Origin of the sequence: Promicromonospora sp. NPDC019610 (assembly GCF_044389365.1) — a bacterium.
Taxonomy (GTDB): Bacteria; Actinomycetota; Actinomycetes; order Actinomycetales; family Cellulomonadaceae; genus Promicromonospora.
Genome location: NZ_JBIRXX010000004.1, coordinates 1 through 56,552, shown reverse-complemented (window position 1 = coordinate 56,552; position 56,552 = coordinate 1). Strand labels below are relative to the sequence as shown.

The window sequence follows — 56,552 nt, the reverse complement described above, 5'->3', positions numbered from 1 at the left end:
GCGGTCACGCTGGTCTGCCTGCTGGGCCTGGCGCTGGTCGCGGGCCGGGGCCTGGGGCCGCTCCTGACCGGCGCCGTGGACGACGAGCTCCGGACGGCGCTGGGCGCGGCCGCCCAGGACGTCGTCGCCGGCACGGAACCCGCCCCGGCCGACGGCCTGGAGGTGCGCGTGCTGGACACCGCGGGCGGCGCCGTCGACGACGCCCCGCCGCCCGCCCTCACGCGCGAGCAGGTGCGCGCCCTCAAGGCCGGGACGCCGGTCACCACGGGCGACCGGCGGCAGGTGCGCCGGCTGGGCTCGGTGGTCACGGCCCCCGACGGGAGCCAGCGGCTCGTCGTGGTCGGCACGGGGCTCGTGGGGCAGCAGGCCGCCGAGGCGTCGGGCGGCCGGTGGCTGCTGGTCACGGCCCTCGTCGGGACGGTGGTGGCCGGGGTCGCGATCTGGTTCGCCGTCGGGTCCGCGCTGGTCCCGGTCGCCCGGATGCGCCAGTCCGTGCGCCGGCTCGCGCCCGGCGCCCGGGTGGAGGTGCCCGACGGCACGGCCCGCGAGCTGCGCGCCCTGGCCGACGACTTCAACGTGCTGCTGGACCGCCAGGAGGCGACCACGGAGCGGCTGCGCCGGTTCACGGGGGACGCCGCGCACGAGCTGCGCTCGCCCGTGGCGTCCATCCGGCTCCAGTCGGAGGTCGCGGTGGCCGCCCCCGACCCGGCGCTCTCCCAGGAGGTGCTCGCCGACGTGCTGGCGGACGCCGAACGGCTGTCGGCCCTGCTCGACGGGCTGCTGGCGCTGGCCCGCTCGGACGCCGGCGAGCTGCCGCCGTCGGACGACGTGGACCTGGTGGGCGAGGTGCACGCGGCGGTGGCGCGCGCCGGGGACCAGCCGGTGCCCATCGTGGTCAACGCCGCCGCCGACCAGGTCTGGGCGGCCGCCGCGCGCACGGAGACGGGACTCGTGCTGGGCAACCTGCTGCGCAACGCCTGCCGCTACGCGGGCACGCGCGTCGTGGTGTCGGTGCTCGCGGGCCGGTCCACGGTGCGCGTGCTCGTCGACGACGACGGGCCCGGGGTGCGGCCCGAGCACCGGGACAAGGTGTTCGACCGCTTCTACCGGGTGTCCGACGACCGCGCGCGCACCTCCGGCGGCGCCGGGCTGGGCCTCGCGCTGGTCGCCGAGCTCGTCCGCCGCCGGGGCGGCCGGGTCGCCGTCGGCGAGTCGCCCGACGGCGGCGCCCGGTTCACCGTCGTGTGGCCCCGTGCCCGCTGACCGGACCCGCGCGCCGGCGCCGCACCGTCACGGTGTGGGAGACACAACACTGACCGGACCCTGATCAGGGCCTTGGCGGCCCGGCGCGGGAGCGGATCGGGGTTAGCGTGGCCGGGTGGAGACGACGGCCCTGATCGCAGCGTGCGTGGCCGTCGTCCTCGGGGCCGGGCTGCAGCGTGTCGCCGGGATGGGGGTCGGCATGGTGGCCGCACCCGTGCTCACGGTCTTCCTCGGCGCGTCGGTGGGCGTGCTGGTCAGCAACGTGGCCGCGATCGTCACGGCGCTGCTCATCCTGCGGGCGCTGCGGGACGGCGTGGACTGGCGGCGGGTCGTCAGGATCCTGCCGCTCATGCTCGTGGGCTCCGTGCTGGGCGCCCTGACGGTCCGCGAGGCCGACACGGCGTGGCTCGACGTGATCGTCGGCGGGTCCGTGCTGGTCGCGCTGGGCGCCTCGGCGCTGCTGCGCCGGCGGGTCCGGGTCCAGGGCCGGCCCGTCGCCGTCGTCACGGGGCTGGCGGCGGGCTTCATGAACACGACCTCGGGCGTGGCGGCGCCCGCCTGGACGGCGTACGCGCTGGCCACCCGCTGGGAGCACCGGTCGTTCGCCGCGACGATGCAGCCGCTGCTGGTGGTCATGAACGTCATGTCGGTGATCACCAAGCTGAGCCTCGGCGCGATCCCGGCCGGCTCAGCCCCCGCCTGGTGGGTCTGGCCGGTGCTGCTCGCCGCGGTGCTCGCGGGGGTGGCGTTCGGCAACCTCCTGGCCCGCCGCCTGTCGACCCGGGTCGCCTCCCGTACCGCGGTCACGGTGGCGGTCGCGGGCGCGGTCACCGCTCTGACCAGGGGCATCCTCACGGTCGCCGGCTAGGGGCAGCCTCCGCCGGACGGGGAGGTCAGCGGCTCAGCCGCCGGTCGACGAGCAGCAGCCCGCCGACGGTCAGCGCGATGATCACGACCAGGCCGACCCGGTCCACCGTCGTGTGCGCCATGATCACCAGCCCGCCGAGCGAGTGCGCCACCAGCGCTCCCCCGACGAGGGCGAGCGTGTGCCGCGGTGTCCACCCGGGCCGGGCCGCCGTCCGGGTCAGGTAGCGGTAGCAGGCCACGGCGCCGACGGCGGTCAGCGCCATCGGGACCAGCACGAGCCACCCCTCGGTGAACGCCGGCTGCCTCGCGCCGAACACGGGGAAGGACAGGCCGAAGAAGACCAGCGTGGCCAGGCCGGACGCCCCGAAGAGCACGCCGCGGGACGGGACGGGCGCGCCGCCGGCTTCGGCCCGGGCGTCGGCCGGGCCCGGCGCGGCGGACGGGTCGCCCGGGGCGGCCTGCCCACGCACCGGCGGCACGACGTACAGCGCGACGATCCCGAGCACGACCACCAGCACGGCGACCCCGAGCACGAACGGGACCGGCGCCTGGTAGCCGGCGTCCTCCGACAGCGAGACGGTGCGCAGCAGCCCGACGCCGAGCACGGCGACGATCGCGGCGACGACCGTCCCGGGCACCCCGAGGTAGGGGCGGCCCCGGTGCGCGGGGAAGAGCAGGTTGGTCAGCGTGATCGGGATGCAGACCGTGAACACGGCGTGGTAGATCGCGTTCGCCTCGAGATACGGCAGGTTGACGCCGAGCACCCGCGCGCCCCACGACGCGGCGTCGTACAGGTGCGGGCTGGTCAGCGCCTGGAGCCCGATCCCGTCCTCGACGAGCTCGTACGCCAGCGCCAGCAGCAGGATGCTCGGCCAGCCCCGCCCGCGCCGGGCCACCAGCTCGCGGATCAGCAGCACGCCCGCGCCGTAGACCGGCATCCAGAGCAGCACCAGCCAGGCCATCCGGACCGGCGTCGAGCCCAGCGCGAGCTCCGCGACCAGCGGCGTGAGGACCACGAGCGTCCACGCCGCGCCGCGGTGACGCACCCTGCGCGGGCCCACCTGCCCGGTGTCCGGCCGGGTGCCCGGCTGGGTGTCCGGCCGGGTGTCCGGCCGGGTGTCCGGCCGGGTGTCCGGCCGGGTGTCCGGCACTGCGTCCGCGCCGGTGTCCGCCCCGGCCCGTGCCGTCGTCCGCTCGTCGGTCATCGCCGCTCCCCCTGTCGTGCGCCGCTCCCGCGACGGCCCTTATCACTGATAAGTATCACGCTTGATTATCACCGATAAGGACCAACCTGGCTAGAGTCGGGCCATGCCACGCACCCGCCCGCGACTGGACCGGCCCACGATCGTCGCCGCGGCCCTCGACACGCTGGACGAGCGCGGCCTCGACGGGCTGTCGAGCCACGGCGTCGCGCGGCGGCTCGGGGTGCAGCAGCCCGCGCTGTACCACCACTTCCGGAACAAGGCGGAGCTGCTGGCCGCCGTCGCGGCCGAGGTGCTCGACCGTCGGCACACCGAGCGCCTGCCCGAGCCCGACGAGAGCTGGGACGCGTTCCTGCTGCGCAACGCGCGCAGCCTGCGCCGCGCCATGCTCGGCGTGCGCGACGGCGCGCGGCTGATCGCCTCGACCGGGCCGCGGGCGCCGAACCTCGCCAACTCCGTCGCGCAGGTCGCCCACCTGGAGGCCCAGGGGTTCACCGGACCGGAGGCGGTGCTCGCGTTCATCGCCGTCTCCCGCTACACGATCGGGGCGACCCTGGAGGAGCAGTCGGCGCCCGGCGGGCAGGCGGTCCTGGCGGAAGGCGCGGACGCCGTCGACGGCGCCGACCACCTCGCGGACGTCGTCCGGGCCGTCGCCGACCTCGGCCCCGAGCACGAGTTCGACGTGGGCCTCACGGCCCTCGTCCGGGGCCTGACGCCGCCGCGCTGAGCTGCCAACGCGCTGAACGACCGCCGCTGAACGACCGCCGCTGACCGACCGCCGCGCCGGGCGACCCGGACGCAGGGCGCCTCAGACGCCGAGCTTCTCCCGGACCAGCGCGACGACCCGGCCCATGTTGACCGCCCAGCCGACGCCGAACACGCGCGGGCCGACGACGTGCTCCGCCTCCGGGTCCCACAGCCGTTCCTTGGCGCGCTCCAGCGTGGGGAACCGGAAGTCGTACGGCACCACTGCCGCGACCTTGCCGTTCCACGTGCGTTCTTCCTCCGGCAGGCGCAGCTCCTTGACCACTGCCGCGACCGCCAGGCCGATGGTCACGAGCGTGACGAGCCGCTTCAGGCCGCCCCCGCGGTGCTTGGTGCTGCCGCCCGACTTGCTGGAGCCCACGACGTCCTCCGGTGCTCGCGGCGCCGGCTCTCGCCGCCGGTGCCTGTCGGCACCATCCTGGGCCACGCGTCAGCAGGTCGCGAACGCAGGTCGGGACGCCGTCGGCGCGGTCGGCGCCGCGGTCAGGCCAGGGCAGCGACGAGTCGGGCGCACCGGGGCGGGTCCTCGGTGAGGCCGTTGTCCAGCCCCCAGACCCAGTAGTCGGTGATCCGCCACAGCGCCCAGGCCCGGGCCAGCCCGGGATCGAGGTCCGCGGTCTCGACCAGCACGTCGAACCAGCCCGGGATCTCCGCGTCGGTCATCTCGTCGACCCGGTGCCAGAGCACGTTCACCGCCGTCCGCTCGGCGTCGCCGCGCCGCAGCACGGGGTCGACGACGCACCACCAGCCGTTCCGGTCCCGCAGCACCTGGTCGAAGTGCAGGTCGGCGTTCACCGCCACCGGGTCGCGGTCGCCCGCCAGGATCACGGCCGCGGCGTCCGCCGCGACGTCCAGCACGCCCGGGTCGAACGGCCGGCCCAGGTTCTCCCAGGCGGGGCGCAGGCGCGGGGTCAGCCGGGCCACGTCGTCCGCCACGCGGCCGACGCCGGCCGCGACGTCGTCGCCGGCGGGGACCGCGAGGCGCCGCGCGACCCGGCCGATCTCGGCGAGCGCGACCTCCAGGGGCTCGCCGACGAGCGAGCGGTCCGGGTCGAGCCGCTCCAGCAGGAGGGCTCCCGCCGCCGGATCCGCGTCGAGCTCCGCCACCACGCCGTGGCCGCGCCAGAACTCCAGCGCCGCCGAGAGCGCTGCGGTGTCGTCGCCCGGGGGCGTCAGGCGGAGCGCGGCGGGCACCCCGGCGCGACGCACGGGCACGACCAGCGCGTTCGAACCGTGCCGGGGCAGGCCGTCGACCGTCAGGTCCCAGCGCCGGCACCGGGCGTCGACCAGGCGCGGCAGGTCGGCCAGCCACTGCTCCTCGGCCGCCGTCGCCGTCCACCACCGGGGCATCGCGCGGAAGGAAGCCGGCACCTCGATCACGACGGGTCCGAGATTGCGAGGGGTCCGAGATTGCGACGGGTCCGAGATTGCGAGGGGTCCGAGATCACGACGGCTCCGCGGGACGCGCCGCCTCGGCGAGCAGCGCGTGCCGGTTGGTCCGGAGGAACGCCTTGAGCGCGGTGGGCACCAGGTCGACGTCCGCGAGCGCCTTCTCGTCGCGCAGGTCCACGTGCTCGACGTCGTACGTGCCGCGCATCGGCTCCTGGAACTCGGGGCCGGACCGCAGCGCCAGGTCCACGGAGGTCACGCGCGCGAGGAAGTAGTGGTGCACGGCCACGCCCGCGTCCTTGGGCCGGGAGGTCAGGAACACCTGCCGGACGACGTCGGCCGTGGCGCCCAGCTCCTCCATCAGCTCGCGCCGAAGCCCGTCCTCGACGGAGGCGTCCTCGGGTTCGACGCCGCCGCCGGGCGTCACCCAGTACGGCGCCCGACCCCGCACTGTCCGCTTGATGAGCACGAGGCGGCCGGCGTCGTCCAGCAGGATCGCCCGGGCCGAGCGGCGCACCACGACCGGCGGGACGGTCCGGGCGGTCTGCGGCTCGTCGACGACGGGCGCCTGGCGCAGGTACCCCTCGAAGAGCGGTCCGCCCGCCGCGTCCAGCGTGGCGCGGGCGACGTCGACCATGGCCTGGTCGTCGTGCCGGGCGGCGACCCACCGGGCGGCGTAGCCCAGGTCCCAGGTGCGCAGCTCGCGCAGCAGCCACTTGCCGCCGCCGTCCCACCGCCCGGCGGCCGCCAGGGCGAGGTGCCCGACGCGCTCCCACAGCACGGACCGCACGACGTCCGCCTCGCCGCCGTCCCGCGCGTACGCGAGGTCGTCGAGCAGGTCCGTGACGCCGTACCGGGCGTCCTCCAGCGCGGTGTCCGACGCCGGTCCGGGGCCGGCGTCCAGCAGCGCGCGACACTCGGCCTGCAGGCCGTCGACCGCCCCGGCCGGGCCCGCCACGAGGACGCCCGTGGCGATCATCCGCGCCAGCGTCGGCCGCCGCCGGGCCGTCTCCGTGGCGATGAACCAGCGGTGGCCCGCCTCGGTGTTCACGAACAGCTCGACCGGCCAGCCCCGCCAGCGCAGCGCGTCGCGGTGCCCGACGGCGTCGTCCGGCAGGCACACCACGATGTCGAGGTCGGAGCCCGCGGTCCGGGAACCGGGGTCGAGCACGCTGCCGGCGAGCAGCGCCCAGCGCGCCTCGGGGTAACGGTCGGCCACCAGGGCAGCAGCGTCAGCTCGCGGGTCCACGTCCGTCATCCTTGCGCACGACGAGGGGCCGACACATTCGTTTTCGTGAACCCTGCCCCACGTCCGGGTGAACCCGGGCGGGCGGGGGCTGCCGTCAGGCCACCGGCGCGGGGCCGGACCGTTACTCGATCCTCGCGCGTGTCCCGGTCGCAGCCGCCGGGTAGAAGGCGACCAGCCAGTCCCAGAGCAGGTCCGCCACGTGCGCCGCGTCCCGTCCGGTGGTGTCGATGACCAGGTCCGGGTGTGGCGACTGCGGCGGTCGGCTGTTGTGGAACAACGAGAGCCCGGCCGGGTGCTCGTGCCGGCGCTGACGTTCCGTGAGGTCCCTGTCGTCCGTCCTGAGCTCGACGATCGCCACGGCCGCCACACCCTCCTGACCGAGCACCGCCAACCGGGCTTCGAGGTCTCGGTTGGCCTCCGGCTCGAACGCCTGCCCGTCCACGATCACGCCCTGACCGGTCCGCAACATCGCGACGACCGCCGCGTTCATCGCCTCCAGCATGACCATGCCGTCCGGGCCCGTCCGGATCCGGCGGACCCCCTCGGTGCCCTCGGCGCCCTCGGCGCCCTCGACCGCCTCATAGCGGAACCCGAGGTCGGAGTGTCGTGCACCCGGCAGCCCGCCGCCCCAGTGATCGGGCACCATGCGGAACAGCTCGTCGAGGCCGAACCTCAGCAGGGGCGTCTCTGCCCGGTCCTGGATCGCTGTCGTCAGGGTCGACTTCCCCGCGGCAGAGGGGCCGTTGATGACCAGGCACAGCGGGACGGCGTGCGGGACGGTGCTCATCTCAGGCCACCGGCACCCGGCGGCGGACGCGCGTCACGATGCTCCTCGTCGCGATCTTGTGGATGCCGGAGTCGATCACCAGGAGGCGGTAGACCGCGCCGAGCACGCCCGGGAAGGTCGCGTCGGTGTGCGCCTCGACCCGCGTGCCGGCGGCGTCGGGCACGAGGCGGAAGGTGAGGGTGTAGACCGAGAACCGATGGACGCCGTCGAGCACGAGCCGATCTGGCGGGTCCGCCGCCCGGACCCGGAAGCCCGGCACCACCGAACCTGCCGTGAGCGGGCGGGGCCCCGCGGGGCCCCGGTCGCGGCAGCCGATCAGGCGCACGTACCAGGCCGGCGTCCCGAGCACCTCGACCTGGTCCAGGACGGCAGGCCAGACCGCCTCCGGCGGGGCGCCGACCGTCGTGGCGTGCACGTCACGGTAGCGCCGGGGGCCGACGCCGCCCGGACCGGCGTCGCCGAAACCTGCCTCGCTCGCGCCGGTCATGACCGGACCCTATCCGGCGGGCCCGCAGGATCGGGACCAAAGACCCTGCCGCCGCGACCTCGTGCGACGGACACTCCGAGGTAGGTGAGGGGGCCTGTCCACGGAGGTGCCCCATGTCCGCCACCCACACCATCCGCAGGGGCCTGGCGGCGTTCGGCGGCAGCCTGGCCGTCCTGCTCGGCGGGCTCGCCCTTCCCGCCGCCGCCGAGCCGGAGACCCCGGTGTACTACACGTCCGGGTCGTCCATGACACGGGCGGACGGCCTCGGCTTCGACACCTGCACCGCGCCGTCGCTCACGCAGCTCGCGGCCTGGCAGGGCACGTCGGGGTACAAGGTCGTGAACATCTACTTCGGCGGCAACAACCGCGGCTGCGCCCAGCCGAACCTGACCCGGACGTGGGTGCGTGACGCCGTCGTGGGCGGGTGGAAGCTGCTGCCCACCTACTTCGGCTACCAGCCGTACTGCAAGTTCGGCGCGAGCAAGCCGAACCGCTACGACGAGGCCAACGCCATCGCCCGGGGGAACGCGGACGGCGCGGACGCCGTCACGCAGGCCGCCGCCCTGGGCGTGCGGCCCGGTAGCGGCCTGTACGCGGACGTCGAGCACTACGACCGCACCGATCCGAACTGCCGGACCGCGGTGCACCGGTACGTGTCGGCGTGGACCAAGACGGTGCACGCCTCGGGGTACCTGGCGGGCGTGTACGCGCACCAGGACTCGGGGATCCGCGACCTCTCCGACGCCTACAACTGGACGACGTACGCCCGGCCGGACGCCGTCTGGATGGCCCGCTGGGACGGCGACCCCTCGCTGACCAACTGGCCGACGGCGCCGAACTCGCAGTGGTCGTACTACCAGCGCGCCAAGCAGTACCAGGGCGACCACAGCGAGACCCACGGCGGGGTGAGGATGGCCGTCGACTCCGACAACGTCAAGGCGCCCGTCGCCACAGTCGCGCGCACCTACCGCGTGACCAGCACGTCGGACCTGAACGTCCGCAGCGGCCCGGCCACGTCCTACCCCGCCGTCCGCACCTATGCGCCGGGCGCCACGCTGTTCGTGGTGTGCCAGACCACCGGGCAGACGGTCGGCACGACGTCCGTGTGGGACCGGCTGACCAACGGGGCGTGGGCGAGCGACTACTACGTGTCGACGCCGTCGAACACCGGGTTCTCGTCGACGCTGCCGCGGTGCCTCTACCCGGGGCAGGTGACCGTCGACTCGCTCAACGCGCGCACCGGGCCGGGGGCCTCGTTCCCGACCACCGGCAGCCCGCTGCGCCGCGGCGCCCTGGCCCCCGTGACGTGCCAGGCCTCGGGGAGCAGGGTCGGGACCACGTCGGTGTGGAACAAGCTGTACGGCAACCGCTGGGTCAGCGACTACTACGTCTCGAACCGGTCGAACACCACCTGGAGCGCGCCGGTGCCGCGCTGCCCGTGAGGCCGGACTGAAGGAGGTCCATCGTGCCGCTCTATGTCATCGAGCGAACGTACGCCGAACGCGTCGTGCCCTTCCTGGGCGCGTTCGAGCGGGTCAACGAGATCAACGCCGACACCGGCGTCCGCTGGCTGTACTCGTTCCTCTCGCTCGACCACCGTAAGTCGTACTGCCTCTACGAGGCGCCGAACGCCGAGCTGATCCTGAGCGCCGCCGCGGCGGCGGGGGTGCCGGCGGACCGGGTGGTCGAGGTGGTGGGCCGGATGTTGCCGTCCGGCGCGCTCGAACCGGTCGTCTGACGGTTCTGGCCGTCCGGCGGTTCCGGCTGGCGGTCAGCCCCGCCGTCAGTCGAGCAGGCCCTGCGTCGCCGCGTACCGCGCGGCGCGGGTGCGGTTCTCGCAGCCGGTCTTGAGCAGAATGCTGCGCACGTGGTTGGCGGCCGTGTTCTCGCTGATGACCAGCGAGCGCGCGATGTCGCGGTTGCTGAGCCCCTGCGCCACGAGCCGCAGCACCTCGACCTCGCGCCCGGTCAGCCCGTCGGGGCGCCGCGCGCGGACGCCGTCGGGCTCGCCGAGCGCGGCGTCGAGCATCCGGAGCACGCGCCGCGACCCGGCCGACGTCGCGATGCGCCGGGCCTCGGCCGCGAGCGCCCTGACGTCGCAGCCGTCGGCGCCCGTGGTGAAGTGCGCCGTCACGTGCGCGGTCAGGGTGTGGGCGACGTGCAGGTGCGCCCCCATCGCGCGGTCCATCGCCTCGGCCCGCTCGAACTCCGCCTCCCAGTCCCCCGTGCCCAGCAAGGCATCGAGGGAGCCCAGGTAACGGTCGGCGCTGCCCATCGCGCTGGTGAGCGAGCCGAACATGATGTTGAGGCCGGCGTACGGAGCGAGCTCTGCGCGCACCACCCGTCCCGCGTCGACGTCGCCGAGCGCGACCGCCGCGTCGGCGAGGAACGTCAGGACGCCCGCGCGGGTGCCGGGTGCCGCGCCGGCCGTCCCGGACTCGATGAGCCACCACAGTGCGCGGCGCGCGGCGTCCGTCATGCCGAGCTCCGTGTAGAGCGCGAGCAGGCCGGGCACCCATCGCCCGTCGAAGTCGGCGTCGCTGCTGACGAGCCCGCGGACCTGGTCCAGCTCGCCCCGCTCCCGGCGGAGCACGAACTGCTGCACCCCGTACTGGCCGTCCGGATGGACATTCGCGCTCAGCTCCACGGACTCCCCGATCTCGAGCAGACCCTCCGAGACCTGGGCGGCTCGGGCCAGGCGCCCGGCCGCGAGGTCCCGCGAGAAGTCGACGCAGCCCGCGAGGTAGCCGAAGTAGCGCTGGTGGGTGCTCTCGACCGCCAGGCGCAGGTCGGTGAGACCGGACCGGAGCACGGCGGTGTCCCCGCGCTGGTAGCCCAGCAGCGTGCGGTACGAGGCCGCCGGGCCGAGGCGCTCGAGGTTATGGGTACGCCGGCAGTGCTCGGACAGCTCGACCGCCCGGCCGAGCTTCGCGTCGGCGTCGGTGACGGAGCTCCCGTGCACGAGCGAGGCGAGCAGGACGTCGCCGAGCAGGTCGTCGCCCCCGAGCGCGCGGGCTCGTGTGATCAAGCGCTCGAAGAGCACACGGTCCGGCTCGTCCTTGCCGTCGAAGGCGAACGCCCGGCCCAGGCCCGCCTGCGCGCGGATCCGGAGCTCCTCGTCTGCGTCGTCGGACGAGTCGAGCGCGGCCCGCAGCAGCTCGACCGACCGGCCCGCGTCGACGTTGGTCCGCCAGTTGGCGTCCTCGTACTGCACGGCGGCCCGCAGCCGGTGCGGGGACGCCGCGTCGTCCGCGATCGGTTCGGCGAGTGCCTGCGACCGTACGACCGCGCCGCTGAGCATGCGCTCGCGGGCGGCGAGCAGGACGGCGTCGTCGGCCCGCGCCCGGTCGTCCTCGATCGCCGCGGCACGCTCGTACAGGTCGGCGGCCTCGTCGTGCGCCAGGCCGTCCGCCGCCAGCACCGCCGCGAGGCGCAGGTACCGCACCGCCTCGGCGCGGTACCCCAGCACGTAGGCCGCCTCGAAGTGATGGGCCACCTGGGCGACGTGGGCGGCGCCGCGGCCGCCGCGCGCCTCCAGCGCCTGCGCGACCCGCAGGTGGAGCGCCGTGCGGCGGGCGGACGGCATCGCGCCGAGCACGACGTCGCGGGTGATCGCGTGCCGGAAGCGGACGGCGGACGGCGCGTCGTCGACCGATTCGAGGAGGTACGCGTCGACCGCGGCGTCGAGGTGCCCGAGCACCGCCTCGGGTCGGGCCTCACCAGCGGCGACCAGCAGGTCCACGTCGACGACGTCGCCGATCACGGCCGCGTGCTCGACCGTTCCCCGCGCCTCGACGCCCAGTGCGCCGAGCCGTGCCTCGACGGCGTCCTGCACCGACGGCGGCGTCCGCCCGTCCGGCCGCACGAACCCGGCCGGACCGAGGGTCCCCAGGGTCTGCACGAGCTCGCGGACGAAGTACGCGTTGCCGCCGGTGCGCTCGCACAGGTCCACCGCGGCGGTCGCGGCCAGCGCGGCCGGCACCTTCGCCTCCCGCACGAGGTACTCCTCGACGTCGCCCGCGGCCAGCGGCGGCAGATCGACGCGCCGTACCCCGTCGAACCGGTAGAGACGGGCCACGTGGTTGACGAGGTGGTCGGTCCGGTCGGTCGCGGTCACGCGGTAGGCCGCGACGAGGAGCAGCCGGAGGTCCGCCGTCTGCTCCACGAGGTACGAGAGCAGCTCCCAGGCGGTCTCGCCCGCCCAGTGCACGTCGTCGAGCAGCAGCACGAGCGGCTCGACGGCGGCCGCCGACCGCACCGAGGTGACGACGGCGTCGAGCAGGTCGCGGCGCGACGCCTGCCCGGCCGGACGCTCGCCCGCCACCGTGTCCAGGTACGCGACCGTGTCCGCCACGGCCTCTTCGTCGGGCGACGGCCGGGCCAGCGGGAGCAGGCCGTCGGCGATCGCCCCGCGCATCGCGGCGACCGGGGCCACGAACGGCTCGTAGGGTGACGCGAGCGTGCTCGGGCACGCGCCGGCGAGCACGGTCACGCCGTCGTCCGGCAGCTCGGCCGCGAGCTGCGCCAGCAGGCGCGACTTTCCGGCCCCCGGCTCGCCGCCCACGAACCTGACCTGGCGCGATCCGTCGCGGGCCGCCACCCAGGCCTCCTGGAGCTGGGCGCGCTCGACCTGGCGCCCGACGAACCAGCCCCGTGCCGCCTCGCCCCGGCGCCGCAGCTCCTGCGCCGACCAACCGGACACGTCAGCCACGTTACGCCCGGAGCCCCTGCCGGTCGATGGTCAGAACTGACCATGTGCGCCGGCCGCCCGAAGATGGTCGGTTCCGGTCATGATCCGGCGCGCCCCCGCTCCTAGCGTCGCTCGTACCAGGGCTCCTGGCAGAGGGGTCCGATCACGAAGGAGTGGACCCATGTCCGGACAGAACCCTCGGGGCACGCAGCACACCGGTCTGCTGACGGGCATGCTCGCCACGGTGGGCGCCGCGACGCTCGCCCTGGCCGCACCGGCCACCGCGCAGCCCCTGGAGGACGACGAGACGAACGCGCCGCGGCTCGTGCTGGGCGGCCGCGCCGCACTGGACAGCGGCGAGCTGGCCGACGGCGGGTGGTCGATCGTCACCGACACGACCGACCGGCTCGTACTCGTGGCCGGCGCCACCCGCGTGCGCGTCGTCGTCGACGCAGTGGTCGGCCCCACGGCCGACCCGTCGAGCGCGAACGGCCTGTTGCCCGCGCTGGCCGAGGCCCCCGGCCTCACGGCGCCGAGGTACCTCGAACGGCCGTCCGGCGCGCTCGCAGTGCTCGACGTCGACTCCTCGGCGGGCGGGGCGTCGTCCTGCACGGCGCTGCCGTGGCAGGTGGACACTGCGAACCGGACCACGCTGACCGGCGAGGGCGACGCGAAGGTGGTGCTGGGCACGCCCTGCACCATCGAGCGGGCGTACGTGGTCGCCCAGGGGCCGGGCAACCTCCTGGCCGAGGCACAGGCGCCACGCGGCCCGGACGGCGGGGCCGCATCCATGGACGCCGCGGACGCGCTGGTGCTCACGCTGGTCCCGGCCGGGACCCGGGGTGACGACGCCGCGTCGTCGCTGGGGTACGTCCCGCGGTGAGAATCACGCGGTACCGGCCGGTCAGCGTGACCGGCCGGTACCGGTGTCCTCGACCGGGTCCTCGACCGGCCGGAGGTTGGCGAACAGGTCGTTGAGGGCCTCGGTCATGGACGGGTGGGTGTAGATCTCGTCGCGCAGCTCGGAGGCGGTCACACCGTGGCGCATGGCGAGCGCCACGGTGTTGATCGTCTCGTGGGCGTCGTGGCTGAGCATCGTGACGCCGAGGACCTGATCGGTCTCGGCGTCGACGACCGCCTTCATGACGCCCCGCGGATCGCGGACGATCCGTGCCCGCGGCACGGTCGCCATGTCGGCGACCTGCCGGCGGGCGACGAGGAGCGGACGGCCCGACGCGCGGGCCTCGGCCTCGGTGAGGCCGACCCGCGCCAGGGGCGGGGTCATGAAGAGCGCGGAGGCGACGGCCCTGCGGTCCGCGGTGGTGCGGCGGCCCTCGCCGGTGAGGTCGTCGAGCACGATCCGGTAGTCGTCGAGCGAGACATAGGTGTACTGCGGGCCGCCGTTGACGTCGCCGACCGCGTAGACGTGCGGCTGGGTGGTCCGCAGGTGCTCGTCGACGACGACGGCACCGCGGGCGTCCGTCCGGATCCCGGCGGCGTCGAGACCGAGCCCGGCGGTGTGCGGACGGCGCCCCAGGGCGGCGAGGACCGTGTCGCCCCGGACCGTCCGGGGTGTGCCTGCCTCGTCGGTGAAGGACACGACCGCGCCACCGTCGACGTCCTCGACGCCGGTGACGGCGGCGCCGGTCCGGAGGGTGACGCCCGCGTCGGTGAGGATCTCGGTGGCGGTGGCGACGACGTCGTCGTCCTCGGTACGGAGAAGGCGCGGGCCCCGGGCCAGGAGGGTCACGCGCGCGCCGAACGCGGCGTGCATGGAGGCGAACTCGACGGCGACGTACCCGCCGCCGAGCACGACGAGCTCGTCGGGCCGTTCGGTGCGGGCGAGCAGGTCGGTGCTGGTGACCACGCGCGCGCTCTCGCGCAGGCCGGGGACGGGCGGCAGCTCGGGATCGGCACCGGTGTTGATGACGATCGTCCGCGCGGTGACCCGCAGGGTGTCGTCGCCGGCACGCACCGTCAGGGTGTGCGGGTCCGCGAACGTCGCGGCGCCGGTGACGACCGTGACGGTGTCGAGCGTGTCGAGCATCGCGAAGTTCTTGCCGCGCAGCAGCGTGGTCAGGGCGTCGGTGCGTTCCGCGGCGCGGCGGTAGCGGTCGGGCCCGGGCAGGCCGTCCGAGCCGGTCTCGGCGTCGTGCACGAGGGCCTTGGTGGGGACGCACCCGATGTTGATGCACGTGCCGCCGTACATGCGGTCGGACTGCTCGATCATCGCGACGCGGCTGCCGCGGCGGGCCATGGTGGCCGCCAGCGTCTTGCCGCCCTTGCCGAAGCCGACCACCGCGAGGTCGACGTCGAGCTCGGCGGGCCGCGTCGTCACGGACTCGTCAGCGAGGTTGGTCATGCGACGATCTTGCCGGGTGGTCCGGGTCCCGACCAGCGCGGCGGGCGGGTGCGACCATGGGCACGTGCGACGACACCCTCGAACCACGGGACTGGCATGATCGACCCCCTGGTCGCGACCTTCGTGATCCTGGCGCTGGCGGTGCTCGGCTTCGCGACCAACCGGGTGCCGCTCGTCGTCGTGGCGCTGTTCGTCCCGGTCGCGTTGTGGGCGGCCGGGCTGCTGCCGCTGGGCGAGGCGCTGTCCGGCTTCAGCGATCCGATCGTCCTGTTCATCGCCACGCTGTTCGTGCTCGGCGAGGCCCTGCAGACCACCGGGATCACGGCGTGGATCGGGACGCAGCTCGAGCGGTGCGCGTCGCTCGGGCGTGCCGCGCTGCTCGCGACGATGGTCGGCGGCACGGCGGTCCTCGCGGCGGTCATCAGCATCAACGGAGCCGTCGCGGCCCTGCTGCCCGTCGCGGTCGTCGCCGCGGCCCGGGCGGGCATCGTGCCGTCCAGGATGCTCATCCCCGTGGCGTTCGCCGCCAGCGCGGGGTCGATGCTGACCCTGACCGGGACCCCGGTGAACGTGATCGTCTCCGAGGTCGCCGCGGAGTCGGGCGGCCGGGAGTTCGGGTACTTCGAGTTCGCGCTGGTGGGCCTCCCGCTCGTCCTGGTCACGATGCTCCTGGTGGTGACCGTCGGGGAACGGCTCCTGCCGGAGCGTGCGCCGGAGCACCTGGTCGACGTCGCGGCGGACCCGCGCGAACGGGTGCGTTCGTGGCGGGAGAGCTACGCCGCGGAGCTCGACGCGGCGCGCCTCTTCACGGGCGCGACGGGAGTCGTCGAGGTGCTCATCGCGCCGCGTTCGTCCCTGATCGGGCGGCGCGTGAGCCCGGGGATGACCACGCGGAACGAGGATCTCGTGGTGGTCGCGCTCCGCCGCGGCAGCGACTCGTCGAGCGGTCGCGACGGCTCGACCTCGTCCGGACCGCTGTCGTTGCAGGCCGGCGACGCCGTGCTGGTCCGCGGACCGTGGGAGGCGCTGCACCGGTACACCCGGTCACCCGACGTCATCGCCGTCGAGGCGTCGCAGAGCGTGCAACGGAGCGTGCCGCTCGGGCCTGGCTGGAAACGCTGCCTCGGGGTGCTGGTCGCGACGATCGGGCTGCTGGCGACCGGCGCCGTACCTCCGGTGATAGTCGGCCTGCTGGCGGCCGGGGCGCTCGTGCTGCTCCGGGTGGTCACCGTGCCCCAGGGGCTCCGCGCGATCTCCTGGGACACGGTCATCCTCATCGCCGCGCTCATCCCGTTGTCAGCGGCCTTCGTGTCCTCCGGGGCGGCCGAGGCGATCGCCGACGTCGTGCTGCGCCTCACCGGCAGCGGCTCCCCGTACCTCGCGCTCCTGGTGCTGTGCGCGCTCACGCTCGTGCTCGGCCAGTTCATCTCGAACGTCGCGACGGTGCTGGTCATGGCGCCGGTCGCGGTGTCGTTCGCCCAGACGCTCGACGTGAGCGTGCAGCCGTTCATGATGGCCCTCGCCGTGGTCGGGGCCGCGGCGTTCCTCACCCCGATCGCGACACCGGCGAACCTGATGGTGCTGCAGCCCGGGGGCTACCGGTTCGGGGACTACTGGCGGCTGGGCCTGCCGCTGGCCCTCGTGTTCCTCGCGGCGGCGGTCTGGTACGTGCCGCTGATCTGGCCGTTCTGACACCCCGGGCCGGCGGGCACCGGTCACTCCTCGATCGCGCCCCCGACGGCGCGCAGGTGCTGGCGGAAGGTCGTGCCCTCCCGCTCCCGGGCGGCCAGGAAGTCGGAGAACCCGACCTGGTCGCGGAAGCGTGTGCCGAGCCTCATGAGACCGGCCTGACGGCGTTCCGTGTCCCGGATCTGCGCGGCGCGTTCAGCGATCTCCGCCGCGCGCTCCAGCGGGAGGAACAGGACGCCGTCGTCGTCGGCGAGCACGAAGTCGTCCTCGGTGACGGCGTGCGGTCCGACCCGTGCGGTCACGAGCGCGTCCGCCGGCTGCGGGTCGAGGCGTCGCGGGCCTGCAGGCAGCGCTCCCTGGCTGAACACGGGGAGGTGGATCGTGTGCAGCTCCCGGGTGTCGCGATGCAGTCCCCAGATCACGATGCCGGCGAGGCCGGCCTGCTGCACCTCAAGGGTGATCAGGTCGCCGACGCACGCCTCGTCGTCCCGCCCGGCGTTGTCGACCACGAGCACGTCTCCGGGCGCGGCGCGCTCGAGGGCCTCCAGGAAGACGTCGACGCTGCCGACGTGCCGCGCCGGCCGCACCCGGCCCACGACGTGCGTCTCCTGCCACAGCGGTCGGACGGTGGGCGGCGCCTGGCGCACCTCGATGCCGAGTCGTACGACCGCGTCGGCAACGTGCGGTGTGGTCAGGTCAAGGTAGGTGTTCTGCAGGTCGAGCGGGCTCATCGGCGCATGGCTCCTTCAGATGGTGGACAGCGGGCGGCAGGCGGTCGCTGCCGTTCCGACCGGCGCGCTACTGCAGCCGGCCTTCGCCCTCCGGCGAGTACCGCCAGGCCCACTTCAGGTCGTCGGACTCCGCCAGCGGCAGGTGCAGCGTGCGCAGGGCCGGCGAGTGCACGTTGCCCATCGTGCCGCCGTAGCAGTGCCGGCCGCCGTCCACCGGGTCGCCGAACGCCGTCCAGTAGTGCCACCCCGACGCCGCCCGCTCCAGGGTCACCGGCTCGCGGCAGAACACGCAGAACTTCTTCGTGCCGACCTCGGGCATCGGGGCGTAGAGACCCGACAGCGGCTTTCTGGCGTCCATGAGCAGTCATCATCCACGAACCTCGACAGTGAGAGCACATCACCATCGCGCTGCTCGACGGCCGTTACCGAACCGGGACAGTGATGCGGTCCCGGAGAACGGTGCAGGCCGGCCCGTATCACCGGGCCGGCCTGCACTGTGTTACCGGAGACCAGTGGTGCAGGAGATCGGTCTTGCCGGAGGCCAGTGGTGCCGGAATCAGCCGGTCGCCACCAACGGCGGGTCCTTCCGGGCCGGCGGGTCGTCCGGAGCGGGCGAAGGCGTCGGGGTCGGCGTAGGAGTCGGCTCCGGCTCCTGCTCGACCGGCTCCTGCGCCGTGCCACCGCCGACGAGCGCGTCGTCGTCCCCGTAGCCCACGATGTCGACACGAGACTCCTGGACGGCCCGGGGCAGCTCGGGATGGTCGCGACGGAACTCCTCGGTCGGTGTCTGCTTCCGGGGCGACTTGTCCAGCTCGACCCCACCGTAGATCGGATAGGTCCAGGTCCACGGCTCGCCGTTGACGATCTCCTCGCGGGTGACCTCGAACTGGACCCGGGTCCAGTCGTTCTCCATCATGTCGTCCCAGACGTCCCTGGTCTCCCAGTCGGTCCCCTCGGGCCACAGGGACACGTCACCCGAGTCGATGATCGCGTCGTACGGTCCCGGGTTCGCCTCGTTGCGCTGCTTCACCCACGCCGCGGCGACCCGGGCCCGGTAGACGCTGCGCAGGTCCGCGTACTTCGGGTCGGTGTTGATCAGGTGCTCGACCACGGGGGCGAGGTGCTCCTGCGCCATCCGGAAGTTGTGGTCCATGATCTCGTCGCTCGCGGTGCAGGGCTCCTGGCCGGGGGGATAGTTGGTGAACTCCATCCGCTCCTTGCCCACGCTCAGCGGGGCGTCCAGGATGTACAGGCGGTCACCCTCCTGGCGGACCTTGGCCGGGGCCGCGTAGATCCACTGGCGGGTCGAGGGCCAGCACACGCTGCCGTCCGGGTTGGTCCGCAGCGAGTCCCAGTACGCCGCACCGACCTCGGTCTCAGGATTGGTCAGCCGGGTGAAGTCGCGCTTCATCTCCAGGTCTGCCTCCAGGAGCACGCGGGCGGCCTTGGTGTCCGCGAACAGCGGGTCCGTGACCTGGTCGGGGTGGTCCGGGTTGAGGTTGACCCAGAACACCTCGTCGGGCAGGGCGAGCCACGTGTAGAACGCGTCCGAGCTCAGGCCCAGGGTCTCCTCGCCGCCGAAGGACGGGTTCGCGGCCTCGTCGGGGTTGTCGTCCGCCTGGAACGAGTAGCCGACGTCGCCCGTGCCGGGGTCGACCTCCAGGTAGCTGAGCTCGAGCGTCGACCAGTCGATCCCGCCCGGCCGCCGGAACCCCCAGTCGCGCGCGCCGAGCTCGCGGGGCAGGTTCTGGTAGCGCCGCGCCTCCGCCGGCGTCCTGCCGGTCTGCTTGGCCAGGTCCTGCACCTTGCTGTTCTGGCCCTTCGGGCTCGGGTCCATCGGGCCGGGCGCACAGCGGGCGGTGGGCTGCACCACGCTCATACCGGAGACGCACCCGCCCGGGAAGGTCGGCCGGATGTTGGTGATCCTGGGCTTGACCTTGATCGGGGCCGATTCCATCCTGGCGTTCTTGAGCGCCTCACTCGTGGCCTTGTCCGGCGCCTTGCCGTGGACGTACGTCGTGCTCTTCAGGGTCTTGTTGTCGACGAGGGCCTTGTACCTCGCCAGCTGGTCCGGGGTGTGCCCCGACCCCGCCTTCACCTCGATGGCGAACCTCGTGTTCTTGTGGACGATGTCCACGCGGACGGACTGGCCCTTCGGGCCGAGAGTCTTCTCGCACAACCAGTCGTCACCGGTCAGCCCGAGCTTCTCGACCACGAGCTTGTGCAGGGCGTGCCCCCGCGCATTGTTGTCGTGCACCGTGACGTAGCTGGCGCGCCACCCGTCGAAGGCCCCGTTGATCTGCGCCTTCGTCTTGAGCTCCGGGTGCTTGTCGAGCCAGGCGTTCCACCGCGCGAACAGGTGCGTCTCGGTGCCGACGCTCTTCCCCCGGTACCTCGTGCCGTACTGCGCACGCACCTTCGCCGGATCGTCGCTCGGCAGCGCGGCGTTCCGGACCGGCTCGGCCGGGTTCACGTAGTCCAGGGGCAGGTCCCCGAGCGCGGCGACCTCCGCCGGGTCGGGCATCGTGGTCCGCTGCGGTCCCGTGGGTTTGGGCAGCTTGAACACGTCACGACACAGCCTTCCCGTGAGCGGCGCCGCGGAGGCGGACTCCGCCTGCGGGACCGTCACCAGGGAAAAGGTCAGTGCGAGAGCCAGGAGGACTGCCGGTAGCCGTTTCCGAGCCTCGGTCGTCAGCGACACGATGACTCCTTCCAGGACGATGGGTCCGTCCGACCATCGAGCCGGACGTCGCATGGCGGCACCAACGTACGCACCGAACTAGCACAAGCGCGACAAAAGTCAAAACGGGTCGGTGCGGCCGGGATGACGGTGCGGCCGGGGTGACGGTGCAGTCGTGATGACGGTGCAGCCGTGATGACGGTGCAGCCGGGATTCCGTGGCGACGGCGGCGTCCGCCCGCCTACCGTGGCGGCATGCAGACAACGCCCGGCGAGGGCCTCGCCCACTGGCTCGACCACATCGGCCCGATGCTCGACGGGCTGCAGGACCTCGTCGCCGCGTCCGGCACGACGCTCGACCACTCCGCGTCGTCCCTGCACGACCTCGAACACCTCCTGCTCACCGAGACGCTGGATGGCCCGCCCCGCGAGGGCCTCGTCGAGGCGCTCGGCGGGTACCTCGGGGAGACGCTGCTGACGGCCGGCGGCGGGGCCTGGTCGTGGGACGAGGGCTCCGGCCTGCCCGTCGTGGTGCTCGACGCCGGCGGGACGGTCGAGCCGATGCCTCTCGTGCTCGACGCCGTCACCCGCCGCACGGGCACCGTCTGGGCGACCGAGCACGAGCGCGTCCTGGCGGAGGCGGCCCGGCGCCGTGCCGACGACGACGGCTGGGAACCGCGCCGCGCCGACCGGCCCGCGCTGCCGACCCGGGGGGAGGACGACCTGCCCGACCCCTGGCTCGCCCGCTGGCTCACGACCCGCCGGGAACGGTTCGACGCGTGGTCGGCGGACACCGGGCGGGCCGAGGATCTCGACTTCAGCCCGGCGTCGCTGGTTCCGCTCGCGCAGGTGATCCGCCAGCGGATCCCGTCCGCGGAGGCCCTGGACGCCCGGATCGGGGACGACCTCGTGCAGGGCGCGATCTGGTACCTGGGCGAGGTCGCACGGATCCACCGCGACGCTCGCTGGCGCTACACCCCCGACCCGGACGGCACGAGCGAGAACCCCTCGGTGGGCAGGCCGTGGGTCGCGCAGGACGACGACGGCGGGGGGTCCGCGATCCCCGCGCTGGAGCTCTGGGTCGCGGTCGGGGCCGACACCGACGACGTCCTCCTGGAGCGGTTCGCGGAGTTCGACTGACCGGGACGCGGCTCAGTCCGGTCGCGAGGACGCCAAGAGGCCCGGACCCGCGGAATTCCGCGGATCCGGGCCTCTGACCAGGCCGACCACCCGAAGGCGGCCGAGGGATCGATCAGAAGTTGATCATGTGTCCCGCGATGCCGTGGATCGACTCCTGCAGCGCCTCCGACAGCGTCGGGTGGGTGTGCACGTTGCGCGCCATCTCGTCGGCCGTGAGGTCCCACTTCTGCGCGAGCGTGAGCTCCGGCAGCAGCTCCGAGACGTCCGGGCCGATCATGTGGGCGCCGAGGATCTCGTTGTACTTGGCGTCGGCGACCAGCTTGACGAAGCCGGTCGGGTCGCCCAGGCCGTGCGCCTTGCCGTTGGCCATGAACGGGAACGAGGCGACCTTCACGTCGTAGCCCTCGTCCTTGGCCTGCTGCTCGGTGAGTCCGAACGACGCGATCTGCGGGGAGCAGAAGGTCGCGCGCGGCATGTTGCGGTAGTCGCCCAGCGTCTGGGTCTCGGCCCCGGCGATGGTCTCGGCGGCGACGACACCCTGCGCCTCGGCCACGTGCGCCAGCATGAGCTTGGCGGTGACGTCACCGATCGCGTAGATGTGCGGCACGTTGGTGCGCATGTAGTCGTCGATGCCGATGGCGCCGCGGTCGGTGAGCTGCACGCCGGCGCTCTCCAGGCCGATGCCCTTGACGTTCGGCGCGAAGCCGACGGCCATGAGCACCTTGTCGACCACGAGCTCGCCCGGCTTGTCGTCCTTGACGCCCTTGAACGAGACGGTGACGGACGAGCCCTCGTCCTTCACGGTCTGCACGGCCGTCGAGGTCAGGACCTTGATCCCGAGCTTCTTGTACTGCTTGGCGATCTCCTTGGAGACGTCCGCGTCCTCGTTCGGCAGGGCACGGTCGAGGAACTCGATGATCGTGACGTCCACGCCGTAGTTCTTCAGGACGTAGCCGAACTCCATGCCGATCGCGCCGGCGCCGACGATGGCGATCGACTTCGGCAGGTCGCGCGTGAGGATCTGCTTCTCGTAGGTGACCACGTTCTCGGACAGCTCGACGCCGGGCAGCAGGCGCACCTCGGAGCCGGTCGCGATGATCGCGTTGTCGAAGGTCACGGTCTCGGTGCCGCCCTTGTTGAGGGCGACCTCGATGGTGTTCGCGTCGCGGAACGTGCCGCGGCCGTCGAGCTCGGTGATCTTGTTCTTCTTCATCAGGAAGTGGACGCCCTTGACGCGGCCGTCCGCGACCGTGCGTGAACGGTCCCAGGCCTTCCCGAAGTCGAACGTGACGTCCCCGGACATGCCGAAGAAGTCCTTCTGGTGGGTGAAGATGTGGGCCAGCTCGGCATTGCGGAGCAGAGCCTTGGAGGGGATGCAGCCCACGTTGAGGCAGACACCACCCCAGTACTTCTCCTCGATGATCGCAACGGACTTGCCGAGCTGGGCAGCGCGGATGGCGGCGACGTAGCCGCCGGGGCCCGCACCGAGGAGTACGACGTCGTAGTGGGAAGCCATGACTCAAGGGTATTGGTGCGCGCGAATCGTGGTGACGTGACTTCTGTCTCGTTGGCCGGACGTCGCGCCCGACGTGCCCCGTCGTGCGTCAGCGCACGCTGTCGACGCCCTTGTTCGCGAGCGCGTCGGCGCGCTCGTTGCCCGGGTCTCCGGCGTGGCCCTTGACCCAGACCCAGCTCACGTCGTGCTCGGCGACCTCGGCGTCGAGCGCCTGCCACAGGTCCACGTTCTTGACGGGCTGCTTGCTCGCCGTCTTCCAGCCGTTGCGCTTCCAGCCGTGGATCCAGGTCTTCATCCCGTTCATCACGTACTGGGAGTCGACGTGCAGCGTGACGACGGTGGGGCCCTTGAGCGCCTTGAGCGCCTCGACCACGGCGGTGAGCTCCATCCGGTTGTTCGTGGTGACCGGGTCCCCGCCGAACAGCTCCTTCTCGTGCGTGCCGGAACGCAGCAGCGCGCCCCATCCGCCCGGGCCCGGGTTGCCCTTGCAGGCTCCGTCGGTCCAGATCTCCGCGGTCGGCCGCGTCGCGCTCGTGCTGGTCACGGGGCTCACCCTAACCGGCGGTCCGGACGGCGCACGCCGTCGCGGCGCGCTCGCCGAGCCATCGCCCAAGCCGCAGACCGGGCCGCCGCCCGGGCCGGGTGTCAGTGGTCCGGCATAGCGTGTGAGTCGGCCCCGGTACGACGACGCATCAGGAGGACGGATGAAGTTCGGATTCATCAGCAGCTTCGGCACCATCGACCAGCACGTGGGGCTCGCCCGCGAGATCGAGGAGCACGGCTGGGACGGCTTCTTCACCTGGGACGCCATCAGTCTCAGCGGCGAGTGGGCGATGCCGGTCTACGATCCGTTCGGCGTGCTGGCGGCCGCGGCGGCCGTGACCGAACGCATCACGCTCGGCGCCATGGTGTTCGCCGTGCCCCGCCACCGGCCGTGGGAGCTCGCGCAGCGGGCACTCACCGTGGACCGGCTCTCCGGCGGTCGCCTGGTGCTGCCCGTCGGCGTCGGTGTGACCGACGACCGAGGCTTCACGTCCGTCCCGGGCCAGGCCACGGAGCTGAAGGACCGCGCGGCCCTGCTCGACGAGACCCTGGCGTGGCTGGAGAAGTCGTGGTCGGGCGAGGAGTTCGAGTTCTCCGGCGAGCAGATCACCACGGGTCCGTTCCGCTTTCCCGAGCCCCCGGTGAACGGCCGCATCCCGGTGTGGCCGGTCGGAGTCTGGGACGCCGAGCGACCGCCCACCAAGAACCTGCGGCGCGCGCTGCGCTGGGACGGGATCGTCCCACAGCTGCGCGGCACGGCGGACGACCTGACGACCGACGACATCGCCGCCCTGGTCGAGTGGCTCACGGCGAACCGGCCGGACGGAGCAGAGGACCGCCCGTTCGACGTCATCCTGCAGGGCAAGCTGTCCGACGACCCCGCCCAGGCGGCCGAGCAGGCCCGCGCCATGGCCGACGCCGGGGTCACGTGGTGGATCGAGTCCTGGTGGGACCCGGCGAAGGACTCCGCGGAGTCGCTCCTGAAGAAGGTGCGCCAGGGACCGCCGACCCTGTAGCAAGCGCCGTCGTCGACCCGGGCCCTACGTCGCGAACGCGATCGCGCCCCTGCTGCGGTCAGGGGACTGACCGCGGCAGGGGCGCGAGCGACGGGCGGCGCGGACGCCGGGCGTCAGACCGGGCGGGCCGCCTCGATCTCGACGGACGGCAGGTGCCGGGCCGGGAGCGTCTTCGGACGCCACGACGCCCGGGTCTCCTCGAACGCGGTGATCTTGTCGGCCTCCTGGAGGGTGAGCCCGATGTCGTCGAGCCCCTCCATGAGCCGCCACCGCGTGTAGTCGTCGATCTGGAACGGCACCGTGACGTCGTCGGCCGTGGCGGTCTTGGCTGCCAGGTCGACGGTCACCTCGGTGCCCGGCTTGGTCTCCAGGATCTTCCACAGGATCTCGATGTCCTCGGGCGAGACGATGCCCGCCACGAGGCCCTGCTTGCCCGAGTTGCCGCGGAAGATGTCGGCGAACCGGGAGGACAGCACGACCCGGAAGCCGTAGTCCTTGAGCGCCCAGACGGCGTGCTCGCGCGACGAGCCGGTACCGAAGTCCGGGCCGGCCACGAGCACGGACCCCGCGGAGTACGCCTCCTGGTTCAGCACGAACGACGGGTCGCCCCGCCACGCCGCGAACAGCGCGTCCTCGAACCCGGTGCGTGTGACCCGCTTGAGGTACACGGCCGGGATGATCTGGTCGGTGTCGACGTTGCTGCGCCGCAGCGGCACGCCGACGCCGGTGTGGGTGGTGAACTTCTCCATGGTCAGTGGTCCTCTCAGCGCAGCGCGGGCTGGATCGCTACGGGAACGGGCAGGTCGACGACGACGGACTCGCCCAGCGGCGAGGCACCCACGCCGTCGAGCGGCGTGCCGTCGAACGTGGTGATGTCGATGTCGTACGGCAGGTCCAGGTCGCCCACGCTGGAGAGCGTGCCCCGGATCGCCGTCGCCGCGGCCACCAGCGGCGACACCAGGTGGGTGCGCCCGCCCTTGCCCTGCCGGCCCTCGAAGTTGCGGTTCGACGTCGAGGCCGACCGCTCCCCCGGCGCGAGCTGGTCCGGGTTCATGCCCAGACACATCGAGCACCCGGCGTTGCGCCACTCGGCGCCGAACTCCTTGAAGATGACGTCGAGGCCCTCGGCCTCCGCCTGCAGGCGCACGCGGGCCGACGACGGGACCACCAGGACGCGGACGGACTCGGCCTTGCTCCGGCCCTTGACCACCTTCGCGACGGACCGCAGGTCCTCGATGCGGCCGTTGGTGCACGAGCCGATGAACACCGTGTCGACGCTCACGTCGCGCAGCGGCGTGCCGGCCTGGAGGCCCATGTACTCCAGGGCCCGCTCGGCGGCGAGGCGCTCGTCCTCGTCGGCGATGTCGGCCGGGACGGGCACGGACGCCGACAGCGGCAGGCCCTGGCCCGGGTTGGTGCCCCAGGTGACGAACGGCTCCAGGTCGGCCGCCTCGAGCACGACCTCGGCGTCGAACTGCGCGTCGTCGTCGGACCGGAGGGTCTTCCAGTACTCGACGGCGGCGTCCCAGTCCTCGCCCTCGGGCGCGTGCGGGCGGCCCTTGAGGTACTCGAACGTGGTCTCGTCCGGCGCGATCATGCCGGCGCGGGCGCCGGCCTCGATCGACATGTTGCAGATGGTCATGCGGGCTTCCATCGACAGCGCCCGGATGGCCTCGCCGCGGTACTCGAGCACGTAGCCCTGCCCGCCGCCGGTGCCGATCTTCGCGATGATCGCCAGGATGATGTCCTTGGACGTCGCGCCCGCGGGCAGCGCGCCGTTGACCGTGATCGCCATGGTCTTGAACGGCGCGAGCGGCAGCGTCTGGGTGGCGAGCACGTGCTCCACCTCGGACGTGCCGATGCCGAACGCGAGCGCGCCGAACGCACCGTGCGTCGAGGTGTGCGAGTCGCCGCACACGACGGTGAGGCCGGGCATGGTCAGCCCCAGCTGCGGTCCCACCTGGTGGACGATGCCCTGGTCCGCGTCACCGAGGCTGTGCAGCCGGACGCCGAACTCCTTGGCGTTGGCGCGCAGCGTCTCGATCTGCGTGCGGCTCGTCGCGTCGGCGATCGGCCGGTCGATGTCGAGCGTGGGGGTGTTGTGGTCCTCGGTCGCGATCGTGAGGTCGGGTCGCCGCACCTGCCGTCCGGCAAGGCGCAGACCCTCGAACGCCTGCGGGCTCGTGACCTCGTGGACCAGGTGCAGGTCGATGTAGAGAAGATCAGGCGAGCCGTCCTCGCCCCGACGCACCAGGTGCGCTTCCCAGACCTTCTCCGCCAGCGTGCCGGCCATTGCGGTTCGCCTCCCTGTCAAAACTACCTCTGTCAGAAACAACTTTGGGCCTCGACTTGCAATCTCACGTTCCGAGACGGCAATATCGCGGTATGGACGATACTAGCGGAGTCGGCGTCTTGGACAAGGCGGCGTCCGTCCTCGGGGCACTCGAGGCCGGCCCGGCCACCCTGGCGCAGCTCGTCTCCTCCACCGGCCTGGCTCGCCCGACGGCGCACCGCCTGGCGGTGGCACTGGAGCATCACCGCCTCGTGGCACGGGACATGCAGGGGCGGTTCGTGCTGGGCCCGCGCCTCAACGAGCTGGCCACGGCCGCCGGCGAGGACCGCCTGCTGGCGGCTGCGAACCCGGTGCTCATAGCGCTGCGGGACCACACGGGCGAGAGCGCGCAGCTCTACCGCCGGCAGGGCGACCATCGCGTGTGCGTCGCCGCCGCCGAGCGCCCGGTCGGCCTGCGCGACTCCATCCCCGTGGGCGCCACGCTCAGCATGAGCGCGGGCTCCGCGGCGCACGTCCTGCTCGCCTGGGAGGAGCCGGACCGGCTCCACCGCGGCCTGCGTGACGCCACCTTCACGGCCACGATCCTCTCCGGTGTCCGACGCCGCGGGTGGGCGCAGTCGGTCTCAGAACGTGAGCTCGGTGTGGCATCGGTCTCGGCGCCCGTGCGCGGTCCCTCGGGCCGTGTCGTGGCGGCCGTCAGTGTTTCCGGGCCCGTGGAGCGGCTCTCCCGGCAGCCCGGCCGGCTGCACTCGGCCGCCGTCGTCGCCGCCGCCAACAAGCTCACCGAGGTACTGCACCGGTCCGGCGAGTGAGGCGCGGGCGCCGTCCGCCGGACGGCGCCCGCGCCACTGCCCGTGCCATTGCCCGCGCCACTGCCCGGCCCACTGCCCACCCCACCGCCCGGCCCACCGCTCGGCGGACCCGCGGGACCCGGCCGTGCGCACGAGGTGTGCGCCCGGTGAGCGGTCCGTGAGCGTTGGCCCGCCACGCCGGGCGTGGTGATTCCCCAGGTCCGGGTGGTGTCAGTAGTCTCGTCCGCGACGTGTGCACACCCGGTGCGCGCGCACCAACGTCGGAGGAATCTGATGCCGCCTAAGGTGAGACTCATCATCATCTGGGTCGTGGTGATCTTCCTGCTCTACTCGGTCATCAACGACCCCGAGCGATCTGCCGACGTCGTGCTCGCCCTCTGGGACGTCATCTGGGGTGCCATCGCGAACATCGGCACCTTCTTCGAGGAGCTCTTCACCGGGTCGATCGGCCGGTGACGACGTAGGGTCGGCGGCGGGGCTCGGGATTCCTCGGGCAGACCCGCCGCCGACCCGCACCAGGCACCCGCCGGGTGGGTCCGCCGGCGGGCGTGCCCACGGCAAGGGGACCATTCCGAACGCACCCGGGGAGACCCGCATGAGCGCAGCAGCGGACTTCGTGATCCGTCATCGCGCCCTGCAGCGGTACATCCTCGCGGACGAGAAGGTGGTCGTCGCCACGCGACGGCACTGGGCCAGGCTCTGGGAGCCGATCCTCACGACGACCGGAGCCTTCGTCCTGGGGCTGGCGATCCTCGTCGCCGTGGACCCCGACGTCCGCGACGGGCTCGCCTGGGTGTGGCTGCCGTTCCTGGTGCTCGGTCTGCGACTGCTCTACAAGTGGCTGGACTGGCGGGCCGAGTGGTTCGTGATGACCGACCGCCGGCTGATCCTGCTCACCGGGCTCCTCGTGCACCGGGTGGCGATGATGCCGTCCGAGAAGGTGACAGACCTCGGGTACGAGCGCACCCCGCTGGGCCAGGTGCTCGGCTACGGCACCTTCGTCTTCGAGACCGCGGGCCAGGACCAGGCGTTCGACCGCGTCACGTGGATCCCGCGCCCCGACTCGCGCTACCGGCTCATCATCGCGACGCTCTTCCACCCGGACGCCGCCGACGCCGAGGCCGCCGCCCAGTCCGGCCCCGACTTCCGTCCGCAGGCGGTGCCGCCCGCCGAGCCGGCACCCGCCGCACCACCCGCGCTCATGCCGCGGATCGGCCGGCGCAGCAACCCGCCGACACAGCGCATCGAGGTGCCGGCGCTGCGGGACCTGGCGAGCCCGGGCTCCGGTACCACGTCGGACGGCGCCCCGTCGGGGAGTGTCAGCTCGGGCGGCGCCATCTCGGGCGGCGTCAGCTCGGGCGGCGCCAGCTCAGGCGGCGTTCTGCCGGGCGGCGTTCGGTCCGGCGGCACCCTGCCGGACGACGTCGCGGGCGGAACCGGCGCGGGCGGCAGCGGCACGGGCGGCAGCGGCACGGGCGGCAGCGGCACGGGCGGCGACGAGCCCGCAGGCGCCACCCGGCCGTCGACGAACGGCACGCCCCCGGTGGCAGCGGCGTCGGGCAGCGGGAGGATGCCGGGCCGGACCAGCGACGGCAAGGGCGGCGACCACGTGCCCGGCGGGCCGACGTCCGCGACCGACGGGTCCGACGCCCTGCCCCGCCCGTTCATCGAGGGCGGCAAGGACCCGAAGATCCGCTGACCCGGCGGGCCGGCTGACGCGGCCGGCCGAACGTAGGCATCCTCGGCCCACGACGGCTCAGAGAGCGACAAACCCTACGTTCGACGCCCCCTTGCTGATGCCGCCTGCCGATGCCCCCTGCCGGAGAAAGCAGAGGGCCCGGTCCGTGTGGACCGGGCCCTGATCTGTACCCCCAGCGGGATTTGAACCCGCGTTACCGCCGTGAGAGGGCGGCGTCCTAGGCCGCTAGACGATGGGGGCCTTGAACTCGTCCGCCGACCGGAGCCGGTGGACTGCGTACCCCCAGCGGGATTTGAACCCGCGTTACCGCCGTGAGAGGGCGGCGTCCTAGGCCGCTAGACGATGGGGGCCTTGAACTACCGGTATGAACCGGCACCGTGAGAACGATAGCGCACCCGACAACCGACTTACGTCGGTGTGGGATGCGCAGTGCTCTGCGCTGGGGTACCAGGACTCGAACCTAGACTAAGTGGACCAGAACCACTCGTGCTGCCAATTACACCATACCCCATGGGGGTATGACCGCCTGGATACACCTGTCTCCGACAGGTATTCCGTGGGGGCCCTACCGCTGGAGAACATTACCTGACCTCGGACGGTGGGCAAAACGGAATGAGGGTGCCGTCCGTCACCCGGCTCAGATCGGGTCAGCCGAGGGCGGTCCCGTAGCCCAGGGCCGCCGGAAGCTCCGACAGCGTCCCGAGGACCACGACGCCCGCCGCACGCAGCGCCTCCGGGTCCTGCGGGTCGCGCTGGAGCCCCGTACGCGGCCCCGCGTGACCGCCGTAGCCCGCGGACCCCGGCGATGGCCCGCCCGGTCCAGCCAGACGCCCGTCAGGCCCGCCTCGTGGGCCGCCAGCGCGTCGACCGTGGGCTCGTCACCCACGTAGGCGGCCTGCGCCGGCTCGACGCCCAGCTTGCGGGCGCCCTCCGCGAACACCCGGGGGTCCGGCTTGCCGAAGCCCAGGGTGTCGACCCCGACGAGCACGGGCAGGTCGCCCAGCCCGGCGACCTTGAGCTTGCGTTCCTGGAGCTCCGTCGCGGCGTTCGTCACCACACCGACACGGAGACCCGCCGCGAGGGCTGCGTCGACGGCGGCGCGGGCGTCGTCGTGCGCGGTCCACGACCGCTCGAACGTGCCCCAGAACAGCGCGTCCCACGCCTCGAAGGACGTCTCCGTGACCGGCGCGGCGCCGAACGTCTCGTGCAGCAGGGCCGCCCGGTGCCGGCGCTGCGTCACGTGGTCCATCTCACCCCGCGTGTACCGGCTGTAGAAGCCGCCCGGATCGGTGCGCCAGTGCGACAGGATCTCCGGGTCGCGCTCGGCCGGGACGTGCGGCAGGTGCTCCGCCCGCACCGCCTCGAGCGCCCGCGCGAAGGCGCCCTTGGTGTCGACGAGGGTGTCGTCCACGTCGAACAGGATGCCCGCGATCGTCATACCGTCTCTCCGTCGGCTCGTTCGTGCTGTGCTCGTTCGTGCTGTGCTCGTTCGTGCTGTGCTCGTTCGTGCTCCACCAGCCCCGTCACCGGGCTCACCAGCGGCACCGGATCCGGCACCAGCCCCGTCACCGGGTCCGGCACCACCAGCGTCGGCCTGCGGCGCCGCGCCCACCAGAGCAGCACCGCCGTCGTGACGAGCGTGACACCGATGCTCACCGCCCCCTCGGACGGCGCCACCTCGGTGATCAGCAGCGAGTCCTGGAGCCCGTCGTAGGCGATCGCGAGGCCGAACGCCACCAGGTTGTTCGCCGCGTGCAGCGCGACCGCGACCTCCAGCCCGCCGGTGCGCCACGCGAGCAGGCTCGCGACCAGGCCGAACACCAGCCGGTCGGCGAACAGCCACGGGCTCTGCGCGCCGTGCGCCAGCGCGAACAGCAGCGCCGAGACCACGGCGGGCACGAGCACGGCGACCCACCGCAGGCGCAGCATGCTGCCGATCCACTGCGTCAGCCAGCCGCGGAAGAAGTACTCCTCGCCGGCCGCCTGCAGCGGCGTGGTCAGGACGATCACGAGCGCGAGCACGAGCCAGCCGGACGCCGGGGTGAGCGGCCACAGGCCGGCCTCGTCGGCACCTGGCCCGGCACCGGCGTCGGGCCCGCCGAGCAGAGCCAACAGGACGCTCGTGCCGATCGTGAGCGGCACCAGGAGCAGGAGCGACATCCCGAGCCCGCCGAGCAGCAGGCGCCAGCGCACCCGCCCTAGGACGGAGGAGACGAGGCCACCGCGCCGGGCCTGCGCCCAGGTCGCGAAGAGCGCGAGCGGGATGCCCAGCGCGAGGCCGAGGTTCGTCACGAGCAGGCCGGCCGGCGACACGAACCAGGCGTCGGTGACGGTGCTCGGGTCCGGGAGCTGGGTGCCGAACGCCTGCGCGACGACCCACACGAGGACGTAGAGCAGCATCGCCCCGAAGATCACGACCACGCCGACGGCGACCGCGGCCAGCCCCACCAGGGGGCGCCACCAGCGGTGCCGCGCGCCCCGGAGGGCCTGCGGGTACTCCCGCGGCTCGGCGGGCAGCCCCTGCGGCCCGACCAGCAACCCGTGCGGCCCGGCCAGCAGCCCCTGCGGCCTGGCCGGAGCCCAGGTCGACGACGACGCCGGAGCGGCCGTCGGCGGGCGCACCGCCGGGGACGACGGCACGGGGGACGACGACACCAGGGACGACGGCACGGGGGACGACGGTGCCGCAGCCCCCGGCAACGAGGACTGCGGCAACGAGGACTGCGGCGTCGGCTCTGGTGTGGTCGGGCTCGGCGGCGCTGCGGGCTGGTCGGTCGTGGGCGGCACGGCGTCAGGAGTCATGGCGTCGGTCACGTCTGCCACGTTAGTCCAGGACGCCCCGGTCGAGGCGCCGAGGGCCCCGGCGTCCGGATGCCAAGACCTCCAGCTGCCACGGCGCCCAGGGACTAGGACGCCACGTTCGCCGAAGCCGTCTCGGCGAGGCGGGCCAGGGCGGCGTCGACCCGCGCGAGCGTGCGCTCCCGGCCGAGCACCTCGAGCGACTCGAAGAGCGGCAGGCCGATGCGGCGTCCGGTCACGGCGACCCGGACCGGGGCCTGCGCCTTGCCGAGCTTCATGCCGTGCTTCTCGCCCACGACGGTGACGACGTCCTTGAGCGCCTCGGCCTCCCAGGCAGCGTCGGCCAGGGCCACCCGCACGTCGGCGAGGAGCTCGGCGGCGCCGGCCTTCATGGCCTTGTTCCAGGAGTCCTCGTCGACGATCGGGGCGTCCAGGAAGAGGAAGTCGACGTTGGCCGTGATCTCGGACAGCAGGGCCACCCGGGAGTGCGCGAGCGGCGCGACGGCGTCGAACACGGCCTGGTCGAACTGCTCCGGCGTCCACGGCGCGGCCGGGGCCCGCAACCACGGCGCGCAAGCCGCGGCGAACTCCTCGACGCTCAGGGCCCGGATGTACTCGCCGTTGAAGGCGGTGAGCTTCTTGACGTCGAAGAACGCGGACGACGAGTTGATGTCCTCGACGCGGAACCGGCGCACCAGCTCGTCGAACGGGAGGATCTCCTCGTCGTTGCCCGGCGCCCAGCCCAGGAGCATCAGGTAGTTGACCATCGCGTCGGGCAGGATGCCCTCGGCGAGGTAGTCCTCCAGGGCCACCTTGTCGCGGCGCTTGGAGAGCTTCTGCCGCTTCTCGTTGACGATCACCGGCATGTGCGCCCACTGCGGCGGCGTCTGCCCCAGGGCCTCCCAGAGCAGCTGCTGCTTGGGCGTGTTGGGCAGGTGCTCCTCGGCGCGCATGACGAGGGTGATGTGCTCGTCGATGTCGTCGACCACGTTGGCCAGCAGGAACACCGGCGAGCCGTTGCCACGCGCGATGACGAAGTCCTCGAGGTTCGCGTTCGGGAACGTCGGGTTGCCGCGGATCAGGTCGACGACCTGCGTCTCCCCCTCGTCGGGCGTGCGGAAGCGCAGCGCGCGGCCCTCTGCGTACTCCAGCCCGCGGTCGCGGCAGAAGCCGTCGTAGCCGGTCTGCTGGTTGCCGGTGCGCGCGATCAGGGCGTCCCGCGTGCAGTCGCAGTAGTAGGCCTTGCCCTCGGCGAACAGGCGCTGGGCGGCGTCCTTCTGGATGCCCGCGTTCTCGGACTGGAAGTACGGGCCCTCGAAGGCCGGGTCGTCCTTGCGGATGCCGAGCGCCTCCATGGCCGACAGGATGCCGTCCACCCACTCGGGCTGGTTGCGCGAGGCGTCGGTGTCCTCGATGCGCAGCACGAAGGTGCCGCCCTGCTGCTTCGCCACGGCCCAGTTGAAGAGCGCGGAGCGGGCGCCGCCCACGTGGAACATGCCGGTCGGGGACGGCGCGAAGCGGACGCGCACGGCCGCGCCGTCGGGCGCGGGCTGAGTCGGGGTGTCGGTCACGGAAGTCACGGGCCAAGCCTAGGCGCTGCGGGGCCCGACGGCGGCGCCTGCCGGGCGGCCCGGCCCCGCCAGCCCCGGATCAGGAGCGCGACCGCGAAGGCGGGCCACACCGGGACGGACGCGAAGGCGGGTCCCAGGACGTAGAGCAGGGACCAGCCCTCGTCCCCCTCCGGCAGGGTGGCGGCGACGACGAAGTACGCGACCGCCAGGACGACCGTGGCCAGGACGAGGCCCACGGCCAGCGACGCCCAGTCGTTGCGGACCTCCAGCAGCCGGAGCAGGGCGGCCGCGGCGACGATCGACCCGAGCGCGCCGGCCGTCACCACGAGCGCGCTCACGAGGCCGAACACGACGCCGTCCCACGCGATGTCGCCGTTCGTCCGGAGGTACACGAGCACCACCGCGGTGATGCCGAACGCCACGGGGGTCAGTGCCAGGAATCGTCGTGCGGTCTCCACGGGGACCATGATGCGTGCCGGGCACCGCGGTGACCACGAATGTCTGCGGCGGGCACCCCTGGCCGGACGGGACCTGTCGCACCCGGATCGGTCAGCGGTGCAGCCGCTTGACGTACCGCCGTGTCGCCACCGGCACGGGCCCCTCGGCCGTCTCCGCCCGGTAGTCCAGCGGGCCGCCGTCCGACCAGCCGGCGCGCTCGTAGAAGCGGCGCGCCCGCGCGTTGCCGGTCACGACGGCGAGCCAGGCCTCGGCGTGCCCCGCGGCCGCGATCCGGGCCTCCCCCGCGGACAGCAGGTCGGACGCGATCCCGGAACCCCGGTGAGCCGCCGCGACGAAGAGCTGCTCCAGCTCCTCGCCCTTGACCGTCACGAACCCGGCCACGGCGTCCAGGCCCTGCCTACCGTCCGGAGCGGTGTCGAGGGGCACCGCCACCGTCGTCCCCGGGACCCGGGCCGCGGCGCGGGGGCCGAACGACTCGCGGGTGCGGGCCGCCTCCAGCGCCGGCGGCACGAGGCCACGGTGGCCGTCGCCCCAGGCGGCGTGCCAGACGGCGGCGATCGCCGGGGCGTCCGCCGGCCCGGCGTGCCGGAGCTCGACGTGCCGCACGCGCAGCGGCCCGAGGAGGAACCGGTCCTCGTCGGGCAGCACCACGGGCTCGGTGCGCCAGCCCGGCCCGGCGTACGCCGCGAGCGCCGCGGCGTCGCGCCAGCGGCTCACGTAGGTCAGCGTGTCCGGGGTCGGGGCATCGGGGGTTGCGGTGTCGAGCGCCGCGGTGTCCGGGGCAGCGGTGTCGAGCGCCGCGGCATCCCGAGCCGGGGCGTCCGGCGCCGCGGCGTCCCCCGGCGCGCTCCCTCGGCGGACGACGATCTCGTCGCTCACGAAGCCGTCGTGCGCCGCGAACCCGGCGGTGCCCGCCTCGATGAACGCGCGGAACTCGTCGAGCAGCCCGGGCCGCACCCGGGCCGTGGAGCGCCTGATGATCATCCCTCGATCATGCTCCACGGGCCCGGGCGCGGGCCAGCGTCACCAGCTCGGTCAGCTCGGGTTCGGGCAGCTCGTCGACGGACCACCAGCGCAGGTCGAGGGACTCGTCCGAGACCGCCGTCTCCGCGCCGGGTGCCGCGACGGCGACGAACCGCACGTCCAGGTGGTGCACCGGCCGGTCCGGGTCGCCGGTGCCCGGCCGGCAGAACGGCACGACGTGCTCGTCGAGGTGCACCGGGACGGGGTCGGGCACGAGGCCCATGATCCCGGACTCCTCGCGGGCCTCGCGGGCGGCGGCGTCGGCCAGCGAGACGTCGCCGGCCTCCAGGTGCCCGCCGAGCTGGAACCAGCGCCGCGCCTTGGCGTGCAGGGTGAGGAGCACCCGCGCGCCGTCGTGCGACAGCACCAGGGTCGACGCCGTGAGGTGGTCCGGTACGGACTCCCGGAACACTCCGTTGCCGAACGTGCCGTCGTGCGCCTCGAGGTGCGTCACGTACCGCAGCCGGAGGCGCTCCTGCTCGGGCGTCGGCCCGGTCCAGGAGCGCAGGGTCGCCAGGGCGTCGGCGTGCAGGGACGTGCCGGGCGGCGTCCCCGGCTGGGTCTCGCTGCTCACCTCAGCGGCGCCGCAGCACCGGGTTGGCGAGGACGCCCACGCCCTCGACCTCGACCTCGACGCGGTCGCCCTGGTCGATCCGGCCCACGCCGGCGGGGGTGCCGGTGAGGATCACGTCGCCGGGCAGCAGGGTCATGGCCTCGGAGATGTACGAGACGAGGAACGGCACGTCGAACACCATGTCGCGGGTGCGGCCGTCCTGGCGCGGCTCGCCGTTGACGCGCGAGCGCACGGCGACGTCCTCCGGGTTCAGGTCGGTGTCGATCCACGGCCCGAGCGGGCACGAGGTGTCGAAGCCCTTGGCGCGGGCCCACTGCCCGTCGGTGCGCTGGGCGTCGCGGGCCGTGACGTCGTTCGCGACGGTGTAGCCGAGGATGTACGACGGCGCGTTCTCCGGGGTGACGTCCTTGCAGACCTTGGAGATCACCACGGCCAGCTCGGCCTCGTAGGAGACCTCCTGCGTGAAGTCCGGCAGCACGATCGGGTCGTCCGGGCCGACCACGGCGGTGTTCGGCTTGAAGAACAGCAGCGGCGTCGTCGGGACGTCGCCGCCCATCTCCTTGGCGTGGTCGGCGTAGTTCTTGCCCACGCACACGATCTTGGAGCGCGGGATCACCGGGGCGAGCAGCCGGACGCCGTCGCCCAGCTCGATGCGCTCGCCGGTCGGCATGGCCGGCATGTAGAGGGGGTCGCCGCCCAGCACGGCGAGGAAGGTCTTGTCGCCCTCCTGCTGCACGAGGGCGAAGCGGGGGTCGTCTCCGGTGGTAAATCTCGCGATACGCACGGCCACAGCGTAAGCCGCGCGACCACCTCCCGGTCGTCCCGGGGGCATCGCGTCCCGGGGGCATCGCGTCCCCGGCGCCTCGCGCGCCGGGGACACCGCCTGGGTCAGGCGCGCGCCAGGACCTCGCCGTTGAGCACCGCGAACCAGCCGTCCGGGGCCGCGGCCCACTCGCGCCAGCCCTGGGCGAGCTGTTCGAGGGCCACGTCGTCCGCGAGTGCCGAGTCCTTGGCCTGCACGGCGAAGTTGGACTCGGTGCAGCGCTCGGCCCAGAGCCCGCCCCACCAGGTGCGGTCGTCGGGGGTGGCGTAGCACCAGACGCTCGCCCCGGGCTCGATCGTGGCGGGGTCGAAGCCGGCGTCCCGCACCCAGGAGGCGAGGCGGCGCCCGGCGTCGGGCTCGAAGCCGTAGGTGTGCGTGACCTCGTGGTAGAGCATGTTCCACTCGGTGAGCTCGGCGGACTCCGGGTACCAGGTCATGGCCTCGTAGTCGGCGTCGCGCACCGCCACGAACCCGCCCGGCTTGGCCACGCGCCTCATCTCGCGCAGGGCCGCGACCGGGTCGGAGAGGTGCTGCAGGAGCTGGTGGGCGAAGACGACGTCGAACGAGTCGTCCTCGAAGGGAAGCTCGTAGGCGTTGGCGTGCTCGAAGGTGATGTTCTTGGTGCCGTGCGCGTCGGCGAGGCCGCGGGCCGACTCCAGCACGTCGTCGGAGGCGTCGACGCCCACGACGCTGCCCTGCGTGAGCCGCTCGGCGAAGTCGACGGTGACGGTGCCGGGTCCGCAGCCGACGTCGAGCAGCGTCATGTCCGAGAGCAGGTGCGGCAGCAGGAACGCGGCGGAGTTCGCCGCCGTCCGGCGCCGGTGCGAGCGCAGCACGGACTCGTGGTGCCCGTGCGTGTAGGACTCGGACTCCTTGGACAGGTCGGTCCCCGCACCGGGGTTGTCAGGGCTCTCCGCGCTGTCCGCGCCGTCCGCGCCGCGAGTCAGGCTGGTGAGGCTGCTGGGGGCGTCGACCGCGTCGATGGGGTCGGTGCCCGCGGGCGTGGTCCGGTCCCGGGCGGGGCCACCGTTGCCCTCGTTCGAGGGGAACCTACCGCCGAACGTGTCGCCGAGCTTGTGGCTGGACGCGTCGGTGCGGGCCGTGTCGATGCGAGCGATGTCGTGCTCGTTGGCGCTGCCGGTCATGGCCGCACTGTATGTGCGCCGCGCCACGCTGCACATCCGCGTTCTCATCCTTCGGGACGGCTGTCCGGACGATCACCCGGCGTGGCCCCCGCGCGCCGGTCCGCACGACGCGCAAGGATGCGCGCATGTCCACGCTCGCCCAGCCGTCCGCCCGCGTGCGGAGCACCCTCCGCGACAACCTGCTCGGCGGCCCGGGCCGCGTGCTCGGCGCCGACATCGCGCGCGGCGTCGCGGTGCTCGGCATGTTCACGGCGCACGTGGGCGTCACGTCGGACGACCTGGGCACGTTCGAGGGCTGGCTGAGCCTCGCGCACGGGCGCTCGTCGATCCTGTTCGCGACGGTCGCCGGCCTGTCCCTGGCCCTGGTCACGGGCGGCTCGACGCCGTTCACCGGGGAGCGGATGCGCACGGCCCGCGCCCGGATCCTCGTGCGCGTGGTGCTGCTCCTGGCCCTGGTCGCGGTGCTCGACCTGTTCGGCACGCGCGTGCTGCTCATCCTGGGCTTCTACGCCGCCTACTTCGTGCTCGCGCTGCCGTTCCTGCGCGTGCCGCCGGGCCGGCTGGCGGCGATCGCCCTGCTGGTCGCGGTGGTCGGCCCCGTCCTCGTCTACTACGGGCCGGAGGCGCTGGCCCGCGCCGGGCTCCGAGCGCCGCACGACGGTTCCGGCGCGGCCACCGACTTCCTCCTCACGGGGCACTACCCCGCGCTGGTCTGGATGGCGTACGTGCTCGCCGGGCTCGCGCTGGGCCGGTGCGACCTGCGGTCGCCCACGCTGCACCTGGGCCTGGTGGCCGGCGGCTTCGGGGTGGCCGCCCTGACGGCGGTCGCCTCCGCGGTCCTGGTGGCCGACGCCGGGGGGCTGGCCGCGATCGAGGGGCAGCTCGCCGTGACGTCGTCGGACAGCGTGGTGCCGCCGCCCGCCTGGTCGGACCCCTGGCCGCCCGTGTCCGGGCTGTACCTGGAGGGACCGCACGACGACACGATGTTCGAGGCGATCGGCTCCGGCGGGTTCGCGCTCGGTGTGCTCGGGCTGTGCCTGCTGCTCGGCGGGGTGGCGCGGGACGGCTGGTCGGCCGCGGACGACGCCGCGGCAGAGGGCGGGGCGGCGCGAGGCGAGACGGCATGGGGCGAGGCGGCGCTAGGTGAGACGGCGCGAGGCGAGACGCGGCCCGCGGGCGTCCTGCGGGCCGCGCGCGCCGTCGTGCTGACGGTGGTGACGCCGCTGGCCGCCGTCGGGGCGCTGGCCCTGACGGTCTACTCCCTGCAGATCGTCACCATCTGGTGGTGGACCCGCACCTACTGGGACCTCCTCGACCCCGCGACCAACACGCCGCTGGGCTGGATGGTGCTCGTCACCCTCGTCGTGGCCACGCTGTGGCGGGCCCTGCTGGGCCGGGGGCCGCTGGAGCGCCTGTTCGGCTGGGTCGCCCGACGGGCGTTCCCGTAGCAGCGGCCGGACCGACGCCGGGTCCGGCCGCCTGCGTGGTCAGAGCCTGGTCAGAGTCTGGCCAGAGCCTGGTCAGACCGTGGCCAGAGCCTGGTCAGAGGGTCACCTCGCCGACGATCGTCGTGACCGTGTCGCCGCCCACCCACACCTCGCCGTCGGGCAGCTTCGTGACGTGGACGCGCCCGGCGCGCCCCAGCGCCGTCCCCTGCGACGCGACGTACGACGACGGCAGCACGTCGCCGGCGAGCCACTGCCCCAGGCCGGCGTTGAGGCTGCCGGTCACCGGGTCCTCCCCCACGCCGATGGACGGGACGAACGCGCGCACCTCGACGGCGGGCGCGTCGGCGCCGCTGCGTGCCGGGTGGGCGCTCGGGTACTCGCCGACCACGCCCAGCTTCAGGTCGCCCATCGCCACCAGGTCGGGCTCCAGGCCGAGCACCACGTCGGCGTCGCGGAGCTGGACCGCGACCCAGCCCGGACCGTTGTCGACCCAGGCCGAGCGGACGACGTCGGACACCTCCAGGCGCAGCGAGCGCGCGATCTGGGCGACGTCGGCGGCGTCGACCGCGCCCGAACGGGACAGGGGCGGACCGGCGAACGCGAGGCGCTGCCCCGCGTCCGTGTCCTCGCGCCGCACACGCACGAGGCCCACGCCGCACTCCTGGACCACGTCCTGCCCGCGGGGCACGCCGCCCGCCTCCAGCCAGGCGTGCGCGGTGCCGAGCGTCGGGTGCCCGGCGAACGGCAGCTCGCCGCCCGGCGTCCAGATCCGCACGCGGTAGTCGGCGCCGGCGGCCCGGCCGGCGTCGGTCGGGTCGAGCAGGAACGTGGTCTCCGAGAGGTTGGTCCAGCGCGCGAAGGCGGCAAGCTGCTCGTCGGTGAGGCCGTCGGCCCCGTGCACGACGGCGACGGGGTTGCCGCCCGTCGGGGTGGCGGAGAAGACGTTGACCTGGCGGAACGGATGGCTCATGCCACCACGCTACCCAGCCCACGCCGCCCGGTGAACGTCGTGTCAGACGCCGTCGCACGCCAGGGCGGGTCGGGCACGTCAGGCGGGGTCGGGCAGGTCAGGCGGGGAAGATCTCGTCCAGCTCGGCGAGGTCGTCGGCCGTCGGCGTCCACGTCCAGGCCTGGGCGTTGCCGCGCACCTGCTCGGGCCGGGTGGCGCCCGCGATCACCGACGACACCTCGGGCCGGGACAGCAGCCACGAGAACGCGACGACGGTCTCCGTGACGTCCCGCTCCCGGCAGAACGCCGCGAACCTGTCCAGGGCCGCCCACGGTGCGGTCTCCAGGAGCTCGGGCTTGGCCGTGACCAGGCGCGAGCCGTCGGGCCGGGCACCGCCCGCGTACTTGCCCGTGAGCAGGCCGTTCTCGAGCGGGTGGTAGGGCAGCACGCCGATCCCGTACTCCCGCGCGGCGGGCAGCACCTCCCGCTCCAGGCCGCGGGCCAGCAGCGAGTACTTGTTCTGCGCCGAGACGAACCGGGTGCCGCTCAGGCCGCCCTGGGCGCGGGCCACGTGCTCGGCGTCGGCCACCTGCCAGCCGCGGAAGTTGGAGTGGCCCACGTAGCGGACCTTTCCGGAGCGGACCAGGTCGTCGAGCGCGGCGAGCGTCTCGTCGACGGGGGTCGCCGGGTCGGGCGCGTGGAGCTGGTAGAGGTCGATCCAGTCCGTGCCGAGCCGGCGCAGCGACGCCTCGGCCGCCCGCACGATGTACCGGCGCGACCCGCGCGCGCCGAAGTCCTGGCCGTTCGCGCCGTGCACGTCGAGCCCGAACTTCGTGGCGATCAGCACGTCGTCGCGACGTCCCTTGAGCGCGGCGCCGAGCAGCTCCTCGGACAGGCCGGGCCGGGCGCCGTAGGCGTCGGCGGTGTCGAAGAAGGTCACGCCCGCGTCGACCGCGGCGTCGACCAGGGCCGTGGCCCCCTCCACGGTCTCGGTGACGGTGCCGGGGCGGCCGAGGTTGTTGCACCCCAGGCCGACGACGGGAACGGACAGGCCGGAGCGCCCGAGGCGGCGCAGGGGGAGGTCGGACATGGTCGCACCCTATGCGCCGCGCGGTGCTGGGTCGGTGCCTGGCCGGTGCCTGGCCGGTGCCGGGCCGCCTTACCCTGGACCGGTGACCACAGTCCTCGGCAGGCCGACCGCGGCGCTGCTCCCCGAGGAGTGGCTGCCCCTCGCCGCCGCCCACGCCGAGCGCGCCGACGCGCTCACCGCGGTCTGGCGCGCCGCCCGCGCGGCCGGTCGCAAGCACGCGATCGAGGACTTCCTGTTCACGTACTACCCCACGCGCATCGCGCACCTGCGGCGCTGGCACCCGGGTGCGGGCGTCGCGCTCGCGCTGCCCGACGGCGGGGGCGCGCTCGACCCGACGGCGGGCGGTTCGACGGCGTCCGGCCCGACGGCGGACGATTCGACGGCGTCCGCGAACCCGGCGGCCGGGTCCGGCGTGCCCGACCCGGAGGACCGCACCGCCTGGCGGTGGCACCGGACGTCCCCGCCGGACGCCGTCGGGTTCCCGGTCTCCGTCACGCTGGACCGCGACGCGTTCCTCGCCGACCGCGGCGACACCGTGCGGTACGTCCGCGAGCTGCTGTCGGCGACGGCGTCGCGGCCCGGCACGTTCGGCTGCTTCGGGCTGCACGAGTGGGCCATGGTCTACCGCGACCGCGAGGCGGGCCGCGACCAGCGGCACCCCCTGCCGCTCCGGCTCGGGCACGAGGGCACCGACGCCGTGGTCGAGGCCAACCCCGTGCGCTGCTCGCACTTCGACGCGTTCCGGTTCTTCACGCCGGAAGCGACGTCGCGCAACCAGCTCCGGCCGACGCGCGCCACCCAGGTCGGCATGGAGCAGCCCGGCTGCCTGCACGCCAACATGGACCTGTACAAGTGGTGCCTCAAGCTCGGCCCGGCCGTGCCCGGCGACCTGCTGCTCGACGCGTTCGAGCTGGCCCGCGACATCCGCTGGACCGACATGGCGGCCTCCCCGTACGACGTCTCCGAGTACGACGTCGAGGCCGTCCGGATCGAGACGCCCGGCGGCAAGGCCGAGTACGTGCGGCGGCAGCGCGACTTCGCGCGCCGGTCCGGCGCGCTCCGGGAGCGGCTGCTCCGGGCCTGCGACGCGGTGCTCGACGCGGCGTCCGACGCGGTGCTCGACACGGCGTCCGGCACGGCGCTCGACACGCCGTAACCGGCGTCGATCCGCGCTTTTCGGGCCCGCACGCGTACGTAGTTGCCCTACTTGTCGCCGGGCCCTCCCCCTTTCTAGCGTCGTGCCTGTCGCACCCCAGCACTCAGGAGCACCCCAGGCAACTCCCAACTTCGCAGTTCCCACCGACAGAACACGAGGTGAGCCCCATGAGAGTCACCGCACCGCAGACACCCGTCGCCAGAGTCCTGCTCGGCGTCCTCGCCGTCCTGGCCCTGACCCTGACGGCGCTGGTCGCCACACCGAACGCCCTGACCCCCCGGGCCGAGGCCCACGGCTGGGTCGTCTCGCCGCCGAGCCGGCAGGACCACTGCGCCAAGCGGACCGTGAGCTGGTCCTGCAACGGCGTCGAATGGGAGCCACAGAGCGTGGAGGCGCCGAAGGGGTCGATGCTCTGCTCCGGCGGCAGCCGCTTCACCACGCTGGACAACAGCTCCCTGGCCTGGCCGCGCACCAGCATCAGCAGCACGCACACCTTCCGGTGGACGCTGACAGCCTTCCACCGGACGGCGAGCTGGGAGTACTTCGTGGACGGCCGGCTCTTCAAGACGGTGAACGACAACGGCGCGACGCCGCCCGCGACGGTCACGCACACCCTGACGGGCCTGCCCAGCGGCAACCACACGATCCTCGCCCGCTGGAACGTGTACGACACCGCCATGGCGTTCTACGCCTGCATGGACGTCAACATCGGGGGTGGGAGCGCGAGCGCCGGCCAGCAGACGGCGGTCGACGGCCGCCTGCTGGCCGCCCACCGCTGACCCCGCCAGGAAACGGCAGCTGAACCGGTCAGCAGAACCGGTCACCAGAAACGGTCACCAGAAACGAGGGCCGGAACGGCCGGTCTCCCACGTCGGGAGGCCGGCCGTTCGCCCGTCCCAGGACCCGCCGAACGGCCGAAAATACGGGGAACCGCGTACGAATTCACCCTCATTGTCAGCAAAGCAACCATTTCCTAGGTTCGATGCCTATCCAGGAAATTTCACCCGCTCGACCCGGACGCGACTCATCTACCCCGAGGCGTCGCCCGGGCCGGAGACCCGCTCGTACGACGGAAGGCATCACCGTGAACCGTGCACGAACCGCCAGCCCGCAGACCCGACTCCTGCTCTCCGCGCTCGCCGCCCTGGCCCTCGCGGCGGCCTTCCTCACCGCCGCCCCGGGCGCGCTGCTGCCGCAGGCGCAGGCCCACGGCTGGATCACCAGCCCGCCCAGCCGCGCGGACCACTGCGCCTCCGGCACCGTGAGCTTCGACTGCGGCGGCCTCCAGTACGAGCCGCAGAGCGTCGAGGCACCGAAGGGCTCCACGCAGTGCTCGGGCGGCAGCGGCTTCACCGTGGTCGACGACGACTCGCTGCCCTGGCCGCGCACCACCATCGGCGGCGACACCACGTTCCGCTGGCAGATCACGGCCCGGCACTCCACGTCCACCTGGGAGTACTTCGTGGACGGCCAGCTCTTCAAGACCGTGGACGACGGCGGCGCCCAGCCCGGCGCGACCGTCGAGCACACGCTGAGTGGCCTGCCGGCCGGCGACCACACGATCCTGGCCCGCTGGAACATCGCGGACACCGTGAACGCGTTCTACCAGTGCGTCGACGTCACCGTGACCGGTGCCGCCGCAGCCGACGCCGGTGCGGCAGACGCCGGTGCGGCCGCACAGGCGCCGGCGGCCCTCGGCACGCGCGGGGCGCTGACCGCCGTCTGACAACCACGGACCACCCAGGGCCGGGTGCCCGACGCCGATCAGCGCGCCGGACACCCGGCCCCTCGTGTCATCCAGTACCCCGCGGCATCACGAACCGGGCGCCATTTTTCACCCGCTCTATGGGAGGATGGTGCCGTGTCGAGCACAGTGGTCGGCATCGGTCCGACACCCGTCGAAGTACCGCCCGTCATGCACGACCTGGCCGGACGTCTACGGCCGGCCGTGACGGTCGTTCCCGTGTGGCGCAACGAGTACGGCGGCTTCACCGCCCGGCTCGAGGACCGTCAGTCGCCCGGCCCGGCGTCGGACATCGCCGGGCGGAGCGCCTACCTCAAGTGGGTCCCCCGCTCCTCGGCCTGCCCCGACCCGTTCGCCGAGGCGGACCGGCTGACCTGGGCCGCTTCGTTCACGGCGGTGCCCCGCGTGCTCGCCGTGGGACGCGACCCGCGCGGGTCCTGGCTGCTGACCGAGACCGTCGAGGTGGGCGGCACGCTCGCGACGTCCGCCATCGAACCCCGTTGGCGCGCCCTCGCGAAGCGTTCGGCGATCGCCGTCGGCGTGGGCCTGCGCCGGTTCCACGACGCGCTGCCCACCGACACCTGCCCGTTCGTCCGCACGGCCGAGCTGCGCGTCGCCGCCCTGGCGACCGGCACCGACATCGGCACAGGCACAGGCACCGGCAGCGGCACCGACATCGGCACAGGCACAGGCACAGGCACCGGCACCGGCACCGACACAGGCATCGGCATCGGCACCGGCACCGGCACCGGCATCGGCATCGGCACGGGCGCGACAGCCCGCGCGTCGCTCACGACGATGCTGGGCGACCCGCCGCCGGTGGACCGGCTCGTCGTCTGCCACGGCGACGCGACCGTGCCGAACACGCTGCTCGACCGCGCCGGCCGGTTCGCGGCGCACGTCGACGTCGGCGACCTGGGGGTGGCCGACCGCTGGTCCGACATCGCGGTCACCACGCGGAGCATCACCCGCCGCTACGGCCCCGGGCTGGAACCGCTGGTCCTGGCCGCCTACGGCGTCGCGCCCGACCCCGAACGCACCCGCTACTACCGGGCCCTCTGGGACGCCGAGGAGGCGCTCCGGGTGCGTCACGTCCGTCAGCAGCCCGGTTTGGCGCAGCCCGGACCAGAGCGGCCCGGAACAGGCCAGCCCGGACCAGGGCAGCCCGCCCAGCGACGTCACCTGCGGCCCGCGTCGTAGACGCGGTGCATCACCAGCTCGATCGGGCCGCGGGGCCACCTGCGCAGCCACAGGGGCGCCGCCACCATCAGCGTCAGCGAGATCGCGGCCCAGATCAGGACGACCTGCCACGGGTCGCCCCCGGCCAGGCCGAGTCCCCAGTCGAAGCAGATCACCGAGGCGAGCACGTTCTGCAGCACGTAGCAGGACAGCGCGGTCCGCCCGACCCCCTCGACGCCGCGCCACAGCAGGCCGGGCGGGCTGCCCGGCCGCAGGCGGGCGACGAGCGTGGTGCCCAGCGCGAGGATCCCGAGCGCCACCAGTGGCGGGACCAGGTACCGGTCCACCAGCACCCAGCCCGGCCCGGCCCACGTGGTCAGCACGTTCAGGGGGACCCCGGCCCCCAGCCCGACCCATGCGAGCCGACGGCGCAGGCGCGCCCCCTCCTGAGTCGTCGAGAACATCCCGGCGCGGACGAGCCGCGAACCCACGAGGAACAGCACCGTGGCCGACGGCACGATGAGGAGGAGCTCGATCCGGAACACGTCCATGTGCGTGAGCCGCAGCACCACCTGGTCCAGCCAGCTCGCGGTCGACAGGCTCGCGGCGCCGTCGCCCCCAGCGGCCGTCGCACCCTGCCCGCCCCCGCCCTGCCCGCCCCCGGCCTGATCGCCCCCGGCCTGATCGCCCCCGGCCTGATCGCCCGAGGTGCCGACCAGGAGCGCGGTGAGCGCCACGATCGCCGCGACGTAGACGCCGGCCACCACGCCGCCCCAGACGCGCACCACGCGGTCGCTGCGCCCGACCAGCCAGGCGGCGAGCAACGACGCGATCGCGTACCCCATGAGCACGTCGAACTCGAAGACCAGCACGTAGTGCAGCAGACCCTCGACGAAGAGGATCGTGGCCCGGAGCACGTACCGGCCGGGCCACTGCAGCCCCCGCCGCACCATGGAGCGGTACTGCAGCTCGAGCCCCACCCCGAAGAGCAGCGTGAGCAGCGCGAGGAACTTCCCGTTGGACAGCGCCTGCAGCACGGTCCGCACCGGATCGTCGGTGGCGAAGCCGTCCGTGAGCCACGCCGCCGGCCCGCCCGGCGTGCTGAACAGCCAGATGTTGCTGGCGAGAGTGCCGAGGATCGCGATCCCGCGCAGGACGTCGAGCGCGAGGATCCGGCCGGACGCGCCCGTCGGGACCGACCCGACGGACGGGACAGAAGGATCAGACTCGACGGACGGGACGGACGAGGTCGCTGGTGGGGCCGTGCTCGACGGCTCGTGGGCGGGCATGGACCGAGCCTGTCGCGGACCGGGCGCGACGGCGTCGGCCATCCGGCCGATCTCCGCACAGCGGTGTACATCGTTCGGAGGAGGCATGTTCGGAAGAGGCGCGTACGGAGGCGCGTGAGGAGCCGCGTGAGGAGGCGCGTGAGGAGGCCAGTTCGGGGGAGGCACCTGGGGAGATGCCGGGACCCACGCCGTCGTCCGACGCCGGAATTCACCTCGTCCTCACCGGGCCCGGTCTGCCACGCTGGGCCCATGACGATCCCCGCCGAAGCGGTCTCGGTGCCAGACGTCGTGCGCGAGCTGGCCGGTGACGGAGACCTCACGCCGGCCTGGCGCAACGAGCTGGGCGGCCTGACCTTCCGGGTCGACCCGCCGCACCCCACGACGCACGTGACGGGCCCGGCTCCGTCGTCCAGCTACTACGTCAAGTGGATGCCGTTCTCGGACCGGGCGACGACCGAACGGGTCGACCTGGAGAACGAGGCGGCGCGGATGCGCTGGGCCGAGACCTGGACGCCGGTGCCGCACGTCCTCGACGTCGGCTCCGACGCGGAGGCGGCGTGGCTGGTCACGGCCGCGATGCCCGCGCGCTCCGCCGTCGACCCGCGCTGGCTGGCCGAGCCGGAGACCGCGGCCCGAGCCATCGGGGCCGGGCTCCGCGCGCTGCACGACGTGCTGCCCGTCGACGAGTGCCCGTGGACCTGGAGCATCGAGGACCGCATGGCGATCGCCGAGGATCGGGCGGTCCGGGGTCACGCCGCCGACGGGTGGTCGGCCGAGGCGCGGGCGCGCCTGGCGGACGCGCCCGAGCACGACCGCGTCGTCGTCTGCCACGGCGACGCCTGCGCGCCCAACACCCTGCTCGCCGACGACGGCACCTGGTTCGGGCACGTAGACCTCGGCGGGCTCGGCGTCGCCGACCGCTGGGCCGACCTCGCCGTCGCGACCTACAGCCTGGGGTGGAACTACGGCCCCGGGTACGACCACCTGGTCTACGAGGCGTACGGGATCGACGAGGACCCGGAGCGGGTCGCCTGGTACCGCCTCCTGTGGGACCTCGGGTGAGCGGGACCGGCACCGGCACGGCGGCCGCGGCGGGAACCACCACCCCCGGCCTGCTCGTCGTGACCGGCCCGCCCGGCTCGGGCAAGTCCACGGTGTGCGAGGCCCTGGTCGACCGCTGGGAGCCGAGCGTCCTCGTCGAGGGTGACGCGTTCTTCCGCTTCCTGCGGCGCGGGATGATCCCGCCCTGGCTCCCGGAGTCGCATGCCCAGAACGACACGACGACCCGCGCCGCAGCGGCCGCCGCGGGCGGTTTCGCCGCCGGTGGCATGGTCGTGGTCTACGACGGCGTGATCGGCCCGTGGTTCCTGCCTACGTTCGCGCGGTTCGCCGGTGTCGCGGCGCTCGACTACGTGGTGCTGCTGCCGCCGGTGGAGGTCTGCCTGCGGCGGGTCGAGACGCGCACGGGTCACGGGTTCACGGACCTCGCCGCCGCCCGGCACATGCACGACGACTTCGTCCGGGCGACGACGCCGGGCACCGGCGACGCGGGGCGCGGCGGCGCGCGCCCCGGCGGCGCGGTCTCCGACACCGCGTCCACCGAGAGCGCGACCACCGACGGCGCGGGCGGCGACGGGGCGGACGGCGACAGCCCGACAGCCCCGCCCGGAGCCGTCCTCACCGACCTGCCGGACGACGTCGCCGGGGTGGCCGACGCGATCGTCGCGGCCATGGTCGCAGGCCGGTCGCGCTACGCAGTGGACTACGCCGTCGACGACACCGCCGACGACGACACCGCCGACGAGGACACTGCCGACACCGACGACGCCTGATCCGCGCGCCGGGCGCGATGGGCTGCCTGGGCGTTGCGGTTGCTGCACGTGGTGGAGCAGTAGCGCCGCGACCGGTTGCGGGACAGGTCCAGGACGATCCCCTGGCAGTCGTCATCGGCGCACACCGCGAGCCGGGACAGCTCGTCGTCCCGGATCAGGTCGATCATCGCCATCGCCGTCTCGACCAGGATGCGCGTGGCGAGCGGCGCGTCGCTCGGGACGGCGTGGATGTGCCAGTCGGCGGGCGGGTGCCGCACGAGCTGCGGCACCGCCCCTGCGGCGGACAGCATGTCGTTGACCAGCGCGACGGCCGCGTCCCGGTCGGCGGTGAGCAGCTCGCGCAGCCGCGGCTGCAGCGCCAGCACCTCCTCCAGCTCGGCCTGCGTGCCGTCGTGCCGACCCGTGTAGCCCTGCCCGGCGAAGAACGCGTCGAGGTCGGCCACGGTCCCGATCGTGACCGGCGGCTCGCCCGCGTTCACGAGCACGACGGCGGCCTGGAGCGACTCCTCGGTGTCATGAGTGAAAACCACATTGACACATTACTCTCCCCGCCCGTAGCGTCAGGACCCATGGGCGCTGTGACACCTGACATCAACGGGCCGGTCCCCGGCCGCCCGAGCCTCGGCGGGCCGGCCGCACGGGGGTCGCGCGGGCTCCGTGAGTCACGCGGGCTCCGTAGGTTCCGCGTCGTCCGGCCCCGGCCGTCGCGCCGGCTCGCCCTGGGTCTGGTGTTCGCCGTCGCCTCGGCGGTGGCGTTCAGCCTGTCCGGGGTGTTCGCCAGCGGGCTCCTGGACACGGGCTGGAGCCCGGGCGCGATGGTCCTGGTCCGGGTGGCCATCGCCACGCTGGTGGTGCTGCCGCTCGGCATCGTCTCGCTGCGCGGGGACTGGAAGCCGGTCCGCCGCAACCTCGGGCTCATCGCGGTCTACGGCGCGGTGTCCGTCGCGGGTTGCCAGTTCGCCTACTTCTCGGCAGTGCAGCACATGCCCGTGGGACCGGCCCTGCTCATCGAGTACACGGCGCCGGCCGCCGTGGTGCTCTGGTTCTGGCTCCGGCACGGTCAGCGCCCCACGCGGGCGACGGTCGGCGGCACGCTGCTCGCCGCCGTCGGTCTCGTGCTCGTGCTGAACCTGATCTCGGGTGCCCCGGGCGCCAGGGCCGTCGACCCCGTCGGCATCGCGTGGGCCCTGGTCGCGATGCTCGGCGTCTCGACCTACTTCGTCATCAACGCGAACGTCGACACCGGCCTACCGCCGCTCGCCCTGGCGGCCGGCGGGCTGACGACCGCGACCGTGGCACTGGGTCTGCTCGGCGCGACCGGGCTCATGCCGCTCGAGTACAGCACCGCTTCGCCGGTGTACGCGGGTACGGCAGTGCCGTGGTGGTTGCCGCTCGTGGGCCTCGGCGTGATCACCGCAGCGTTCGCCTACGTCGCCGGGATCGCCGCGGGCCGGCTCCTCGGTCCCCGGCTGTCGTCCTTCGTCGGGCTGTTCGAGGTGGTCTCCGCCATCGGCTTCGCCTGGCTGCTGCTCGGCGAGCTGCCGCAGCCGATCCAGCTCGTGGGCGGCGCCCTGATCCTCGCCGGGGTGGTCGCGGTGCAGGCCGGCGAGAAGCGCGTGGACAGCAGGTCCGCGGACGACAAGCCGACCGGGATCGCACAGACGACTCCCCGGTAGCTCCAGCCCGGCCCAGCTCAGCCCGGCCCCGTCCAGCCCGGCCCCATCCAGCCCGGCCCGGCCCGGCCCAACCCGGCGGCCACGCCGCTCGGCCCCCGCCCAGCCCAGCCTGGCGGTCACGCCACTCGTCACCCCGCCCAGCCAGCCCGGCGGCCACGCCGCTCACCCCGACCAGCCGCTGCCCAGTCCGGCCCGGCGGTCACGCCGCCCGGCCCAGCCCGGCGCTCACGCCGCCGGGTCCGGTGGCTCACCACCGTCGGACCGGACCACAGGCCCTGCCCGATCAACCAGCTCCGCCGGTGACGCCGGATCATCTGGCGCGGCCGGGTCGGCGATCGCCCTGCCGTGACGATCCTTGAAGGCCCACCCACCGACGCCCTCTCGCCAGCGCATCGTGACGCCGGTCGTATCGACCAGATCGTGATGGTGATAGCAGAGCAGGGCGCCGTTGGCCACGGAGGTCTCGCCGCCGTCGGCCCAGTGCCGGACGGCGTGGTGGACCTCGCACCGGGACGGCGGCTGGTCGCACGACGGATAGACGCAGTGCTGGTCCCGGACCGTCACCGCTCTACGCATCTGGCCGGTGACCGTCCGTTGTGCCCGCCCGACGTCGACCACCGCACTGTCGGGGCCGAACACCACACGTGTGATGGCGCTGTCGCACGCCAACCGGCGAAACAGACTTCTCGGGACGACGGTGTCGCGCCCGTCTCCGACCAGTGTCGGAGGTATCGACTCGAAGGCCGCACCCGCCCGCAAGCGCGAGGTTCCTCCAGCACCCGCACCCGCACCGCCCTCGGTTCCGCACCCACTTGTCCCGTCGACCAGCCGGTCCATCTCGCTGAGCGACACGAGCACGCTGATCTGCGGCCGGACCGCGGCACCCGAACCCGTCCGGCCGTTGTCGAGCACCGTGCGAGCCAGGTCCGCGAGCGCCTGCGCCCGGCGCTGCGTCGCCGTCCGGTCGTCGCCCGGGGTCGGCTTGCCCATCACCGATCCGAGCGCGGCACTCAGCGCGTGGCCGTGCTCGTCGGTGAGGAAGCCCTTGACGTGGAACCCACCCAGCGTCTTGGCCAGCTCCAGGTGCTCACGTTCCTTGGCGATCCGATAGCCGCGCTCGTCGGCATCCGGGTCCGCCTGGTCGGCGAACCGGTCGACGATGCGCCGGAAGCCGTCCGGCGTGTTCAGCTCGACGTGGGTCAGCAGCAGCTCTTCCCGGGTCATCGTCGCAGCCCTGGGCCGTAGCGCGCTGCCCTCACCGGCGTCACCGCCCGGGCCGTCGCCAGCCACGTCACCGGCGGCCGAGTCACCACCGCCCGAGTCACCACCCCCCGGCTCGCTGTCACCACCGTCGTCCCCGTCAACGGGCTCGGAACCGCCGATCACCTCGAGCTCGGTCACGCCGGGTTCTACCAGCACCTCCTCCGCGAGCGCCTCGGCGCGCATGTCCGAGGTCGGGGCCTTGTCGATCATCGCCCGCAGCTGCTCGGGGCCGACCCGGCCGGCCAGGGCCCCGGCGAGCGTCGCCGGCAGGTACGCGGCGAGCCGACGTCCGGCCCTCGCGTCCCGGCTCGCCGTGCCGAACCGCACGCCCTCCCGCCGCGACAGCCACGCGGCGAACGTGCGCGACCCGTCCGTCGCCCACAGCCCGTGGACCTCGATCCTGGGCAGCCAGGACACGCGCAGGACGTCGAGGCGATGCACGGCCTTGCGCAGGCTCGGCGACATCGACGTCAGCCGGTCCGCGACAGCACCAGCACCAGCCAGTTCCTGCGCGTCCAGCGCCTCCGGCCCCGCCACCTCCACCAGCTCGTCCACGATCCGCCCGAGGTCGGCGACAACGTCCGCCACCTCGCGCGAGGAGCCCTTCTCGCCCTCAGCAGGCTGCACCATCTCGACCACCACGGCCGTCACCTCCTCACCAAGACCGCACCACCACCAGCCCGATCTCCGCTCAACCACCCCCACCATATGGAACAACCGTCCGCAGCGACGGCCCCATCGGAAATCTGTGCACAACCCTTCAAATGGGTCGCCTGTGGTCGCACTCTCTCGGCGAAAAGACGCCACGAGGGTCTCCACCAAGCCAGCCCGCCGACCCGCACGCCCGCCCCGCACCCGTGCGGGGACCGGATCTCCGCCCCTCTTCACCCGCCTGCAAGAATGGGCAGCACCATGACCGCGCCCTCCTCGACGACGTCGACAACCTCGACCGCCCCCTCCGCCACCGACCGCCCGGCCTCGTCGTCGGGCGCCCCGAAGCCCGCGGGGACCCTGATCCCGTACCTGCCCGCGCCCACGGGCAAGGACCCCGACCCGGACGTCCTGTTCGAGAGCTTCGGCGAGTGGGCCGCGGCGGGCGGGCGCGCGCTGTACCCGCACCAGGAGGAGGCCCTCCTGGAGGTCATGACGGGGTCCCACGTGGTCCTCGCGACACCCACGGGCTCCGGCAAGTCGATGGTCGCCATGGGTGCGCAGTTCGCCGCTCTGGCGGCCCACCGCTCCGGGCGCGGCGGCCGCACGTACTACACAGCGCCGCTCAAGGCGCTGGTCAGCGAGAAGTTCTTCGACCTCGTCGCCGCGTTCGGCTCGAAGAACGTCGGCATGATGACGGGCGACTCCGCCGTCAACCCGGACGCCCCGATCATCTGCTGCACCGCCGAGATCCTCGCGAACCTCGCGCTGCGCCGGGGCGACGCCGCGGACGAGACGAACACCGCCGCGGACGACGACGCCATCGCGCAGGTCGTCATGGACGAGTTCCACTACTACGGCGACCCGCAGCGCGGCTGGGCGTGGCAGGTGCCGCTGCTGGAGCTCACGAACACCCAGTTCATCCTGATGAGCGCCACACTCGGCGACACCACCCGGCTGCGCGAGGACCTCGAGGAGCGCACCGGGCGGCCCGTCGCCGAGGTCGCGGGCGCCGAGCGCCCCGTGCCGCTCACCTTCTCCTACGTGGTGGAGCCGCTCACCGAGGTGATCCAGGAGCTGGTGACCACGCACCGCGCCCCGGTGTACGTCGTGCACTTCACGCAGAAGGACGCCGTCGACCGGGCGCAGTCCCTGCTGTCGATGAACGTCTCCAGCAAGTCCGAGAAGGAGGCGATCATCGCGGAGATGGGCGCCTTCCGGTTCGGCACCGGGTTCGGCAAGATCCTGAGCAAGTTCCTGCGGCACGGCGTGGGCGTGCACCACGCGGGCATGCTGCCCAAGTACCGCCGCCTGGTGGAGCGCCTGACGCAGAAGGGCCTGCTCAAGGTCGTGTGCGGCACCGACACCCTCGGCGTCGGCATCAATGTGCCCATCCGCACCGTGCTCCTCACGAGTCTCGTCAAGTTCGACGGCGAGCGGATGCGCCACCTCAGCGCGCGCGAGTTCCACCAGATCGCGGGGCGCGCGGGCCGGGCCGGGTACGACACCGTGGGCGAGGTGCTCGTCATGGCACCCGAGCACGTCATCGAGAACCGGAAGATCCTGGCCAAGGCCGGCGACGACCCGAAGAAGCTGAAGAAGATCGTGCGCAAGAAGGCGCCGTCGGGCAGCGTGAACTGGACCGACGCGACCTTCGAGCGCCTGCGCGACGCCGATCCGGAGCCCCTGGTCTCCCAGTTCCGCGTGAACCACGCGATGGTGCTCAACGTGCTGGCGCGCGCCTCCAGCCACGGCTCCGGACCCGGCCAGACCGGCGCGACCGACCCCGTCGACGCCATGCGCCACCTCCTGACCGCCAACCACGACTCGGAGACGCAGCAGGCCGAGCACGTGCGGCAGGCGTTCCGCATCTACCGGTCGCTGCGGCTCGCGGGCGTCGTGGAGAAGGTCCGGGTGCCGGACGGCGCCGGCGGCCTGCGGCCGTCCGCCCGCCTCATGGTGGACCTCCCCCGCGACTTCGCGCTGAACCAGCCGCTGTCCCCGTTCGCGCTGGCGGCCATGGACCTGCTCGACGTCGAGAGCCCGACGCACGCCCTCGACGTCGTCTCCGTCATCGAGGCCACCCTCGACGACCCGCGCCAGGTGCTCATGGGCCAGCAGAACCGGGCGCGCGGCGAGGCCGTCGCGGCCATGAAGGCCGAGGGGCTGGAGTACGAGAAACGCATGGAGCTGCTGGAGGAGGTCACGTGGCCCAAGCCGCTGGCCGACCTCCTGGAACCCGCCTTCCAGACCTACCGCCGCACCAACCCGTGGGTCGCGGACGCCGAGCTGTCGCCCAAGTCCGTGGTGCGCGACATGGTCGAGAAGGCCATGACGTTCGCCGAGATCGTGAGCGTGTACGGGCTGGAGCGCACCGAGGGCGTGGTGCTGCGCTACCTCGCCGATGCCTTCCGGGCCGTCCGCCAGGTGGTTCCCGACGAGCACCGCACCGAGGAGGTGCAGGAGATCATCGAGTGGCTCGGTGAGCTCGTGCGCGGCGTGGACTCCTCGTTGCTCGACGAGTGGGAGCGCTTGGCCAACCCCGTGGACGACGATGCCGACCTCGTGACGGACGGCGAGCTCGCCGACGCCGGGGCCGAGGCGCCCGTGCGCCCCGTCACCGGCAACCCGCGCGCGTTCCGGCGCCTGGTCCGCAACGCGATGTTCCGCCGCGTCGAGCTCGTCGCCCGCGAGGCGTACTCCGCGCTCGCCGCGCTGGACCCGGGCTGGGACGCCGACGCGTGGGCCGACGCCCTGGACCCGTTGTTCGAGGAGCAGGGCGACGACGCCGTCGGCATCGGCCCGGAGGCCCGCTCGGCCGCCCTCCTGACCATCCTGGAGCCGGGCGCGGAGCTGCCGGGCGGCAGCACCGGCAGCTCCAGCAGCACCGGCACCGTCGGGCAGGACGGCGAGACCGGCCGCGTCGAGCCCGGCACCTGGTGGGTGCGGCAGGTGCTCGACGACGCCGACCGCAACCGCGACTGGGCCATCACCGCGCGGGTCGACCTGGCGGCGAGCGACGAGGCCGGCGAGGTCGTGCTGACCGTGGTCGCCGTCGGCCAGGTCTAGCGAGTACCGCGGGAAGTTTTCCCGGGTCTTTTACTTACCGTTTACCCCAGCGCGGCCGTGGCATAAGCTCCGCTATTGAAGATCCGGTCAGCAGTGCCGCACCGGCACTGCCTGGACACAGGAGTGCCAATGACGACGCACCTGCCCTCTTCCGACCGCTCCGGCCACCGCTACCGACACCCGCACGCCCGACGCGTACACGCCCGACGCCTGCACGCCCGACACCTGCACAGCCGGCACCTGCACACCCGACGGACCCTCGCCCTGCTCGTCGCGACCTGCCTCGCCGCCGTCACGGCTGTCACCGCGGCCACGCCCGCGACCGCCGCTCCCCTGTCCGCTGCCCCCCTGTCCGCCGCTCCCCTGTCCGCCGACGGCCCCGGCGTCGGCACCCCGTGGGTCGTCACCCTCGGCGACTCCTACATCTCCGGGGAGGCCGGCCGCTGGGCGGGCGCCTCCAACAGCGATTCCGACCGCGCCGACGCCCTCGGGCCGACCGCCTACTTCGACAACGCCGGCGGCACGGGCGAGACCATCGCCCGGTGCCACCGCGCCTCCTCCGCCGAGGCCCACATCGGCGGAGGTGTCAACGGCCTCAACCTCGCCTGCAGCGGGGCCACGACCGCCACCTCGACCGGCACGTACTTCAAGCCGGGCATCGACTTCTACGAGGGCTCCGCCGGCAAGGGCCAGGCCCGCATGCTCCAGGAGGCGGCCGCCACCCGGAACGTGCGCATGGTCGTCGTCTCGATCGGCGGGAACGACTTCCAGTTCGCGAGCGTCGTGCAGAGCTGCGTGGTCAACTTCCTCACCTCGCCGAGCTGGTGGAAGAACTACTGCCACGACGACAGCTCGGTCACGGCCAACTTCACCGCCTCGAACGTCGCCACGATCCGGGCCCGGGTGGCGGGCGCGCTCCGCAACGTAGCGACCGCGATGAGCAACGCCGGCTACAGCACCGGCCAGTGGACCCTGGTGGTCCAGACCTACCCGTCGCCCGTGCCGAACGGCTCCGGGATCCGCTACGCGGAGTCCGGCTACACCCGGCAGTCCACGGGCGGCTGCGGCCTGTGGAACCGGGACGCCGACTGGGCCAACTCCACGGCCCTGCCCACCATCAACGGCGCACTGCTGGGCGCCGCCTCCGACGTCGGTCTGCCGAACGTCCGCACCCTCGACATGACGCACGCGTTCGACGGCAAGCGGCTGTGCGAGACCGGCGTCGGGCTCTACGAGGAGGTGGGCCTGCCGAGCTGGCAGTCACCCGGCGCGGTCGACCGGACCGAGTGGGTCAACCAGATCCGCACCGTCAGCACGATCGGCGACTCGCCCTACTACGTCCAGGAGTCGCTGCACCCCAGCTACTGGGGGCAGCTCGCGATGCGCAACTGCCTGCGCCAGGTCTGGAACGCCGGCAACCCGCGCAGCGGGAGCTGCACCGTCGGCAACCTCGGCACGGCGAAGCTGAGCCCGACGGGCGAACCGCTCATGTCGCTCCACTGACCCTCCGCGCCCGCGGACGTGGGGGGGGGGGGGGGGGCCCGGGGGGGCGGGGAGGGCCCCCCCGCCCCGGGGGGGGGGGGGGGGCGGGGCCCCCCGCCCCCGCGCCCGGGGGGGCGGGCCCCCCCCCAAA

At 73.4% G+C, this 56,552-nt stretch carries 50 protein-coding genes and 3 tRNA genes (1 of these 53 running past the window's edge); 22 read left to right on the top strand and 31 right to left on the bottom strand.

The window, feature by feature from the left end; translation table 11 throughout:
- Positions 1-1,263 carry the 3' portion of a sensor histidine kinase gene (locus ACH45N_RS25135; protein ID WP_397398688.1) on the top strand. 84 nt of this gene lie to the left of the window's left edge, so the window shows 1,263 of its 1,347 coding nt (coding positions 85-1,347); the start codon falls outside the window, past its left edge; its stop codon occupies positions 1,261-1,263.
- 115 nt (positions 1,264-1,378) lie between these two features.
- Complete coding sequence (locus ACH45N_RS25130; RefSeq protein ID WP_397398687.1) at positions 1,379-2,131, top strand: TSUP family transporter; 753 nt, start codon at positions 1,379-1,381, stop codon at positions 2,129-2,131.
- A 25-nt stretch (positions 2,132-2,156) separates the two neighbouring features.
- Here ACH45N_RS25130 and ACH45N_RS25125 read toward each other — a convergent pair whose 3' ends face one another.
- Positions 2,157-3,335, bottom strand: coding sequence for a hypothetical protein (locus tag ACH45N_RS25125; protein ID WP_397398686.1), 1,179 nt, complete (start codon positions 3,333-3,335; stop codon positions 2,157-2,159).
- 103 nt (positions 3,336-3,438) lie between these two features.
- Here ACH45N_RS25125 and ACH45N_RS25120 point away from each other — a divergent pair, with 103 nt between their 5' ends.
- Positions 3,439-4,059 (top strand): TetR/AcrR family transcriptional regulator C-terminal domain-containing protein, encoded by a 621-nt coding sequence (locus ACH45N_RS25120; RefSeq protein ID WP_397398685.1) that lies wholly within the window; start codon positions 3,439-3,441, stop codon positions 4,057-4,059.
- 81 nt (positions 4,060-4,140) lie between these two features.
- Here ACH45N_RS25120 and ACH45N_RS25115 read toward each other — a convergent pair whose 3' ends face one another.
- From ACH45N_RS25115 to ACH45N_RS25095, 5 genes are all read right to left on the bottom strand, one after another.
- On the bottom strand, positions 4,141-4,458 hold the full coding sequence (locus ACH45N_RS25115; RefSeq protein WP_397398684.1) for a DUF5808 domain-containing protein: 318 nt from the start codon (positions 4,456-4,458) through the stop codon (positions 4,141-4,143).
- Between the two features lie 122 nt (positions 4,459-4,580).
- Complete coding sequence (locus ACH45N_RS25110; protein WP_397398683.1) at positions 4,581-5,447, bottom strand: aminoglycoside phosphotransferase family protein; 867 nt, start codon at positions 5,445-5,447, stop codon at positions 4,581-4,583.
- 94 nt (positions 5,448-5,541) lie between these two features.
- On the bottom strand, positions 5,542-6,735 hold the full coding sequence (locus ACH45N_RS25105) for an NUDIX domain-containing protein (protein ID WP_397398682.1): 1,194 nt from the start codon (positions 6,733-6,735) through the stop codon (positions 5,542-5,544).
- A gap of 121 nt (positions 6,736-6,856) precedes the next feature.
- Complete coding sequence (locus ACH45N_RS25100; RefSeq protein ID WP_397398681.1) at positions 6,857-7,522, bottom strand: chloramphenicol phosphotransferase; 666 nt, start codon at positions 7,520-7,522, stop codon at positions 6,857-6,859.
- Position 7,523: 1 nt separating this feature from the next.
- The gene (locus ACH45N_RS25095) at positions 7,524-8,009 is read right to left on the bottom strand and encodes an SRPBCC family protein (RefSeq protein ID WP_397398680.1); all 486 of its coding nucleotides are present in this window, start codon (positions 8,007-8,009) and stop codon (positions 7,524-7,526) included.
- 113 nt (positions 8,010-8,122) lie between these two features.
- Here ACH45N_RS25095 and ACH45N_RS25090 point away from each other — a divergent pair, with 113 nt between their 5' ends.
- Both ACH45N_RS25090 and ACH45N_RS25085 read left to right on the top strand, forming a co-directional pair.
- Positions 8,123-9,451, top strand: coding sequence for a glycoside hydrolase domain-containing protein (locus ACH45N_RS25090; protein WP_397398679.1), 1,329 nt, complete (start codon positions 8,123-8,125; stop codon positions 9,449-9,451).
- Positions 9,452-9,474: 23 nt separating this feature from the next.
- Positions 9,475-9,747: a nickel-binding protein gene (locus ACH45N_RS25085; RefSeq protein ID WP_397398678.1), complete on the top strand. Its 273-nt coding sequence runs from the start codon at positions 9,475-9,477 to the stop codon at positions 9,745-9,747.
- A gap of 45 nt (positions 9,748-9,792) precedes the next feature.
- On the opposite strand, the gene ACH45N_RS25080 is transcribed toward ACH45N_RS25085, so the two are convergent.
- Complete coding sequence (locus ACH45N_RS25080; protein WP_397398677.1) at positions 9,793-12,711, bottom strand: AAA family ATPase; 2,919 nt, start codon at positions 12,709-12,711, stop codon at positions 9,793-9,795.
- A 169-nt stretch (positions 12,712-12,880) separates the two neighbouring features.
- Here ACH45N_RS25080 and ACH45N_RS25075 point away from each other — a divergent pair, with 169 nt between their 5' ends.
- Positions 12,881-13,582 carry a hypothetical protein gene (locus ACH45N_RS25075; RefSeq protein WP_397398676.1) on the top strand — a complete coding sequence of 234 codons (702 nt, stop codon included), beginning with the start codon at positions 12,881-12,883 and terminating at the stop codon, positions 13,580-13,582.
- A gap of 21 nt (positions 13,583-13,603) precedes the next feature.
- Here the strand turns inward: ACH45N_RS25075 and ACH45N_RS25070 are convergent, their stop codons facing one another.
- A complete protein-coding gene (locus ACH45N_RS25070; RefSeq protein WP_397398675.1) occupies positions 13,604-15,061 on the bottom strand; it encodes an FAD-dependent oxidoreductase in 1,458 nt (485 codons plus the stop codon).
- A gap of 96 nt (positions 15,062-15,157) precedes the next feature.
- Here ACH45N_RS25070 and ACH45N_RS25065 point away from each other — a divergent pair, with 96 nt between their 5' ends.
- Positions 15,158-16,753, top strand: a complete 1,596-nt coding sequence (locus ACH45N_RS25065; protein WP_397398674.1) for an SLC13 family permease — start codon at positions 15,158-15,160, stop codon at positions 16,751-16,753.
- A 23-nt stretch (positions 16,754-16,776) separates the two neighbouring features.
- On the opposite strand, the gene ACH45N_RS25060 is transcribed toward ACH45N_RS25065, so the two are convergent.
- From ACH45N_RS25060 to ACH45N_RS25050, 3 genes are all read right to left on the bottom strand, one after another.
- Positions 16,777-17,481, bottom strand: coding sequence for an RraA family protein (locus ACH45N_RS25060; RefSeq protein ID WP_397398673.1), 705 nt, complete (start codon positions 17,479-17,481; stop codon positions 16,777-16,779).
- A 67-nt stretch (positions 17,482-17,548) separates the two neighbouring features.
- Positions 17,549-17,839, bottom strand: coding sequence for a hypothetical protein (locus tag ACH45N_RS25055; RefSeq protein ID WP_397398672.1), 291 nt, complete (start codon positions 17,837-17,839; stop codon positions 17,549-17,551).
- A gap of 198 nt (positions 17,840-18,037) precedes the next feature.
- Complete coding sequence (locus ACH45N_RS25050; RefSeq protein WP_397398671.1) at positions 18,038-20,110, bottom strand: hypothetical protein; 2,073 nt, start codon at positions 20,108-20,110, stop codon at positions 18,038-18,040.
- Between the two features lie 305 nt (positions 20,111-20,415).
- Here ACH45N_RS25050 and ACH45N_RS25045 point away from each other — a divergent pair, with 305 nt between their 5' ends.
- On the top strand, positions 20,416-21,300 hold the full coding sequence (locus ACH45N_RS25045; RefSeq protein ID WP_397398670.1) for a hypothetical protein: 885 nt from the start codon (positions 20,416-20,418) through the stop codon (positions 21,298-21,300).
- Between the two features lie 112 nt (positions 21,301-21,412).
- On the opposite strand, the gene lpdA is transcribed toward ACH45N_RS25045, so the two are convergent.
- Positions 21,413-22,816: a dihydrolipoyl dehydrogenase gene (gene lpdA / locus ACH45N_RS25040; RefSeq protein ID WP_397398669.1), complete on the bottom strand. Its 1,404-nt coding sequence runs from the start codon at positions 22,814-22,816 to the stop codon at positions 21,413-21,415.
- Between the two features lie 88 nt (positions 22,817-22,904).
- Positions 22,905-23,360 (bottom strand): ribonuclease HI, encoded by a 456-nt coding sequence (gene rnhA / locus ACH45N_RS25035; RefSeq protein WP_397398668.1) that lies wholly within the window; start codon positions 23,358-23,360, stop codon positions 22,905-22,907.
- Positions 23,361-23,520: 160 nt separating this feature from the next.
- Here rnhA and ACH45N_RS25030 point away from each other — a divergent pair, with 160 nt between their 5' ends.
- A complete protein-coding gene (locus ACH45N_RS25030; RefSeq protein ID WP_397398667.1) occupies positions 23,521-24,375 on the top strand; it encodes an LLM class flavin-dependent oxidoreductase in 855 nt (284 codons plus the stop codon).
- 113 nt (positions 24,376-24,488) lie between these two features.
- Here ACH45N_RS25030 and leuD read toward each other — a convergent pair whose 3' ends face one another.
- Both leuD and leuC read right to left on the bottom strand, forming a co-directional pair.
- A complete protein-coding gene (gene leuD, locus ACH45N_RS25025) occupies positions 24,489-25,124 on the bottom strand; it encodes a 3-isopropylmalate dehydratase small subunit (protein WP_397398666.1) in 636 nt (211 codons plus the stop codon).
- 14 nt (positions 25,125-25,138) lie between these two features.
- Complete coding sequence (leuC, locus tag ACH45N_RS25020) at positions 25,139-26,668, bottom strand: 3-isopropylmalate dehydratase large subunit (RefSeq protein ID WP_397398665.1); 1,530 nt, start codon at positions 26,666-26,668, stop codon at positions 25,139-25,141.
- Positions 26,669-26,760: 92 nt separating this feature from the next.
- On the opposite strand from leuC, the gene ACH45N_RS25015 reads away from it, so the two are divergent.
- The 3 genes from ACH45N_RS25015 (at position 26,761) to ACH45N_RS25005 (ending at position 29,179) form a co-directional block, all read left to right on the top strand.
- Positions 26,761-27,480: an IclR family transcriptional regulator gene (locus ACH45N_RS25015; RefSeq protein ID WP_026365378.1), complete on the top strand. Its 720-nt coding sequence runs from the start codon at positions 26,761-26,763 to the stop codon at positions 27,478-27,480.
- Positions 27,481-27,765: 285 nt separating this feature from the next.
- Positions 27,766-27,936 (top strand): hypothetical protein, encoded by a 171-nt coding sequence (locus tag ACH45N_RS25010; RefSeq protein ID WP_020013705.1) that lies wholly within the window; start codon positions 27,766-27,768, stop codon positions 27,934-27,936.
- A gap of 139 nt (positions 27,937-28,075) precedes the next feature.
- Positions 28,076-29,179 (top strand): PH domain-containing protein, encoded by a 1,104-nt coding sequence (locus ACH45N_RS25005; RefSeq protein ID WP_397398664.1) that lies wholly within the window; start codon positions 28,076-28,078, stop codon positions 29,177-29,179.
- Between the two features lie 167 nt (positions 29,180-29,346).
- Here ACH45N_RS25005 and ACH45N_RS25000 read toward each other — a convergent pair.
- The 11 genes from ACH45N_RS25000 to ACH45N_RS24950 form a co-directional block, all read right to left on the bottom strand.
- Positions 29,347-29,419: transfer RNA gene (locus ACH45N_RS25000), tRNA-Glu, on the bottom strand.
- Positions 29,420-29,456: 37 nt separating this feature from the next.
- Positions 29,457-29,529, bottom strand: a tRNA-Glu gene (locus ACH45N_RS24995).
- An 89-nt stretch (positions 29,530-29,618) separates the two neighbouring features.
- Positions 29,619-29,690, bottom strand: a tRNA-Gln gene (locus ACH45N_RS24990).
- Between the two features lie 126 nt (positions 29,691-29,816).
- Positions 29,817-30,617, bottom strand: coding sequence for an HAD family hydrolase (locus ACH45N_RS24985; protein WP_397398663.1), 801 nt, complete (start codon positions 30,615-30,617; stop codon positions 29,817-29,819).
- Entirely contained in the window at positions 30,614-31,993 is a 1,380-nt protein-coding gene (locus ACH45N_RS24980; RefSeq protein WP_397398662.1) for a lysostaphin resistance A-like protein, read from the bottom strand. The genes ACH45N_RS24985 and ACH45N_RS24980 overlap by 4 nt, the downstream gene beginning before the upstream one ends.
- A gap of 92 nt (positions 31,994-32,085) precedes the next feature.
- Positions 32,086-33,558 (bottom strand): glutamate--tRNA ligase, encoded by a 1,473-nt coding sequence (gltX, locus tag ACH45N_RS24975; RefSeq protein WP_397398661.1) that lies wholly within the window; start codon positions 33,556-33,558, stop codon positions 32,086-32,088.
- Positions 33,555-34,007 (bottom strand): hypothetical protein, encoded by a 453-nt coding sequence (locus tag ACH45N_RS24970; protein ID WP_397398660.1) that lies wholly within the window; start codon positions 34,005-34,007, stop codon positions 33,555-33,557. Before ACH45N_RS24970 ends, gltX begins: the two co-directional genes overlap by 4 nt.
- Positions 34,008-34,098: 91 nt before the next feature.
- Complete coding sequence (locus tag ACH45N_RS24965; RefSeq protein WP_397398659.1) at positions 34,099-34,992, bottom strand: GNAT family N-acetyltransferase; 894 nt, start codon at positions 34,990-34,992, stop codon at positions 34,099-34,101.
- A 7-nt stretch (positions 34,993-34,999) separates the two neighbouring features.
- Positions 35,000-35,605 (bottom strand): NUDIX domain-containing protein, encoded by a 606-nt coding sequence (locus ACH45N_RS24960; RefSeq protein WP_397398658.1) that lies wholly within the window; start codon positions 35,603-35,605, stop codon positions 35,000-35,002.
- Position 35,606: 1 nt separating this feature from the next.
- Positions 35,607-36,389: a fumarylacetoacetate hydrolase family protein gene (locus ACH45N_RS24955; protein ID WP_036971387.1), complete on the bottom strand. Its 783-nt coding sequence runs from the start codon at positions 36,387-36,389 to the stop codon at positions 35,607-35,609.
- 104 nt (positions 36,390-36,493) lie between these two features.
- Positions 36,494-37,309: a class I SAM-dependent methyltransferase gene (locus ACH45N_RS24950; protein WP_397399495.1), complete on the bottom strand. Its 816-nt coding sequence runs from the start codon at positions 37,307-37,309 to the stop codon at positions 36,494-36,496.
- 389 nt (positions 37,310-37,698) lie between these two features.
- On the opposite strand from ACH45N_RS24950, the gene ACH45N_RS24945 reads away from it, so the two are divergent.
- Positions 37,699-39,021, top strand: a complete 1,323-nt coding sequence (locus ACH45N_RS24945) for a heparan-alpha-glucosaminide N-acetyltransferase domain-containing protein (protein WP_397398657.1) — start codon at positions 37,699-37,701, stop codon at positions 39,019-39,021.
- Positions 39,022-39,115: 94 nt separating this feature from the next.
- Here ACH45N_RS24945 and ACH45N_RS24940 read toward each other — a convergent pair whose 3' ends face one another.
- Complete coding sequence (locus ACH45N_RS24940; RefSeq protein ID WP_397398656.1) at positions 39,116-39,991, bottom strand: PhzF family phenazine biosynthesis protein; 876 nt, start codon at positions 39,989-39,991, stop codon at positions 39,116-39,118.
- A gap of 97 nt (positions 39,992-40,088) precedes the next feature.
- The gene (locus ACH45N_RS24935) at positions 40,089-41,060 is read right to left on the bottom strand and encodes an aldo/keto reductase (protein ID WP_397398655.1); all 972 of its coding nucleotides are present in this window, start codon (positions 41,058-41,060) and stop codon (positions 40,089-40,091) included.
- A gap of 82 nt (positions 41,061-41,142) precedes the next feature.
- Between ACH45N_RS24935 and ACH45N_RS24930 the strand changes: the two genes are divergently transcribed.
- The 4 genes from ACH45N_RS24930 (at position 41,143) to ACH45N_RS24915 (ending at position 45,160) form a co-directional block, all read left to right on the top strand.
- Entirely contained in the window at positions 41,143-42,216 is a 1,074-nt protein-coding gene (locus ACH45N_RS24930; protein ID WP_397398654.1) for a 3-methyladenine DNA glycosylase, read from the top strand.
- Positions 42,217-42,383: 167 nt separating this feature from the next.
- Complete coding sequence (locus tag ACH45N_RS24925) at positions 42,384-42,995, top strand: lytic polysaccharide monooxygenase auxiliary activity family 9 protein (RefSeq protein WP_397398653.1); 612 nt, start codon at positions 42,384-42,386, stop codon at positions 42,993-42,995.
- Positions 42,996-43,300: 305 nt separating this feature from the next.
- Positions 43,301-43,942, top strand: a complete 642-nt coding sequence (locus tag ACH45N_RS24920) for a lytic polysaccharide monooxygenase auxiliary activity family 9 protein (RefSeq protein ID WP_397398652.1) — start codon at positions 43,301-43,303, stop codon at positions 43,940-43,942.
- Between the two features lie 135 nt (positions 43,943-44,077).
- A complete protein-coding gene (locus ACH45N_RS24915; protein WP_397398651.1) occupies positions 44,078-45,160 on the top strand; it encodes a phosphotransferase in 1,083 nt (360 codons plus the stop codon).
- On the opposite strand, the gene ACH45N_RS24910 is transcribed toward ACH45N_RS24915, so the two are convergent.
- Positions 45,139-46,428, bottom strand: a complete 1,290-nt coding sequence (locus ACH45N_RS24910; RefSeq protein ID WP_397398650.1) for a DUF418 domain-containing protein — start codon at positions 46,426-46,428, stop codon at positions 45,139-45,141. The two genes, ACH45N_RS24915 and ACH45N_RS24910, sit on opposite strands and share 22 nt — an antisense overlap.
- A 249-nt stretch (positions 46,429-46,677) precedes the next feature.
- Between ACH45N_RS24910 and ACH45N_RS24905 the strand changes: the two genes are divergently transcribed.
- Positions 46,678-47,490 carry a phosphotransferase gene (locus tag ACH45N_RS24905; RefSeq protein ID WP_397398649.1) on the top strand — a complete coding sequence of 271 codons (813 nt, stop codon included), beginning with the start codon at positions 46,678-46,680 and terminating at the stop codon, positions 47,488-47,490.
- Entirely contained in the window at positions 47,487-48,260 is a 774-nt protein-coding gene (locus ACH45N_RS24900) for an AAA family ATPase (RefSeq protein ID WP_397398648.1), read from the top strand. Before ACH45N_RS24905 ends, ACH45N_RS24900 begins: the two co-directional genes overlap by 4 nt.
- Here ACH45N_RS24900 and ACH45N_RS24895 read toward each other — a convergent pair.
- Positions 48,191-48,790: a CGNR zinc finger domain-containing protein gene (locus tag ACH45N_RS24895; RefSeq protein WP_397398647.1), complete on the bottom strand. Its 600-nt coding sequence runs from the start codon at positions 48,788-48,790 to the stop codon at positions 48,191-48,193. The genes ACH45N_RS24900 and ACH45N_RS24895 overlap by 70 nt on opposite strands.
- A 39-nt stretch (positions 48,791-48,829) precedes the next feature.
- On the opposite strand from ACH45N_RS24895, the gene ACH45N_RS24890 reads away from it, so the two are divergent.
- Positions 48,830-49,936, top strand: a complete 1,107-nt coding sequence (locus tag ACH45N_RS24890; RefSeq protein WP_397398646.1) for an EamA family transporter — start codon at positions 48,830-48,832, stop codon at positions 49,934-49,936.
- A gap of 225 nt (positions 49,937-50,161) precedes the next feature.
- Here the strand turns inward: ACH45N_RS24890 and ACH45N_RS24885 are convergent, their stop codons facing one another.
- Entirely contained in the window at positions 50,162-52,018 is a 1,857-nt protein-coding gene (locus tag ACH45N_RS24885) for a DUF222 domain-containing protein (RefSeq protein ID WP_397398645.1), read from the bottom strand.
- A gap of 93 nt (positions 52,019-52,111) precedes the next feature.
- Between ACH45N_RS24885 and ACH45N_RS24880 the strand changes: the two genes are divergently transcribed.
- Entirely contained in the window at positions 52,112-54,919 is a 2,808-nt protein-coding gene (locus tag ACH45N_RS24880) for a DEAD/DEAH box helicase (protein ID WP_397398644.1), read from the top strand.
- A 129-nt stretch (positions 54,920-55,048) separates the two neighbouring features.
- Positions 55,049-56,422, top strand: a complete 1,374-nt coding sequence (locus ACH45N_RS24875; protein ID WP_397398643.1) for a hypothetical protein — start codon at positions 55,049-55,051, stop codon at positions 56,420-56,422.
- Positions 56,423-56,552 lie beyond the last annotated feature (130 nt).

Coding starts and splice junctions, on each gene's coding strand:
- ACH45N_RS25125 (WP_397398686.1), bottom strand. CDS start 3,335: ATGACCGACGAGCGGACGACGGCACGGGCCGGGGCGGACACCGGCGCG.
- ACH45N_RS25120 (WP_397398685.1), top strand. CDS start 3,439: ATGCCACGCACCCGCCCGCGACTGGACCGGCCCACGATCGTCGCCGCG.
- ACH45N_RS25110 (WP_397398683.1), bottom strand. CDS start 5,447: ATGCCCCGGTGGTGGACGGCGACGGCGGCCGAGGAGCAGTGGCTGGCC.
- ACH45N_RS25100 (WP_397398681.1), bottom strand. CDS start 7,522: ATGAGCACCGTCCCGCACGCCGTCCCGCTGTGCCTGGTCATCAACGGC.
- ACH45N_RS25095 (WP_397398680.1), bottom strand. CDS start 8,009: ATGACCGGCGCGAGCGAGGCAGGTTTCGGCGACGCCGGTCCGGGCGGC.
- ACH45N_RS25090 (WP_397398679.1), top strand. CDS start 8,123: ATGTCCGCCACCCACACCATCCGCAGGGGCCTGGCGGCGTTCGGCGGC.
- ACH45N_RS25075 (WP_397398676.1), top strand. CDS start 12,881: ATGTCCGGACAGAACCCTCGGGGCACGCAGCACACCGGTCTGCTGACG.
- ACH45N_RS25070 (WP_397398675.1), bottom strand. CDS start 15,061: ATGACCAACCTCGCTGACGAGTCCGTGACGACGCGGCCCGCCGAGCTC.
- ACH45N_RS25065 (WP_397398674.1), top strand. CDS start 15,158: ATGATCGACCCCCTGGTCGCGACCTTCGTGATCCTGGCGCTGGCGGTG.
- ACH45N_RS25060 (WP_397398673.1), bottom strand. CDS start 17,481: ATGAGCCCGCTCGACCTGCAGAACACCTACCTTGACCTGACCACACCG.
- ACH45N_RS25055 (WP_397398672.1), bottom strand. CDS start 17,839: ATGGACGCCAGAAAGCCGCTGTCGGGTCTCTACGCCCCGATGCCCGAG.
- ACH45N_RS25045 (WP_397398670.1), top strand. CDS start 20,416: ATGCAGACAACGCCCGGCGAGGGCCTCGCCCACTGGCTCGACCACATC.
- lpdA (WP_397398669.1), bottom strand. CDS start 22,816: ATGGCTTCCCACTACGACGTCGTACTCCTCGGTGCGGGCCCCGGCGGC.
- ACH45N_RS25030 (WP_397398667.1), top strand. CDS start 23,521: ATGAAGTTCGGATTCATCAGCAGCTTCGGCACCATCGACCAGCACGTG.
- leuD (WP_397398666.1), bottom strand. CDS start 25,124: ATGGAGAAGTTCACCACCCACACCGGCGTCGGCGTGCCGCTGCGGCGC.
- leuC (WP_397398665.1), bottom strand. CDS start 26,668: ATGGCCGGCACGCTGGCGGAGAAGGTCTGGGAAGCGCACCTGGTGCGT.
- ACH45N_RS25015 (WP_026365378.1), top strand. CDS start 26,761: ATGGACGATACTAGCGGAGTCGGCGTCTTGGACAAGGCGGCGTCCGTC.
- ACH45N_RS25005 (WP_397398664.1), top strand. CDS start 28,076: ATGAGCGCAGCAGCGGACTTCGTGATCCGTCATCGCGCCCTGCAGCGG.
- ACH45N_RS24985 (WP_397398663.1), bottom strand. CDS start 30,617: ATGACGATCGCGGGCATCCTGTTCGACGTGGACGACACCCTCGTCGAC.
- ACH45N_RS24965 (WP_397398659.1), bottom strand. CDS start 34,992: ATGATCATCAGGCGCTCCACGGCCCGGGTGCGGCCCGGGCTGCTCGAC.
- ACH45N_RS24945 (WP_397398657.1), top strand. CDS start 37,699: ATGTCCACGCTCGCCCAGCCGTCCGCCCGCGTGCGGAGCACCCTCCGC.
- ACH45N_RS24940 (WP_397398656.1), bottom strand. CDS start 39,991: ATGAGCCATCCGTTCCGCCAGGTCAACGTCTTCTCCGCCACCCCGACG.
- ACH45N_RS24935 (WP_397398655.1), bottom strand. CDS start 41,060: ATGTCCGACCTCCCCCTGCGCCGCCTCGGGCGCTCCGGCCTGTCCGTT.
- ACH45N_RS24925 (WP_397398653.1), top strand. CDS start 42,384: ATGAGAGTCACCGCACCGCAGACACCCGTCGCCAGAGTCCTGCTCGGC.
- ACH45N_RS24910 (WP_397398650.1), bottom strand. CDS start 46,428: ATGCCCGCCCACGAGCCGTCGAGCACGGCCCCACCAGCGACCTCGTCC.
- ACH45N_RS24905 (WP_397398649.1), top strand. CDS start 46,678: ATGACGATCCCCGCCGAAGCGGTCTCGGTGCCAGACGTCGTGCGCGAG.
- ACH45N_RS24890 (WP_397398646.1), top strand. CDS start 48,830: ATGGGCGCTGTGACACCTGACATCAACGGGCCGGTCCCCGGCCGCCCG.
- ACH45N_RS24880 (WP_397398644.1), top strand. CDS start 52,112: ATGACCGCGCCCTCCTCGACGACGTCGACAACCTCGACCGCCCCCTCC.
- ACH45N_RS24875 (WP_397398643.1), top strand. CDS start 55,049: ATGACGACGCACCTGCCCTCTTCCGACCGCTCCGGCCACCGCTACCGA.